Origin of the sequence: Streptosporangium sp. NPDC023963, from assembly GCF_040639135.1 — a bacterium.
Taxonomy (GTDB): Bacteria; Actinomycetota; Actinomycetes; order Streptosporangiales; family Streptosporangiaceae; genus Streptosporangium.
The window spans coordinates 108,310-164,527 of sequence record NZ_JBEZZK010000010.1; the positions used below are offsets into that span (position 1 = coordinate 108,310).

At 70.7% G+C, this 56,218-nt stretch carries 54 protein-coding genes and 1 tRNA gene (1 of these 55 cut by a window edge); 33 read left to right on the forward strand and 22 right to left on the reverse strand.

Annotated elements, in window-relative coordinates; translation table 11 throughout:
• Positions 1–1,377: 1,377 nt before the first annotated feature.
• Positions 1,378–2,373: a LacI family DNA-binding transcriptional regulator gene (locus AB0F88_RS27285; RefSeq protein WP_362689874.1), complete on the reverse strand. Its 996-nt coding sequence runs from the start codon at positions 2,371–2,373 to the stop codon at positions 1,378–1,380.
• A gap of 427 nt (positions 2,374–2,800) precedes the next feature.
• Between AB0F88_RS27285 and AB0F88_RS27290 the strand changes: the two genes are divergently transcribed.
• On the forward strand, positions 2,801–4,543 hold the full coding sequence (locus AB0F88_RS27290; protein ID WP_362689877.1) for a discoidin domain-containing protein: 1,743 nt from the start codon (positions 2,801–2,803) through the stop codon (positions 4,541–4,543).
• Positions 4,544–4,641: 98 nt separating this feature from the next.
• On the forward strand, positions 4,642–5,562 hold the full coding sequence (locus tag AB0F88_RS27295) for a DUF1996 domain-containing protein (RefSeq protein WP_362689879.1): 921 nt from the start codon (positions 4,642–4,644) through the stop codon (positions 5,560–5,562).
• A gap of 305 nt (positions 5,563–5,867) precedes the next feature.
• Here AB0F88_RS27295 and AB0F88_RS27300 read toward each other — a convergent pair whose 3' ends face one another.
• On the reverse strand, positions 5,868–6,755 hold the full coding sequence (locus AB0F88_RS27300) for a hypothetical protein (protein ID WP_362689882.1): 888 nt from the start codon (positions 6,753–6,755) through the stop codon (positions 5,868–5,870).
• A 406-nt stretch (positions 6,756–7,161) separates the two neighbouring features.
• Between AB0F88_RS27300 and AB0F88_RS27305 the strand changes: the two genes are divergently transcribed.
• The 4 genes from AB0F88_RS27305 to AB0F88_RS27320 all read left to right on the forward strand — a co-directional run bounded on the left by AB0F88_RS27305 (position 7,162) and on the right by AB0F88_RS27320 (position 10,257).
• Entirely contained in the window at positions 7,162–7,926 is a 765-nt protein-coding gene (locus AB0F88_RS27305) for a 2,3-dihydro-2,3-dihydroxybenzoate dehydrogenase (RefSeq protein WP_362690455.1), read from the forward strand.
• A gap of 82 nt (positions 7,927–8,008) precedes the next feature.
• Positions 8,009–9,157 carry an isochorismate synthase DhbC gene (dhbC, locus tag AB0F88_RS27310; RefSeq protein ID WP_362689885.1) on the forward strand — a complete coding sequence of 383 codons (1,149 nt, stop codon included), beginning with the start codon at positions 8,009–8,011 and terminating at the stop codon, positions 9,155–9,157.
• Between the two features lie 69 nt (positions 9,158–9,226).
• On the forward strand, positions 9,227–9,895 hold the full coding sequence (locus tag AB0F88_RS27315; protein ID WP_362689888.1) for an isochorismatase family protein: 669 nt from the start codon (positions 9,227–9,229) through the stop codon (positions 9,893–9,895).
• Between the two features lie 80 nt (positions 9,896–9,975).
• Positions 9,976–10,257, forward strand: coding sequence for a metal-sensitive transcriptional regulator (locus AB0F88_RS27320; RefSeq protein WP_362689891.1), 282 nt, complete (start codon positions 9,976–9,978; stop codon positions 10,255–10,257).
• A gap of 54 nt (positions 10,258–10,311) precedes the next feature.
• Here AB0F88_RS27320 and AB0F88_RS27325 read toward each other — a convergent pair whose 3' ends face one another.
• On the reverse strand, positions 10,312–10,719 hold the full coding sequence (locus tag AB0F88_RS27325) for a MerR family transcriptional regulator (RefSeq protein WP_362689894.1): 408 nt from the start codon (positions 10,717–10,719) through the stop codon (positions 10,312–10,314).
• A 184-nt stretch (positions 10,720–10,903) separates the two neighbouring features.
• On the opposite strand from AB0F88_RS27325, the gene AB0F88_RS27330 reads away from it, so the two are divergent.
• A complete protein-coding gene (locus tag AB0F88_RS27330) occupies positions 10,904–11,617 on the forward strand; it encodes a methyltransferase domain-containing protein (RefSeq protein ID WP_362689897.1) in 714 nt (237 codons plus the stop codon).
• Between the two features lie 55 nt (positions 11,618–11,672).
• On the opposite strand, the gene AB0F88_RS27335 is transcribed toward AB0F88_RS27330, so the two are convergent.
• Positions 11,673–12,005 carry a metalloregulator ArsR/SmtB family transcription factor gene (locus AB0F88_RS27335; RefSeq protein ID WP_362689900.1) on the reverse strand — a complete coding sequence of 111 codons (333 nt, stop codon included), beginning with the start codon at positions 12,003–12,005 and terminating at the stop codon, positions 11,673–11,675.
• 82 nt (positions 12,006–12,087) lie between these two features.
• Between AB0F88_RS27335 and AB0F88_RS27340 the strand changes: the two genes are divergently transcribed.
• Entirely contained in the window at positions 12,088–13,011 is a 924-nt protein-coding gene (locus AB0F88_RS27340; protein ID WP_362689903.1) for a cation diffusion facilitator family transporter, read from the forward strand.
• Positions 13,012–13,042: 31 nt separating this feature from the next.
• On the opposite strand, the gene modA is transcribed toward AB0F88_RS27340, so the two are convergent.
• Positions 13,043–13,840 (reverse strand): molybdate ABC transporter substrate-binding protein, encoded by a 798-nt coding sequence (gene modA / locus AB0F88_RS27345; protein ID WP_362689906.1) that lies wholly within the window; start codon positions 13,838–13,840, stop codon positions 13,043–13,045.
• Between the two features lie 281 nt (positions 13,841–14,121).
• Between modA and AB0F88_RS27350 the strand changes: the two genes are divergently transcribed.
• The gene (locus AB0F88_RS27350) at positions 14,122–14,628 is read left to right on the forward strand and encodes a GNAT family N-acetyltransferase (RefSeq protein WP_362689909.1); all 507 of its coding nucleotides are present in this window, start codon (positions 14,122–14,124) and stop codon (positions 14,626–14,628) included.
• A 369-nt stretch (positions 14,629–14,997) separates the two neighbouring features.
• On the opposite strand, the gene AB0F88_RS27355 is transcribed toward AB0F88_RS27350, so the two are convergent.
• Positions 14,998–15,071, reverse strand: a tRNA-Pro gene (locus AB0F88_RS27355).
• 35 nt (positions 15,072–15,106) lie between these two features.
• Positions 15,107–16,030 (reverse strand): metallophosphoesterase, encoded by a 924-nt coding sequence (locus tag AB0F88_RS27360; RefSeq protein WP_362689912.1) that lies wholly within the window; start codon positions 16,028–16,030, stop codon positions 15,107–15,109.
• Between the two features lie 80 nt (positions 16,031–16,110).
• Here AB0F88_RS27360 and AB0F88_RS27365 point away from each other — a divergent pair, with 80 nt between their 5' ends.
• Positions 16,111–16,569, forward strand: a complete 459-nt coding sequence (locus tag AB0F88_RS27365; RefSeq protein WP_362689915.1) for a GatB/YqeY domain-containing protein — start codon at positions 16,111–16,113, stop codon at positions 16,567–16,569.
• An 81-nt stretch (positions 16,570–16,650) separates the two neighbouring features.
• Here AB0F88_RS27365 and AB0F88_RS27370 read toward each other — a convergent pair whose 3' ends face one another.
• Positions 16,651–18,879 (reverse strand): transglycosylase domain-containing protein, encoded by a 2,229-nt coding sequence (locus tag AB0F88_RS27370; RefSeq protein ID WP_362689918.1) that lies wholly within the window; start codon positions 18,877–18,879, stop codon positions 16,651–16,653.
• Between the two features lie 318 nt (positions 18,880–19,197).
• On the opposite strand from AB0F88_RS27370, the gene AB0F88_RS27375 reads away from it, so the two are divergent.
• The gene (locus AB0F88_RS27375) at positions 19,198–19,494 is read left to right on the forward strand and encodes a WhiB family transcriptional regulator (RefSeq protein WP_012887233.1); all 297 of its coding nucleotides are present in this window, start codon (positions 19,198–19,200) and stop codon (positions 19,492–19,494) included.
• Positions 19,495–19,730: 236 nt separating this feature from the next.
• On the opposite strand, the gene AB0F88_RS27380 is transcribed toward AB0F88_RS27375, so the two are convergent.
• Positions 19,731–20,882 (reverse strand): ArsA family ATPase, encoded by a 1,152-nt coding sequence (locus tag AB0F88_RS27380; RefSeq protein ID WP_362689921.1) that lies wholly within the window; start codon positions 20,880–20,882, stop codon positions 19,731–19,733.
• On the reverse strand, positions 20,879–21,883 hold the full coding sequence (locus tag AB0F88_RS27385; RefSeq protein WP_362689924.1) for an ArsA-related P-loop ATPase: 1,005 nt from the start codon (positions 21,881–21,883) through the stop codon (positions 20,879–20,881). Before AB0F88_RS27385 ends, AB0F88_RS27380 begins: the two co-directional genes overlap by 4 nt.
• A gap of 374 nt (positions 21,884–22,257) precedes the next feature.
• Here AB0F88_RS27385 and AB0F88_RS27390 point away from each other — a divergent pair, with 374 nt between their 5' ends.
• The 4 genes from AB0F88_RS27390 to AB0F88_RS27405 all read left to right on the forward strand — a co-directional run bounded on the left by AB0F88_RS27390 (position 22,258) and on the right by AB0F88_RS27405 (position 24,842).
• Positions 22,258–22,413, forward strand: coding sequence for a DUF4177 domain-containing protein (locus AB0F88_RS27390; protein WP_344742745.1), 156 nt, complete (start codon positions 22,258–22,260; stop codon positions 22,411–22,413).
• A complete protein-coding gene (locus AB0F88_RS27395; protein ID WP_362689928.1) occupies positions 22,410–22,868 on the forward strand; it encodes a RidA family protein in 459 nt (152 codons plus the stop codon). The genes AB0F88_RS27390 and AB0F88_RS27395 overlap by 4 nt, the downstream gene beginning before the upstream one ends.
• A 280-nt stretch (positions 22,869–23,148) precedes the next feature.
• On the forward strand, positions 23,149–23,985 hold the full coding sequence (locus AB0F88_RS27400) for an NUDIX hydrolase (RefSeq protein ID WP_362689931.1): 837 nt from the start codon (positions 23,149–23,151) through the stop codon (positions 23,983–23,985).
• Complete coding sequence (locus AB0F88_RS27405) at positions 23,982–24,842, forward strand: MBL fold metallo-hydrolase (protein WP_362689934.1); 861 nt, start codon at positions 23,982–23,984, stop codon at positions 24,840–24,842. Before AB0F88_RS27400 ends, AB0F88_RS27405 begins: the two co-directional genes overlap by 4 nt.
• Before the next feature lie 132 nt (positions 24,843–24,974).
• Here AB0F88_RS27405 and AB0F88_RS27410 read toward each other — a convergent pair whose 3' ends face one another.
• Entirely contained in the window at positions 24,975–25,655 is a 681-nt protein-coding gene (locus tag AB0F88_RS27410; protein WP_329088899.1) for a Crp/Fnr family transcriptional regulator, read from the reverse strand.
• Between the two features lie 150 nt (positions 25,656–25,805).
• Between AB0F88_RS27410 and nth the strand changes: the two genes are divergently transcribed.
• Both nth and AB0F88_RS27420 read left to right on the forward strand, forming a co-directional pair.
• Positions 25,806–26,462: an endonuclease III gene (gene nth, locus AB0F88_RS27415; RefSeq protein ID WP_362690458.1), complete on the forward strand. Its 657-nt coding sequence runs from the start codon at positions 25,806–25,808 to the stop codon at positions 26,460–26,462.
• 117 nt (positions 26,463–26,579) lie between these two features.
• A complete protein-coding gene (locus AB0F88_RS27420; protein WP_362689936.1) occupies positions 26,580–27,224 on the forward strand; it encodes a CoA pyrophosphatase in 645 nt (214 codons plus the stop codon).
• Here the strand turns inward: AB0F88_RS27420 and AB0F88_RS27425 are convergent.
• The gene (locus AB0F88_RS27425) at positions 27,174–27,803 is read right to left on the reverse strand and encodes a HEAT repeat domain-containing protein (RefSeq protein WP_362689938.1); all 630 of its coding nucleotides are present in this window, start codon (positions 27,801–27,803) and stop codon (positions 27,174–27,176) included. The two genes, AB0F88_RS27420 and AB0F88_RS27425, sit on opposite strands and share 51 nt — an antisense overlap.
• Positions 27,804–27,875: 72 nt before the next feature.
• On the opposite strand from AB0F88_RS27425, the gene AB0F88_RS27430 reads away from it, so the two are divergent.
• Positions 27,876–29,078, forward strand: a complete 1,203-nt coding sequence (locus AB0F88_RS27430) for a MarP family serine protease (protein ID WP_362689941.1) — start codon at positions 27,876–27,878, stop codon at positions 29,076–29,078.
• 240 nt (positions 29,079–29,318) lie between these two features.
• Here AB0F88_RS27430 and AB0F88_RS27435 read toward each other — a convergent pair whose 3' ends face one another.
• From AB0F88_RS27435 to acs, 5 genes are all read right to left on the reverse strand, one after another.
• Positions 29,319–29,759, reverse strand: a complete 441-nt coding sequence (locus AB0F88_RS27435; RefSeq protein WP_362689944.1) for a DUF309 domain-containing protein — start codon at positions 29,757–29,759, stop codon at positions 29,319–29,321.
• Positions 29,756–30,679 carry an alpha/beta hydrolase gene (locus AB0F88_RS27440; protein WP_362689947.1) on the reverse strand — a complete coding sequence of 308 codons (924 nt, stop codon included), beginning with the start codon at positions 30,677–30,679 and terminating at the stop codon, positions 29,756–29,758. The genes AB0F88_RS27435 and AB0F88_RS27440 overlap by 4 nt, the downstream gene beginning before the upstream one ends.
• Entirely contained in the window at positions 30,676–31,143 is a 468-nt protein-coding gene (locus AB0F88_RS27445; RefSeq protein WP_362689950.1) for a phage holin family protein, read from the reverse strand. The genes AB0F88_RS27440 and AB0F88_RS27445 overlap by 4 nt, the downstream gene beginning before the upstream one ends.
• A complete protein-coding gene (locus AB0F88_RS27450) occupies positions 31,140–31,295 on the reverse strand; it encodes a hypothetical protein (protein WP_362689953.1) in 156 nt (51 codons plus the stop codon). Before AB0F88_RS27450 ends, AB0F88_RS27445 begins: the two co-directional genes overlap by 4 nt.
• 363 nt (positions 31,296–31,658) lie before the next feature.
• Entirely contained in the window at positions 31,659–33,644 is a 1,986-nt protein-coding gene (acs, locus tag AB0F88_RS27455; protein WP_362689955.1) for an acetate--CoA ligase, read from the reverse strand.
• A gap of 464 nt (positions 33,645–34,108) precedes the next feature.
• Here acs and AB0F88_RS27460 point away from each other — a divergent pair, with 464 nt between their 5' ends.
• From AB0F88_RS27460 to AB0F88_RS27495, 8 genes are all read left to right on the forward strand, one after another.
• Complete coding sequence (locus AB0F88_RS27460) at positions 34,109–34,897, forward strand: oxidoreductase (protein WP_362689958.1); 789 nt, start codon at positions 34,109–34,111, stop codon at positions 34,895–34,897.
• 1,172 nt (positions 34,898–36,069) lie between these two features.
• A complete protein-coding gene (gene ssd / locus AB0F88_RS27465) occupies positions 36,070–37,116 on the forward strand; it encodes a septum site-determining protein Ssd (RefSeq protein ID WP_362689961.1) in 1,047 nt (348 codons plus the stop codon).
• Positions 37,113–38,510 (forward strand): TadA family conjugal transfer-associated ATPase, encoded by a 1,398-nt coding sequence (locus AB0F88_RS27470; RefSeq protein ID WP_362689964.1) that lies wholly within the window; start codon positions 37,113–37,115, stop codon positions 38,508–38,510. The genes ssd and AB0F88_RS27470 overlap by 4 nt, the downstream gene beginning before the upstream one ends.
• The gene (locus tag AB0F88_RS27475) at positions 38,507–39,220 is read left to right on the forward strand and encodes a type II secretion system F family protein (protein WP_362689967.1); all 714 of its coding nucleotides are present in this window, start codon (positions 38,507–38,509) and stop codon (positions 39,218–39,220) included. The genes AB0F88_RS27470 and AB0F88_RS27475 overlap by 4 nt, the downstream gene beginning before the upstream one ends.
• Positions 39,221–39,623: 403 nt before the next feature.
• Positions 39,624–40,205: a type II secretion system F family protein gene (locus tag AB0F88_RS27480; RefSeq protein ID WP_362689970.1), complete on the forward strand. Its 582-nt coding sequence runs from the start codon at positions 39,624–39,626 to the stop codon at positions 40,203–40,205.
• A 304-nt stretch (positions 40,206–40,509) separates the two neighbouring features.
• Positions 40,510–40,746 (forward strand): DUF4244 domain-containing protein, encoded by a 237-nt coding sequence (locus tag AB0F88_RS27485; RefSeq protein WP_329088924.1) that lies wholly within the window; start codon positions 40,510–40,512, stop codon positions 40,744–40,746.
• Positions 40,743–41,123 carry a TadE family type IV pilus minor pilin gene (locus tag AB0F88_RS27490; RefSeq protein ID WP_362689974.1) on the forward strand — a complete coding sequence of 127 codons (381 nt, stop codon included), beginning with the start codon at positions 40,743–40,745 and terminating at the stop codon, positions 41,121–41,123. Before AB0F88_RS27485 ends, AB0F88_RS27490 begins: the two co-directional genes overlap by 4 nt.
• Before the next feature lie 425 nt (positions 41,124–41,548).
• Entirely contained in the window at positions 41,549–41,956 is a 408-nt protein-coding gene (locus tag AB0F88_RS27495) for an Rv3654c family TadE-like protein (protein ID WP_362689977.1), read from the forward strand.
• Positions 41,957–41,980: 24 nt separating this feature from the next.
• On the opposite strand, the gene AB0F88_RS27500 is transcribed toward AB0F88_RS27495, so the two are convergent.
• Positions 41,981–44,224, reverse strand: a complete 2,244-nt coding sequence (locus AB0F88_RS27500; RefSeq protein WP_362689980.1) for a DEAD/DEAH box helicase — start codon at positions 44,222–44,224, stop codon at positions 41,981–41,983.
• Between the two features lie 263 nt (positions 44,225–44,487).
• Between AB0F88_RS27500 and AB0F88_RS27505 the strand changes: the two genes are divergently transcribed.
• From AB0F88_RS27505 to AB0F88_RS27525, 5 genes are all read left to right on the forward strand, one after another.
• Positions 44,488–44,838 carry an STAS domain-containing protein gene (locus AB0F88_RS27505; RefSeq protein ID WP_030916965.1) on the forward strand — a complete coding sequence of 117 codons (351 nt, stop codon included), beginning with the start codon at positions 44,488–44,490 and terminating at the stop codon, positions 44,836–44,838.
• A gap of 2 nt (positions 44,839–44,840) precedes the next feature.
• Positions 44,841–45,293 (forward strand): ATP-binding protein, encoded by a 453-nt coding sequence (locus AB0F88_RS27510; protein ID WP_329088933.1) that lies wholly within the window; start codon positions 44,841–44,843, stop codon positions 45,291–45,293.
• Positions 45,294–45,795: 502 nt separating this feature from the next.
• Positions 45,796–48,126: a sodium-translocating pyrophosphatase gene (locus tag AB0F88_RS27515; protein WP_362689983.1), complete on the forward strand. Its 2,331-nt coding sequence runs from the start codon at positions 45,796–45,798 to the stop codon at positions 48,124–48,126.
• Between the two features lie 194 nt (positions 48,127–48,320).
• Complete coding sequence (locus AB0F88_RS27520; RefSeq protein ID WP_362689985.1) at positions 48,321–48,791, forward strand: histidine phosphatase family protein; 471 nt, start codon at positions 48,321–48,323, stop codon at positions 48,789–48,791.
• A gap of 78 nt (positions 48,792–48,869) precedes the next feature.
• Complete coding sequence (locus AB0F88_RS27525; RefSeq protein ID WP_362689987.1) at positions 48,870–50,987, forward strand: FUSC family protein; 2,118 nt, start codon at positions 48,870–48,872, stop codon at positions 50,985–50,987.
• Between the two features lie 204 nt (positions 50,988–51,191).
• On the opposite strand, the gene serB is transcribed toward AB0F88_RS27525, so the two are convergent.
• Positions 51,192–52,415 (reverse strand): phosphoserine phosphatase SerB, encoded by a 1,224-nt coding sequence (gene serB, locus AB0F88_RS27530; RefSeq protein WP_362689989.1) that lies wholly within the window; start codon positions 52,413–52,415, stop codon positions 51,192–51,194.
• A 115-nt stretch (positions 52,416–52,530) separates the two neighbouring features.
• On the opposite strand from serB, the gene AB0F88_RS27535 reads away from it, so the two are divergent.
• Positions 52,531–53,319 (forward strand): GNAT family N-acyltransferase, encoded by a 789-nt coding sequence (locus AB0F88_RS27535; RefSeq protein ID WP_362689991.1) that lies wholly within the window; start codon positions 52,531–52,533, stop codon positions 53,317–53,319.
• Positions 53,316–54,185, forward strand: coding sequence for a lysophospholipid acyltransferase family protein (locus tag AB0F88_RS27540; protein ID WP_362689994.1), 870 nt, complete (start codon positions 53,316–53,318; stop codon positions 54,183–54,185). The genes AB0F88_RS27535 and AB0F88_RS27540 overlap by 4 nt, the downstream gene beginning before the upstream one ends.
• 36 nt (positions 54,186–54,221) lie before the next feature.
• Here AB0F88_RS27540 and AB0F88_RS27545 read toward each other — a convergent pair whose 3' ends face one another.
• The 3 genes from AB0F88_RS27545 to AB0F88_RS27555 all read right to left on the reverse strand — a co-directional run.
• Entirely contained in the window at positions 54,222–54,902 is a 681-nt protein-coding gene (locus tag AB0F88_RS27545) for a response regulator transcription factor (RefSeq protein WP_362689997.1), read from the reverse strand.
• A 160-nt stretch (positions 54,903–55,062) separates the two neighbouring features.
• The gene (locus AB0F88_RS27550) at positions 55,063–55,614 is read right to left on the reverse strand and encodes a hypothetical protein (RefSeq protein ID WP_362690000.1); all 552 of its coding nucleotides are present in this window, start codon (positions 55,612–55,614) and stop codon (positions 55,063–55,065) included.
• A gap of 273 nt (positions 55,615–55,887) precedes the next feature.
• On the reverse strand, positions 55,888–56,218 hold the 3' portion of the coding sequence (locus AB0F88_RS27555; RefSeq protein ID WP_362690003.1) for a hypothetical protein. It continues 209 nt past the right edge of the window; the window shows 331 of its 540 coding nt (coding positions 210–540); the start codon falls outside the window, past its right edge; its stop codon occupies positions 55,888–55,890.

Genomic DNA, 56,218 nt, shown 5'->3' on the forward strand with positions numbered 1-56,218 from the left:
TCCGGCTGGTCCGATGGGTCCTGCGAGGCCGTCTGCTCCCGCGGGTCCCGCCGGTCCCGCCGGTCCGGCTGGTCCGATGGGTCCTGCGAGGCCGTCTGCTCCCGCGGGTCCCGCGGGTCCCGCCGGTCCGGCTGGTCCGATGGGTCCTGCGAGGCCGTCCGCTCCCGCGGGTCCCGCGGGTCCTACCGCGCCGTCCGCGCCGGCCGGTCCCGTCGCGCCGTCTGCTCCCGCGGGTCCCGCCGGTCCGGCTGGTCCGGCGATTCCCGCCGCGCCGTCTGCTCCCGCGGGTCCTGCAGGTCCGGCTGGTCCGATGGGTCCTGCGAGGCCGTCCGCGCCCGCGGGTCCGGCGGGTCCTGCGGGTCCTGCCGGTCCGGCGATTCCCGCCGCGCCGTCGGCACCCGCGGGTCCGGCGGGTCCTGCGGGTCCTGTCGCGCCGTCTGCTCCCGCGGGACCAGCGGGTCCTGTGGGTCCCGCCGGTCCCGGGGCTCCGTCCGCACCCGCGGGTCCTGTCGCTCCGTCCGCGCCCGCGGGTCCCGCAGGCCCGGCCGGGCCTACCGGGCCCGCCGGGCCCTCCGGGCCGGGCAGACCACCCGCGGAACCCGCCGGGCCTGCCGGACCGGGCGGGCCTGCCGGACCGGCGGGGCCGCGCAGCCCGATGCCCGGCAGCCCGTCCTCGCCGTCACGGCCGTCACGGCCGTCGCGGCAACAGCAGCGCCTTCTCCCGCACTTGCACTTCTTCCGCGCGGCGGTTCCCGTCGCGTGGATACGCGAACGGTCGCACCTTCCGGCCGCCTCGCGAACCGGAGCGGCCACGTCGCCGGCGGTCCTCGTTTCGAGGAAGGGGATTCCCGTGATGCCGGCGGCGGCGTCAGCCGGAGCCTGACAGGAAAGCGCCAGAACAGCGCCGATCGTTGCCGCGACGGGCCAGTTTCGAGCACGTTTGCCGGAATTGATAATTGAAGTCCGTCTTCTGCCGCTAGAAGTCATCGCGTTCCATGTCTTTTGTGATTCAAGGGAGTCGGATTGCTTAAACCGCGATAGTGGCGGCAAGCAGGAGTTACCCGATGATCGACATGGCAAAGCGCAACCCTCGTTAACGAGGTTTAAACGGATTCGTCAATTGGAGGAATATGTCCAGATTATTTGATTTTCCTGCCATGTGTGCTCGGAGAGTGGTCGTCCTCTGGACTCGCGCTCCGGGGTGACGGCTACCTATTATCCGTCTGGATTTTTCGGATGATTATCCGGGCAACTGTCAACATGCGGATTATTTAGTTTTTGCTGCCCTTTTTTCGGTGCATCGCCTGATGCCTTCCGCTGCCTCGCGCCGTCGGACCCGAACCGGCCGGCCACCGTGTGTTCCGGCCGTACTCCCGGCTAGCTGGACTCCCTGACCACGAGCTGGGTCGGAAGGATCACCGGGGCGGCGGGCTCGCCTCTCAGCAGGCCGAGCAGCAGGCGGGCCGAGGCGGCGGCCTGCTCGCCCATGGGGCTGCGTACCGTGGTGAGCGGGGGGTCGGTGTAGAGGGCCGCCTCGATGTCGTCGTACCCCACCACCGCCACGTCGTCGGGCACCCGCCGGCCCGCCCGGCGCAGCGCCCGCATGGCGCCGATCGCCATCAGGTCGTTGGCGGCGAACACCGCGTCCAGTGCGGGGTCGTCCTCGAGCAGTTGCGCCATGGCCTCGGCTCCGGAGATCCGGGTGAAGTCGCCGATGGCCACGATCGAGCGCCGCCCGGTCTCGCTCAGGACCTCGCGGTAGGCGCCGATCCTGTCCTGGGCGGCGGACATGTCCAGCGGACCGGAGATCGTGGCGATCCGGCGCCGTCCCCGTTCCAGCAGGTGCCGCACCGCCTGGGCGGCCCCGCCGGTGTTGTCGTTGTCGACCCACGGCACGTCCAGCCGGAAGGTGGGCCTGCCGTGGGATACGAGGGGGACGCCCGTGGCGGCGAGCGCCGCCGGCAGGGGGTCGGCGCCGTGCATCGACACGAGCATGACCCCGTCCACGTGGCGGGCGGCCACGAACTGCCGGGCCCGTACGCGGGCGTCGTCGGAGCCGGCGAGCATGAGCATGACCTGCTTGCCCGCCGCCTCGAACTCGCGGCTGGCCGCGCGCACGACGGTGGAGAACATCGGATCGTCCGAGACGAGTCCGGCCGACGGGTCGGAGACGATCACCGCGATGGAGTCGGTGCGCCGGGTCACCAGGCTGCGCGCCGCGGGGTTGGGGATGTAGCCCAGGTCGTTCACCGCCCGCATGACGAGGTCGCGGATGTCGGAGGCGACCGTCGGCTCGCCGTTCACCACCCTGGAGACCGTTGACTTGGACACGCCGGCCCGGGTGGCGACAGCCTCCAGGGTGGGTCGTCTCATGTGGTTCTCCCGCAGTTCGTACCGCCCGCTGACCGGTGGTGCCTGAACGTGCGGTCCCACCCTTCCCCAAGCTTAGTCGATGATCATGAAGAGAGCGCTCCCTCACAAAGGGTGACCGGAAGGGGGATTTCTGTCAATGCCCAGAATCGGGCCGGATTTTCCCTCGCGGTGGCCGCCAGGGGAAATCTGGGAAAGCGCTCCCTGGGAAGGATCTTCTTAGTCCCAGTTCACAGCCGTTTGTAACGATGCAAGCCATTGTCCGGGAGCGCTCCCCGAGGTGTTCGGTTGATTGCCGGATCATGTGTAGCCCGTTTCGTCCTGGTTAAACGGACACTTGACAGCCCCTGTCGGGCGAGAGCAATCTCTGGGTGAGAGAGCGCTCCCCGACTCGTTACCGGTACGCACCCCCCATCCCCGAGGAGACGCGATGCCCTCGTCCCGAAGTCCCGGCCGCCGCATGGCGCTACTGATAGCCGCGGCCGTCACCCTCGTCACGTCCTGTCTCGCGGTCATGCCCGCGGAAGCCGCCGACACCCTGCTCTCCCAGGGCAAGACGGCGACCGCCTCGTCCTCGGAGAGCAGCGTGGCCTTCCCGGCGTCCGCGGCCGTGGACGGCAACGCGGGAACCCGCTGGTCCAGCGCGTTCAGCGACCCGCAGTGGATCCAGGTCGACCTCGGCGCCGGCGCGACCATCACGCAGGTGTCGCTGAACTGGGAGGCCGCCTACGGCCGGGCCTTCCAGATCCAGACCTCGCCCAACGGCACCACCTGGACCCCGATCCACTCCACGACCACCGGCACCGGCGGCAACCAGACACTGGCCGTCAACGGCACCGGCCGCTACGTGCGCGTGTACGGCACCCAGCGCGCCACCCAGTACGGCTACTCGCTCTGGGAGTTCCAGGTCTACGGGACCATCGGGGGCACCGACCCCACCCCGACCCCCACCCCCACCCCCGACCCGGGCGCGCTCAAGCTGCTGTCCTACGGCAGGCCCGGCGCGGCCTCCACCTCCCAGAGCGACGGGAACTGCTGGGAGTGCACCCCGGCCAGGGCGTTCGACCGCGACCCCGCCTCCCGCTGGGCGACCAGCTCCACCACCGGCTGGGTCGACCCGGGCTGGATCTCCGTCGACCTCGGCGCGACCGCGCAGATCAAGCAGGTCGTCCTCCAGTGGGACCCGGCCTACGCCAGGGCCTTCCAGATCCAGGTCTCGGACAACAACACCACCTGGACGCCGATCTACTCCACGACCACCGGCACCGGTTTCAAGCAGACGCTGACCGTCAACGGCACCGGCCGCTACGTGCGCATGTACGGCACCCAGCGCGCCACCCCGTACGGCTACTCGCTGTGGGAGTTCCAGGTCTGGGGCACCGGTGGCGCCCCGATAACGCCGCCGCCGCTCCCGACGGACCCGGCCGACCCGCCGACGACGCTCGTCTGGAGTGACGAGTTCAACGGCGGCGCGGGCACCAGGCCCGACGCGGCCAAGTGGACCCAGGACCCGGGCACCGGCCCGAACAACGAGCTTGAGTACTACAAGCCCGAGAACACCGCCATGGACGGCAACGGCAACCTCGTCATCACGGCGCGGCAGGAGACCACTGCCGGATCGTCCTGCCCCGGCGGTCCCTGCCAGTACACCTCCGGCCGCATCAACACCGGCGGCAAGTTCACCTTCACGTACGGCAAGGTCGAGGCCCGCGTCAAGGTCCCGAAGGGCAACGGCCTGTGGCCGGCGTTCTGGATGATGGGCGCCGACTTCCTCACCGGCAGGCCCTGGCCGTACAACGGGGAGATCGACATCCTCGAGGTGCTCGGCAAGGACGTCAAGACCTCCTACTCGACCATCCACGCCCCCGCCTACAACGGCGGCGGCGGCATCGGCGCCCCGTACACGCTGCCCAGCGGCGCGGACCTCTCCGACGACTTCCACGTCTGGGCCGCCACCTGGAACAGCAAGGGCATCGTCTACACCCTGGACGGCCGGACGGTCCTCACCCTGAGCAAGGAGCAGGTCGAGGCGACGCGCGGGCCCTGGGTCTTCGACCACCCGTTCTACATCATCCTCAACCTCGCGGTGGGCGGCGACTGGCCCGGCCCGCCGGACGCCGGTACCGGCTTCCCCAAGCAGATGCTCGTCGACTACGTGCGCGTCTACAAGTAATCCCCACCCCTCCGGCACGGCTCGCCCGAGCCGTGCCGGAGCCCTCCCCGGAACCGGAGCACCAACGGCCGAAAGTCCCCCCGAAAAGGAGTCCATCCATGCACCCGGCACTCTCCCCGGCCCGCCTGCGAAGCCGGTTACGCTCGCTGACCCTGGTGACCGCCATAGTGGCGCTCCTGGGCACGTCCCTCGTCATCCACACCACCCAGGCAAGCGCGACGTCGAAGGCACAGTCGGGGGGTTCGTCCGCCGCGGTCGTGCGGGTGGCGGAGTTCCTCGCCGACTGCCCGTTCAGCCACCGGCTGCCCGACGACCCGATCATCTTCCCCGGCATGCCGGGCGCGTCGCACATGCACAGCTTCTTCGGCAGCACCACCACCAACGCCCACACGACCCTCGCGTCCCTGCAGAGCTCCCCCACCAACTGCAACCCGCGCACCGACCTGTCGTCGTACTGGGTGCCGACCCTGTACAACGGCAACACCCCGGTGGAGCCGACCATCACCACGTTCTACTACCTGGGTGAGGGCGTGCGCGACGACATCGTCGCCCGGACCCAGCCGCTCCCGCTGGGCCTGCGGATCGTCGCGGGCAACGCCAAGGCGACCACCCCCAACGACCCGACCAGCAACGCCCGCTGGTCGTGCCTGCACGCCGGTCACGTCCCGCCGTCCAAGGACTTCGTGACCTGCCCGGCGGGCACCATGATGGAGTCCTACCTGGACTTCCCGCAGTGCTGGAACGGCAGGGACCTGGACTCGGCCGACCACAAGAGTCACATGGCCTACCCGGTCGGCCAGGCCTGCCCGGCCTCGCACCCGGTGCCGGTGCCGAAGCTGCGCCAGGTGCTGCGCTACCCGGTGAACGGGAACCCGGCCAACTTCCGGTTGGCGTCGGGCCCCGGGTACACGATGCACGGCGACTTCTTCAACGCCTGGCCGGTGGCCGAGATGGAGCGTCGCGTGCGTGACTGCATCCGCCCGGTCATCAAGTGCGGCGCGGACGGCACCCCGTCCTGACGCCGGAGTGCCGGATTCACGTCCCGTCCTGGCAGCGGTGTGCCGTCACGGCGTTCCGTTCTGACAGCGGTGTGCGGTCCTGGCATCTCGCCCTGACAGAGGTGTGCGGACTCGGCGCCTCGTTCGGCGGCACCGGTGCGGGAACCGGCCTTCGTGCCGATCTCTGTGCCGATCCCCCGTGCCGTCCCCGGCGGCGGGACCCGGAGCATCGGGTCCCGCCGCCGGCGGGCGTCGCGGGGAGGTTCGAGAACTCGAAAAGGGAGAGCTCGAAACAGGGGAGACCCGCAGGGGAGGATCGAGCGCCCCTACTGGCTCTCGCCCTCGCCCGCCTGCGCCTGCCCGTCCTGCTCGGCGAGCGTGCCGCACTTGTAGTCCGCCTCCCGCTCGGGCTGGAGCTGGATGCTGCCGAGATTCGTGGTCTCGATCGGGCGCCGGAAGGTGTCCAGCTTGTCGCAGTCGTAGAAGACGTACGTGCCCTCACTCTCGCCGAGCAACATCATCCACCGGCCCTCGTAGAGGGGCTTGTCGTCCTCGGCGTTCTTGATGACGGTCCACTGGTCCTGGAACCCGACGTAGGGCAGGAGGTCGTTGGCCTGTCCCGTCTCCTGGACCTCGATCGCTCCCGTGACCATCTGCAGGATCAGCAGGAACCCCAGGCCGATGCCCGTGAGAGCGCCGGTGAGCACCTTCATGCCGGCGCGGCCGACGGGCTTGCGGCGCAGCAGCCGGAACGGCACCAGGAACGTCAGCACGCCCAGCCCCACCGCCACGACGACCATGGGGGCGATGTCGAGGTCGCCGACGAGGCTCAACAGGCCCCAGTAGGTCGCGCCGCACCACAGCGCGGCGATCAGGGCGACGATCCAGGGGCGTTGCCGTACGGCCGCCGTGAACCTTCCGACCGCGCCGCGGGTCACCTTGTCGATCAGCCAGCCGAACCCGACGACGAGGCCGAGGAGCGGCACGACGATCAGCAGGAGCAGGATCAGCGTTCCCATCAACCGGCCGAGCAGGACGGACTGGTCGATGCCCGCCTGCTGCGGGCTGATGTTGAACACCCCGTACATCTGCTCCACGCCGAGGTAGAGGACGGCGTAGAGCGCGACACCGATCGGGACGATGATCGAGCCGATGCGCTCGATCATCGCCAGGACGCCGGTGTTCTCCTCCGCGACGGGAGGTTCGGCCCCCACGGAAGGTTCGGCCCTCACGGAGGGTTCGGCGGGGGGCGCCGGGGGAACATACCTCTGTTGCTCTGAAATATCCTGACTTGTCACGAAGGACGATGTTAAGACATAGCGGTTGACGCGACGTTGATTGCATATAAACGCGCCACTTCGTCCCTCCAACTGGGGAGGAGCCCGAGGATCGGGATCCTCTCCCGGGCTCGCCGCCGGAGGGCCCTCCCGCCACCCGAGCCTCCCCCGAGCGCCATGTCCGGTGGGCCGGAGTGTTCCCATTAACACCCGTGATGTCCTCCTGATCTGTGAAAAGTAACTATAAGTTTTTGCTGCGCAACCCAAAGTGATGGGGCTAGCCTGCCTACCGGCACAGGCCGACGGCGGCGAGAACTGCGAGAACGGCGGGGACGGCGAGGACATGGTGACGGAAGGCGCGGTGGCCATGGTCACCGGTGCGGCACAGGGCATCGGCGAGGCGGTGGCGCGAGCCCTGACCGCGACGGGCGCGCGCGTCGCCGCGCTCGACGTGAACGCGGAGCGGGTCGAGCGCGTCGCCGCGGAGCTCGGCACCGCGGTCGCCTATCCCTGCCAGGTCACCGACAGCGTCGCCGTCGACGACGCGGTCGCACGGGTCGAGGCCGATCTCGGCCCGATCGGGCTGCTCGTCAACGTCGCCGGAGTGCTCTGCTCAGGACCGGCCGTCGCCATCAGCGACGACGACTGGGCCCGCACCTTCGCCGTCAACACCGGCGGGGTCTTCCACCTGTCCCGCGCGGTCGCCCGCCGGATGATCCCCCGCAGATCCGGGGCGATCGTCACCGTGGGTTCCAACGCCGCGGGCGTGCCCCGGACGAACATGTCGGCCTACGCCGCCTCCAAGGCCGCCGCCGCGCAGTTCACCAAGTGCCTCGGCCTGGAGCTGGCGCCGTACGGCATCCGCTGCAACGTGGTGTCGCCCGGCTCCACCGACACTCCCATGCAGCGTGCCCTGTGGACCGGCGACCACGACGCCCGGACGGCCATCGACGGATCGCCGGCCGCCTTCCGGGTGGGCATCCCCCTCGGGAGGCTGGCCGATCCCGCCGACATCGCGGACGCCGTCCTCTTCCTGGCCTCCGACCGTGCCAGGCACATCACCATGCAGGACCTGTACGTCGACGGGGGCGCCACGCTCCGGTCGTAGCGCCACCCCTCCCGTTCCTGGATCCCTCTCAACAGGAGACCTCTTCACCATGCCGTCGAACGACGCCCTCACCATGTCTCGAATGCCCGACCTTCTGGGAGATTACGAGCCCGGCACCTTCTTCTTCACCTCGCCGACCCGTACCCTGCTCGCCCGGGGGGTGCTCCAGGAGGTTCCCGATTCCGGGACGACGAGCCTGCAGGGGCGCGTCGCCTCCGCCCTGCGCGACGCGATGGACTCCGATCACCCCAACCCCGTGGTGGTGGGCGCGATCCCCTTCCGCGACGACCGTCCCGCGCGCCTGCTGGTGCCCGCCGCCGTCTGCTGGACGAGCCCGCCGGCCGGTCCCTCCGCCACCCCCGAGCGGATCAGCGGGACGTTCACCGGTTTCGGCCCGGTCTCCGATCCCGGCGACTACGTGCGCGGCGTGGAGAAGGCGCTGGCCAAGCTGACCGCCGGGGAGCTCAAGAAGATCGTGCTCGCCCGCACCATGGACGTCACCCTGGGCGCCCCCGTCGACGTCGGCCGCGTCCTGCGCAACCTCATGCGGCGCGACCCGCAGGCCTACGGCTACGCGGTCGACCTGCCGTCGAGCAGCGACACCGCCCGTACCCTCCTGGGAGCCAGTCCCGAACTGCTCGTCTCCCGCTCGGGCCGCCGGGTCACGACGAACCCGCTCGCGGGGTCCGCGCCCCGCCACCCGGACCCCGTCGTCGACCGCGAACGGGCCCGCGCCCTCCTCGCCTCGGACAAGGACCTCCGCGAGCACGCCCTGGTGGTCGAGAGCATCGTGGAGGCGCTACGCCCGTACTGCCGCGAGCTGTCGGTTCCCGCCGGGCCCTCGCCGCTGTCCACCGCCTCCATGTGGCACCTGTCGACCCGGATCACCGGCGTGCTGAACGACCCGGCGGTCACGTCGCTGGAGCTGGCCACGGTACTGCACCCCACCCCCGCCGTCTGCGGTACGCCCGCGGGCGCCGCGCGCGAGGCCATCGAGGAGATCGAGTCGTTCGACCGCGGCCTGTACGCGGGCCTGGTCGGGTGGGGCGACGCGACGGGCGACGGCGAGTGGGTCGTGACCATCCGCTGCGCCGAGGTCGCCGACCACACTCTGAGGCTGTTCGCGGGCGCGGGGATCGTCGCGGGGTCGGTGCCGGAGACCGAGCTCGCCGAGACCACCGCCAAGTTCCAGACCATGCTCCGCGCCGTCGGCCTGGACCAGGACCGCTGACCCGCCGGCGCGGGAGACGACGCGCCACCGCGGGAAAGATCCGTCACCGCAGGAAAGGAGACAGTGCCCGTGGCCCTTCCCCAGATCGCCTCCTACCCGCTGCCGGAGGAGGACGATCTTCCCGAGAACCGGGTGAGCTGGCGCCCTGATCCGTGCCGCGCCATCCTGCTGGTCCACGACATGCAGAACTATTTCCTCGCCCCCTTCGCCGCCGACGCCTCGCCGCTGGACGGGCTCATCGCCAACATCGGCCTCCTGCGTGAAGCGTGCGCCGCACGGGGGATTCCCGTCGTCTACTCGATGCAGCCCGGAGGTCAGAGCGAACACGAGCGCGGCCTGCTCCAGGACTTCTGGGGCCCGGGGATCCCCGGCCTCCGGGAGAGTGAGATCGTCGCGAGCCTTCTTCCCGCGCAGCCCGACATCCTGCTCACCAAGTGGCGCTACAGCGCCTTCTGCAGGACCGACCTGCGCGCCCGGATGGAGGCCATGGGACGCGACCAGATCATCGTCTGCGGTGTCTACGCGCACATCGGCTGTCTCATGACCGTCTGCGACGCCTTCATGCAGGACCTCCAGCCGTTCCTCGTCGCCGACGCCGTCGCCGACTTCTCCCTGGAACACCACACCATGGCCCTCACGTACGCCGCACAGCGCTGCGCGGTCACGGTCGTCACCCAGGGTCTGCTGCGCGGTTGGGAGCTCGCGTCGCCGCCCGCCGAGGTGGTCGGAGGCGGGTAGCGGGGATCCGGATCGCGAGGCTGTCTCAAATACTGTCGGGGGGTATCCTTCAACAGGGGAGGCCGAGCGGAGGGGGAGAGATGCACGGATACACCGCCAACAAGCAGGACCATCTACGGCGGCTGCGCCGGATCGAGGGGCAGGCGCGGGGCCTGCAGCGGATGGTCGAGGAGGACAAGTACTGCATCGACATCCTCACCCAGGTGTCGGCGGCCAACCGGGCCCTGCAGTCCTTCGCGCTGTCCCTGCTGGAGGAGCATCTGGCGCACTGCGTGGCCGAGGCCACCGCCAAGGGCGGCGCCGAGGCCGAGGAGAAGGTCAGGGAGGCGTCCGACGCCATCGCCAGGCTCGTCCGTTCCTGAGCGCGTCGCGACGGGCGTCACCGTCGGGCGCCGCCCCGAGCCCGTCGCGGGCGTTCATGCGTCGATCTTCGCCGCCAGGCTGCGCTGGAAGTGGGCGCAGCCGGTGAAGTCGTCGTGGTCGCAGGCCAGGGCGCATTCGATCATGTGGAGCGACGACCGCGCCTGGGCGACGCGTCGCGTCAGATCCGCGTGCCTGCGGCGCAGGACGTCGCGTCGCGCCTCCGGATCGCCGATGGAGATCATTTCCCGGATGTCGGCGAGGGAGAACCCGGCTTCCTTGGCGCGCAGGATCACCGCGACACGATAGAGGTGGTCGCGGTCGTAGCGGCGGCGGTCGGCCCCGACGCGGGCTGGGGCCAGAAGTCTCATGGCCTCCCAGTGCCGCAGGACGTGGGTGGGCAGGCCGAACCGCCCGGCGATCTCGCCGATGCTCATCATCTCGCCACCGTCGCTTGACTTCATGTCGGCATTAAGTCGCATTCTCGATGACATGTCCAACGACACCACTGCAGACCGAACAGACCGAACAGACCGGCAGGACCGAGCCGAGCGGAACGACCGGCAGGACCGAACGGATCCAACGGGCCGGACAGGGCGGGAAGGGCCGGAGGGGCCGGAGGGGGACACCGTCACCGAGCTGGTCCGGTTGCTCGACGCGTTCGACGCTCTCCCCGACTCCGTCCGGCTGCGCGCCCGCTCCTACGACCTGCTCCACCTCACGCCGGGGGCGCCCGTGGTCGACGTCGGCTGCGGGACCGGTTTGGCCGTCGCCGAGCTGGCCGGGCGCGGTGCGCGGGCGATCGGCGTCGACCTCAGCGAGCAGATGATCGCCGAGGGCCGCCGGCGCGAGTCCGGCGCGGATCTCCGCGTCGGCGACGCCCGCGAGCTGCCGTTCCGGGACGGTGAGCTGGCCGGGTATCGCGCCGAGAAGCTCTACCACGAGTTCGGCGATCCGGCCGGGGCGCTCGGTGAGGCGCGGCGGGTGCTCGCTCCGGGCGGACGGATCGTCCTGATCGGGCAGGACTGGGACACCTTCGTCATCGACTCCGACACCCCGGCCCTCACCCGGACCATCGTGCACGCCCGCGCCGACCTCATCCCCGCGCCCCGTGCCGCCCGCGCCTACCGGGCCCTCCTGCTGGACGCCGGATTCGACGACGTCACCGTGGAGGCCCACACCGGTGTCCTCACCGGCCCGCCGGTGCTGCCCATGCTCGTGGGGACCGCCGGTGCCGCCCGTGACGCCGGTGCCATCACCGAGGACGACGCCGGTACGTGGATCGCGGAACAGACCGGACGCGCGCGTACCGGACGGCTTTTCGTGGCCGTGCCGCTGTTCGTCGCGGCCGCGCGTCGCTGAAAAGCGCTGGACGGCCGGTTATGAGGCTGGGGAAGCGGGTGATACCGGTAGAGAGCTATTCCGCGGGATCCGCCTCGTGCGCGTCCCGATGGTCGGGATCGACGGCGAGCACGACATGGAGCAGGTCCTCGATGGCGTGGGCGAGGCGCTGATCGGACAGCTCGTACCGGGTCTGGCGCCCCTCGGGCACCGCGACCACCAGGCCGCAGCCGCGCAGGCACGACAGGTGGTTGGACACGTTCTGGCGCGTCAGCCCGAGCTCTTCGGCCAGGCGTGCCGGGTAGGTGGGTCCCTGGAGGAGGGCGATGAGCATCCGGCAACGGTTGGGATCGGCCAGCGCCCTTCCGAGACGGGCCATCGCGTCAAGGCGTGTCGCGGCGGTGAGCATGGTTATCACAATACATCACTTGCTGTATATACAGTGATTGCTGTATAAACACTGGGGGCTGTACCGACAGGGATGGGGCGTCATGGGGCACGGGCACGGGCATGGGCACACGACGCCGACGGCGGCCGCGGCACACCGCGGGCGCCTGGTCGTCGTGCTGCTGCTGACCATCGGCGTGCTCGTCGTCGAGGTCGTCGGCGCGGCGCTGTCGGGCAGCCTGGCGCTGCTCGCCGACGCCGGGCACATGGCCACCGACGCCGCGGGCATCGCGCTGGCGCTGTTCGCCGTCTGGATGGCCGGCAAGCCGGCCAGCGCCCGGCGCACCTTCGGCTACCAGCGGGCGGAGATCCTCGCCGCCGCGATCAACGCCGTCGTCCTCCTCGCGCTGAGCCTCTACATCCTGTACGAGGCCGTCCGGCGCTTCGCCGACCCCGAGCCGGTCGGCGGAACGGTGATGCTCGTGACGGCCGCGGTCGGCCTGGCCGCCAACGCGGTCGGGCTGTGGCTGCTGCGCCCCGGCCAGACGGAGAGCCTCAACCTGAGGGGCGCCTACCTGGAGGTCCTCGGCGACCTGCTGGCCTCGGTCGCGGTGATCGCCGCCGCGGTCGTCATCGCGCTCACCGGCTGGACGACGGCGGACCCGATCGTCTCCGTCGTCATCGCCCTGCTGATCGTGCCGCGCAGTTGGAGCCTGCTGCGCGAGGCCGTGGACATCCTGCTCGAGGCCGTCCCCCGGGGGGTCGACCTGGAGGAGGTCCGCAGGCACCTGCTGGAGACGCCGGGTGTCATCGACGTCCACGACCTGCACGCCTGGACCATCACCTCGGGGCTCCCCGTCATGTCCGCCCACGTCGTGATGGCGGACGGTGTCCTGGTGGACGGCTCCTTCGGCCCGGTGCTGGACCGGCTGCACGAGTGCCTGGCCGGTCACTTCGACGTCGAGCACTCCACCCTGCAGCTGGAGCCCGCCGGTCACGCGGACCACGAGGGCGCCCGGCACCGCTGAGCGGGCGTCCGGGCGCGGGTGTCATGGCCGCTCAGGGCGTCTGGAAACCGGCCTTGGCCAGCACCTCCGCCCCCTGCCGCGACAGCACGAGGTCGACGAACCGCCTGGCCGCCTCCGGGACGGGCGCGCCGGCCAGGACCGCGATCGGGTAGTCGTTGACCGCTTTCCCGGCCTCGGGGAAGTCGATGCCCCGTACCTTGCCACCGGAGGCGATGACGTCCGTTTTGTAGACCAGGGCGGCGTCGACCTCGCCGAGCTCGACCTTGGTCAGGGTGGCCTTGACGTCCTGTTCCAGCGTGACAGGGGTGACCTTGAGCCTGGCCGCGTCCAGTGCCCTGACCGCGGCGGCGCCGCAGGGCACCTGCTCGGCGCACAGGGCGACCTTGACCTTCGGGTCGGCCAGGTCCGCCAGGTCGTCGACCTTGGCCGGGTTGCCGGCAGGGACGGCGATCTGGAGGGTGTTGCGAGCGAAGACGGCCGGGCCGGTGGCCAGGGAGGCGTCGGTGACGATCTTCATGGTGGCGGGACTGGCGGCGGCGAAGACGTCGGCGGGGGCGCCCTGGACGGCCTGCTGGGCCAGGGTGGCGCTGGAGCCGAAGCTGAACCGTACCGTCGTGCCCGGATGCGCGGCCTCGAAGGCCTTGCCCAACTCGGTGAACGTGCCGGTCAGCGACGCGGCGGCGAGCACCGTCAGTGTCGTGGCATCGCCCTCGGCGGAGGTGGGGGCGGACGCGGGAGCCGGGTCGCCGGCGCCGCAGCCGGACAGGACGGCGGCCAGGGTGAGGGCGAGGGGAACCGTGACGGCCCACCGGGGAAGACGCCTGGACAACGAGGGCTCCTCACTGACTCACCGACTCACCGTGCTGATCCGGAACGTCGCCGGGAACAGTCACCGTACCTCGCACATTCACCCACAATGAAAGAAAAAACTAGCAAACACACTATCTATTGCCATTTTTGCACAGCATCTGCGATGTTCGAAAACCTCCCGCGCGGGTCCGGCCCGGGAGCGCGGGCGGTCCCGGACATCAGGTGCTGTGTGGACGGGGTGCGCGAGAGGAGGCATGCTGCGCCTCGCATCCACCGAATACCGGAATGAATGGATCAGGTATGGATCTGCTGCCCTTCGCCACGGCGCACGCGACCACGGTCGCGGGCTGGCCCGCCTCGCCGCGAGAGGTCGCGATGTGGTGCGGACGGCACGAGTTCCCCCTGCCGGCGCGGGTCGTCGCCGACTGGCAGCAAGGAGAGGACGTGCGCTCCCACATGCTCTTCGCGGAGGGGGACCCGCTCGGCTACGGGGAGCTGTGGGTCGACACCGAGGAGGAAGAGATCGAACTCGCCCGGATCATCGTGGCCCCCGGTGCCCGGGGCGGGGGGATCGGGCGGGAGCTGGTGCGAGGACTGGCCGCGCTGGCTCGGGACGCGGGCTACGCGAACGTCTTCATGCGCGTGCACCCGGACAACGCCCGGGCCCTGCGGTGCTACCGGGGAGCCGGTTTCCTGCCGGTCGACGCCCACCTGGCTGCGGAGTGGAACGTCTCCCAGCCGGTCGGCTATGTCTGGCTGCAGCACGCGGGCCCCGGCGAGCCCGGCCGTTCGCCCCAGGCGGGCTGATCTTCACCGGGCCCTCGTCTCGTGAACCGGGCGGATCGATCGGCGGTCCGACGCGGGCGGGTGAGAACGGGTTCCCGCCGCGAGCCGATCGTCCGCGCCGGGTCGCCTTTTCGGCCGAGTCACCTTCTCAACGGAAGTCGAGTCACCTTTTCGACGAAACAGGCATGACCGCCGGGAGAATCCCGCGGATGCGGTTCGAGGAAATCCGGATTGTCATGACCGGTGGCGTGCCCGGCGACCCGGTGCCGATCGAGTCGCCCTTAAAATGATCTTTATGACCCCGTGGCGCACGGCCGTCGAATCCGGGAAAGCGAAAGGCCGTTCCTGATTTCTCAGAAACGGCCCTTGACCTCGGGACTTTACTCAACGTCGGGGTGACAGGATTTGAACCTGCGGCCTCTTCGTCCCGAACGAAGCGCGCTACCAAGCTGCGCCACACCCCGGTCACACGCCCGGTCTTGCTCGTGCTTGGAAAAGTCTAGCGGACTTCGTGGGTGCTTGCGTCGCCGCGACGGCGGGGCATCAGGGTCAGGAGGCTGGCCTCGGGGTAGCAGGAGAAGCGGACCGGGGCGTAGGGGCTGGTACCGAGGCCGGCGGAGACGTGGAGGTAGGCGGAGTCGTGGCGGCTCATGCCCTTGACGCGGGCCCGGTCGATGCCGCAGTTGGTGACCAGGGCGCCGTAGAAGGGGACGCAGAGCTGTCCGCCGTGAGTGTGCCCGGCGAGCAGCAGCTGGTAACCGTCGGCGGCGAAACGGGTCAGGTTGCGGGGCTCCGGCGAGTGCATCACGCCCAGGCGCAGGTCGGCCGCCGCCGGGGCGGGACCGGCGATCAGGTCGTAGCGGTCGAGGTTGATGTGGGAGTCGTGGATGCCGCCCACGGCCACGTCGAGATCGCCGACCTTGAGGCGGGCGGTGGTGTTGTTCATGTCCAGCCAGCCCTCGGCGGCCATGGCGGCGCCCAGCTCCTCCCAGGGGAGGGTGGGGATCTTCTGTCCGTAGTCGGCCTTGGAGGTGCGCCAGAGGTAGCGGGCGGGGTTCTTCGGCCGCGGCTCGTACATGTCGTTGGAACCGTAGACGAACAGGCCCGGGCGCGACAGCAGGGGCTCCAGGGCGTGCATGAGGGGCGTGATCGCGTCGGGGTGCGAGATGGAGTCGCCGGTGTTGACCACCAGGTCGGGGTTGAGGGCCCCCAGCGAGCGCACCCAGTCGATCAGCCTCCGCCTCCCGGGGGTGAGGTGCAGGTCGGACAGGTGGAGGATGCGCACGGGCCGCTGCCCCGGCTCCAGCACGGGCACGTCGAAGCGGCGCAGCCGGAACGCGTTGCGCTCGACGACCGAGGCGTACGCGAGACCGGCCAGGCCGACGCCGAACAGGGACAGGGGCACCGCGGCTGCTTTCCTCACCTTCTCATCATGCCCGAGATCGGGCCCTCGAACGGAAACTCGGGATACAGCGGGGCTGGTGAGGCGGCAAGATGGACGCCATGAGCGCATTGAAGGACAAGCTGAAGGCCGATCTCACGGCCTCCATGAAGAGCAGGGACGAGATCCGCACCCGCACGATTCGCATGGCCCTCGCGGCCGTGAACGTCGAGGAGGTCTCGGGTAAGACGGCACGCGAGCTCAGCGACGACGAGGTCGTCAAGGTGCTGGCCAAGGAGGCCAAGAAGCGCCGCGAGGCTGCCGAGGCGTTCAGCGGTGCCGGCCGGGTGGAGCAGGCCCAGGCGGAGGTCGACGAGCAGGCCGTGCTGGAGGCGTACCTGCCCGCGCAGTTGTCCGACGAGGAGCTCGCCGGGCTCGTGGACGAGGCCGTCGCCGAGAGCGGTGCCACCGGGCCGCAGGCCATGGGTCAGGTCATGAAGCTCGTGAACCCGAAGGTCGCCGGACGCGCCGAGGGTGGTCGCGTCGCGCAGGCCGTACGAGCTCGCCTGGCGTCCTCCTGATCCGATCGGTCTGATCGCTCCGGCGTTCCGGGGCGCCGGTGGTCCCGGGCTCCGGTGTCGCCACGGGACCGCCGGGGCGAGCTACGGGACCACCGGGGCGATCGGGGCGCCGCCGTTCGGGCCGAACGGGGCGCCGCCGTTGACCTCACGGTTGTCGCCGCCGTCCGGCCCGAACGGGCCGTCGCCGTTGTCACCCCGGTCGTCGCCCCGGTCGTCCCTGGGCCCGTCGCCGTCCCCGCGCTTCGGCGGAGGCTTGGGCGCGCACCGGCCGGCGGAGCAGCCGCCGAAGCGCTCCATGTTCACCGGGGTGAAGGGGGTCGCCTCGACGCCCTTGAGCGCGCCGAGCATGGAGTTCTTCCAGATCCGCCCGGAGATCTCGGCGCCGTACACGTAGCTGTAGTAGCGCCCGCCGATGGTCACGCCGATCAGGTCGTACTTGAAGGCGCCGCGCGGGTCGCCGAGGCTCACCGCGGAGGCGAGTTCGGGGGTGAACCCGGCGAACCAGGCGGCGGTGTAGTCGTCGGTGGTGCCGGTCTTGCCCGCCGCCGGACGGCCGATGCCGCCGACCCCGCTCATCGTGCCCTTGGTGAAGACCCCGGACATGATGTGGCTGGCCGCGTCGGCGACCTCCTCGTCCAGGACCTGCTTGCACTTCGGCTTGTAGGAGATCTTCTTGCCGTCGCGGTCGGTGCTCTCGGTGATCACCATCGGGCTGCAGTAGGTGCCGCGGGCGGCGATCGTCGCGTAGGCGGCGGAGACCGTCACCGGGTCCATCTCGTTGATGCCGAGAGTGAAGGTCTCGAACTCCTTCAGAGGCTTGCCGTCGGCGCGCTTGATGCCCAGGCTCTTGGCCATCTTGACCGTCTCGCAGAGGCCGACCTCCTGCTCCAGGCGCATGAAGAAGGTGTTCACCGACCCCAGGGTGCCGGTGGTCAGGGTCTTGAAGCCGCCGCCGCCCTCGCTGGAGTTCTTGACCTCGTGGTCGGGCTCGCCGACCGCCTTGCCCTTGCAGTTGCGGAACGCGCTGTGGCTGGGTGCCCGGTATCCGGAGCCGGTGCCGAAGCCGTCGCCCAGCTTCATGCCCTGGTCAAGGGCGGTCAGCAGGGTGAAGGGCTTGAACGTGGAGCCCGCCTGGAAGCCCGCTCCGCCGCCGTGCTCCCGGTCGCCGACGAGGTTGTAGCTGATCTCGTTCTTCTTCTTGTTCCTGCCGAAGTTGCGGCTGGCCGCCATCGCCTTTACGGCGCCGGTGCCGGGAACGACCATCGCCTGCGCGGCGACCGGCTTGTCGCTGGTCTTGACGTATTCCTTGATCGCCTTCTCCGAGGCCTTCTGGGCCTTCGGGGTGAGCGTCGTCTTGATGACCAGACCGCCCCGCTGCAGCAGCCTCTCGCGCTGCTTGCGGGTCTTGCCGAAGTCCTCGTTGGTCGCGATCTCCTGCCGCACGTAGAGGCAGAAGTACGGGTAGGCGCTCTCCTCGCAGCCGCCGGGGGCCTCGATGTTCTTGAAGCCGAGCTTCTTCTTCTTGGCCTCCTCGGCCTCCTGCTGCGTGATCTTGCCGAGCTCGGCCATCCGGTTCAGCACGATGTTGCGCCGCTCCAGCAGCCGGTCGCGGGAGGCCTTGCCCGCGTTCGGGTCGGTCACGCTCGGGTTCTGCACGGCCCCGGCGAGGGTGGCCGCCTCCCACAGGGTCAGCTTCGAGGCCGGCTTGTCGAAGAAGCGCCGGGAGGCGGCCTGGATGCCGTAGGCGCCCGCGCCGAAGTAGGAGATGTTCAGATAGCGCTCGAGGACCTCAGACTTGGTGTACTTCTCCTCGATGGCCAGCGCGTAGCGCAGCTCGTTCAGCTTCCTGGAGAGCGTGGGCGCGATCGCGGCGGCCTGCTCCTCCTTGGTCTCCGCGGCGTTGACGAGCACGAGCTTGACGTACTGCTGCGTGATGGAGGAGCCGCCCTGGACGACCCCGCCGCCCGAGACGTTTCTCACCGCGGCCCGGAAGGTGCCCTCGATGTCGATCGCCCCGTGCTCGTAGAACCGGTCGTCCTCGATCGCCACGATCGCCGTCTTCATGACGTCGGCGACCTCGTCCAGTCTCACCGACTCGCGGTTCTCGAAATAGAACTGGGCGAACTGCTTGCCGTTGGCGTCGAGCAGGGTGGTCTTCTCGGCGAGGGGGGGCTCCTTGAGCTCTTCGGGGAGAAGACGCAGCTCGTTCGTCGCCGCGTTCACCGTCATCCCCGCGCCACCCACCGCCGGAAGCGCCACGGCGGCGACGAGCACGCCCGTGATGGCGGCCGCGCCGAGCAACTTCAGCACATTACCGGCAGCGCCGATCACAGACCCCTGGTCTTTGCCTTGAGCTTGCACAGGACCAAGGGTACGTCGGACGGATGGCGCAAACGGTAACGGAACGCCATCTTAGCTTGGCTTTGTCCCGTTATCTCAGGCAGGTGACTAGTCATTCCCGGCCAGATGGCCGTGGATGACCATGTGAGAATTTGGTCCCGCCGGGGTCTGTCGGCCCGAACGTCTGGTTGCGTACGTTCTCTTTCTGCAGCAATTGAATACCGAGGCCCGACGCCCGCGCCCGTCGGCCCAAGTCACGACTGACCACCTAAAGGGGAGTGGGGTCGAATGTGGATCACGGATTGGACCTCCCGTGCGGCCTGTAAGGGTGCGGATCCTGACGCTTTGTTCGTTCAGGGTGCTGCCCAGAACCGAGCGAAGCTGATCTGCCGAGGATGCCCGGTCCGGACCGAGTGCCTCGCCGATGCGCTGGACAACCGCATCGAGTTCGGGGTGTGGGGCGGGATGACCGAGCGCGAACGCCGCGCGCTGTTGCGCCGGCGACCGGATGTCGACTCCTGGCGGGACCTGCTGGAGTTGGCCAAAGAGGAATACGAGCGGACTAACGAGCTGATCGCCGGCTGAGTTCGCGCCCATCCCGTACGGCTGGCGCCGAGCGCCAGCCGTACACGCATGTCACGGACCGGAGAGCGCGCGGTCACGCGGGTTCTCCGGGCCCGCCCGACGGCGGCCTCTCCAGGTCGCCCGACGGCGGCGCCCGAAGCGCCGCCCGGGTCCGATCCGGAGGCACACCGCCGTACGGCCGGCGGGGTCCGATCCGGGGTCACACCGCCGTACGGCTAGCGGGGTCCGATCCGGGGTCACACCGCCGTACGGCTAGCGGGCGGCCAGGCGGCCAGGAGGTCGCCCACCTCGCGCAGCCCCTCCAGGTCGTGCACGTCCTGCGCCATGGCGGGGACCCGCGCCACGGGCACGGTGGGATGCGCGGAGATGAAGTGCTCCTCCTCGCGTCGCTCGCGAGCGGCCAGTTGCATCCGCCCGGCGTGCAACCGCAGCACGGCGGAGGTGAGCTCGTGCTCGCCGCGCGACTCCAGGTCCTCGGCGGCGGCGGTGCTCCGTGCCCCGGACAGCATGGAGGCGGGCGAGCGGTGCACCCGGTTGACGACGAGACCCGCCAGGGGCATGCGCTCCTCGGCCAGCCTCTCCACGAAGTAGGACGCCTCGCGCATCGCGTCGCGCTCGGGCGAGGCCACGACGACGAACGCCGTCCCCGGGGCCTGCAGGAGCCGGTAGGTCTGGTCCGCCCGCGCCCTGAAACCGCCGAAGACGGCGTCCAGCGCGGACACGAACGTCTGCAGGTCCTTGAGCACCTGCGCGCCCAGCAGCTTGGTCAGCGCCCCGGCGACGATGCCGAAACCCGCGTTGAACAGCTTGAACGCGCTGCGTCCCCCGGCCTTGGCCGGAAGCATGAGCACTCGGATCAGCTTGCCGTCGAGGAAGCGGCCGAGCCGCTCGGGAGCGTCGAGGAAGTCGAGCGCGGAGCGGGACGGCGGGGTGTCGACGATGATCAGATCCCACTCGTCCGACCGCCTGAGCTGGCCCAGCTTCTCCATCGCCATGTACTCCTGCGTGCCGGAGAAGCTGGACGACAGCGACTGGTAGAAGGGGTTCGTCAGGATCTGGCGGGCCCGCTCGGGGTCGGCGTGCGCCTCGATGATCTCGTCGAAGGTCCGCTTCATGTCGAGCATCATGGCGTGCAGCCGACCCTCCCCCTCGACGCCCATGACGGGCCTGGGGGTGTTGTCGAGTTCGGTGAGTCCCATCGACTGCGCCAGCCGCCGCGCGGGGTCGACCGTGAGTACCACGGCGGAACGGCCGCGCTCGGCCGCGCGCAGCCCCAGCGCCGCGGCGGTGGTGGTCTTCCCGACGCCGCCGGAGCCGCAGCAGACGACGATCCGGGTGTTCGGATCGTCGATGATCGCGTCGAGGTCGAGGAACGGAGGGGTCTTCACGCTGCTCCCTGGGTGCGGATCGATTCCGCCAGCTCGTACAGCCCCGACAGGTCGACCCCGTCGGCCAGCAACGGCAGGTCGTAGCGGGGGCGGGCGGCCTTGTCCAGCGACAGCCTCTCATCCCGTTCCAACTCGGTGCGGCGGGCGTGCTCGGCGATCTCCTCGGTCAGGGCCTCGGCCATCGCGACCGCCGCGGGGCCGCCGTCGGTGAGCCCGGCGGCCTTGAGACCGAGCACCAGCTCGGCCGGGTCGAGCCTGTCCTCGGCGGCGGCGTCCAGGACGGCGGCGGGGAGCAACGACTCGCGGATCATGTTGACGAAGATCCCGCCGGGCGGGAGCCCGGCGGCGCGGAGCTCGCGCAGGCCGTCCAGGGTCTCCTGGACCGGCATCTCCTCCAGGAGCGTGACGAAGTGCACAGCGGTCTCGGGTGAGGAGACGACGCCGTTCACCAGGTCGGCGTGGTTCTTGATCGGGCCGACCCTGGCCAGCCCCGCGACCTCGTTGGTGACGTTGAGGAAGCGCGCGATCCTGCCGGTCGGCGGCGCGTCCAGCACGACCGCGTCGTAGGTCCTCCTGCCGTCCTTGCCCTTGCGCCGGACGGCCTCGCTCGTCTTGCCGGTCACCAGGACGTCACGGAAGCCGGGGGCGATGGTGGTGGCGAAGTCGATGACGCCGATCTTGGTGAGCGCCCGGCCGGCCCTGCGCATGCCGTAGAACATCTCGAGGTACTCGAGCATGGCCTCCTCGGCGTCGATGGCCAGCGCGTAGACGTCCCCGCCGCCGGGCGCGACGGCGATCTTGCGCTCCTCGTACGGCAGGGGCGGCAGGTCGAAGACCCGGGAGATCCCCTGGCGGCCCTCGACCTCGACCAGCAGGACCTTTCTGCCACCCGCCGCGAGGGCGAGCGCGAGTGCGGCGGCCACCGTCGTCTTGCCGGTGCCGCCCTTGCCGGTGACGACGTGAAGGCGTACGCCGTCCCAATCGGTGTCGCGAGCTCTCACCCTTCGAAGGCTACCCAACGGCTACTTGACAACTCCTCGGCACCTTCCCCCGGAGAGCCCGCACCGGCACGCCCCTCCGGCGGACGAGGGTGGCCGCGCCCGGTCTCGGGCGCCCGTCCGGAGGTCGGCAGAAATGTCCCCTTTTGAGGGGTCTTCGCCGCAGATCGCCCTGTTCGGCGCGGTCATGCGGCCCGTACGCGCCCGGGCCGGGCCCGCAGGGGACCCGGCGCACGGTCCGGGAGGCCGTACGTGTTCGTCTTGCTAATCGATCGGGCTCGCAAAGTAAATATGCAGATTCTCACAGCGGGCCGTCCCGGTGGCCGGGGGTTCGAGGTGGGCCGCCTGCGGGGGGCGGTCTCGCTAATGTGTCCCGCATGACGAAATGGGAGTACTCGACGGTGCCGCTGCTGGTCCACGCGACGAAGCAGATTCTTGACAACTGGGGCCAGGACGGCTGGGAGCTCGTCCAGGTCGTGCCGGGTCCCAACCCCGAGCAGCTGGTCGCCTACCTGAAGCGGCCGAGGCAGTGACGGCCGAGGAGAGGCTGGCGGAGCTGGGCCTGACCCTGCCGGAGGTGGTGCCGCCGCTGGCGGCGTACGTCCCGGCGGTGCGTTCCGGCGACCACATCTACACGTCGGGGCAGCTCCCGGTCGTGGACGGCAAGCTGGTGGCCACCGGCAAGGTCGGCGCCGAGGTGGGCGTCGAGGACGCCTACGAGCTCGCGAGGGCGTGCGCGCTCAACGCCCTCGCCGCCGTCGCGTCGGAGGCCGGAGGATTGTCGAACATCGTCCGCATCGTCAAGGTGGTCGGTTTCGTGGCCAGCGCTCCGGGCTTCACCGGTCAGCCACAGGTCGTCAACGGCGCCAGCGACCTGCTCGCCGCGGTGCTCGGTGACGCGGGCAGGCACGCCCGCAGCGCGGTCGGTGTCGCCGTCCTCCCGCTGGACGCGCCGGTCGAGGTCGAGGTGATCGCCGAGGTCCGCTGAGGTCGCCCGGGTGCCCCGGTGGATCGGTGGGACACCGACGGTCCCGGGGCCACCGGAGGCGGGGGCCCCTGGCGGCCGTTGAGGCCCGCCGGCGGCGGCCGAGGCCCCGGCAGGTGGCCGGGCTCGCCGGGGCCGCACGAGCGCCGTGGGGGCTCGCCAGGGGCCGTACGGGTGCGCCGCGCCGCGGGGTGGGGTGCCGATGTGGCCCCGTGATTGTCCGCGGCGGTGCCGTGCCACATGATTGACCTGAAACCGAGTGATGTTCTGGTGGAGGGTCTCAATGGGCGGTATCCCGCTTCCCGGTGAGTTGGGCGAGCGCGCACGCGACATCCTGGCCGGGCGGGTCGCCCCCGTCCCGGCCCGGGACGCCGCCACCGTGGTCGTCCTCCGTGAGGAGGCCGGCGGGCTGGAGGCGTACCTGCTGCGGCGCAAGGCGAGCATGGCCTTCGCCGCGGGGGCCTACGTCTTTCCGGGCGGGTTGGTCGACCCGCGCGACACCGACCAGGTGATCGACTGGGCGGGTCCTCCGCCCGCCGCCTGGGGCGAGATCTTCCGCGCGGACGAGCGGACCGCCCGGGGCCTGGTGTGCGCCGCCGTACGGGAGACGTTCGAGGAGTCGGGGGTGTTGCTGGCCGGTCCGTCCGCGGAGGCCGTGGTGTCCGACACCACCGGTGACGACTGGGAGGCCGACCGGCTCGCCCTGATCGGCAAGACCCTGTCCTTCGCCGACTTCCTCGGCCGGCGCGGCCTGGTCCTCCGCTCCGACCTGCTCCGTCCCTGGGCGCACTGGATCACCCCCGAGGTCGAGACCAGGCGTTTCGACACCCGGTTCTTCGTCGCGGCGCTCCCGGCCGGCCAGCTCACCCGCGACGTCGGCGGCGAGGCCGACCAGGTCGTCTGGCTCCGGCCCGCCGACGCGCTCGACCAGGGCGGGACGGGCCGGATCCTCCTGATGCCCCCGACGTACCGCACGCTCACCGAGCTGAGCGCCTACGAGAAGGTGCCCGAGGTGCTCGCGGCCGACCGTGAGATCGTGACCTTCATGCCGAAGATCGCGGAGGTGGACGGGGAGATGCGGATCGTGCTCGACGACGACTACCGGTTCGGCGCGCGGTGAGCGGGCTGCGGATCCCCCTGGAGGGGCCGGACGGGGCCGGTACGGACCACGCGCTCAACCTCCTCGCCCCGAACCCCTCCGAGATGACCCTGGACGGCACCAACACGTGGGTGATCGGTGTCCGGGAGGCCGGCGGACCCGGGGAGCCCGGGGAACCCGGGGAGTTCGGGAGGCTCGGGGAACTCGGAGGGTTCGGGGAGGAGGTGCTGGTCGTCGACCCCGGGCCGGACGACGACGAGCACCTCGCGCGGGTCGCCGGGCACCTGGAGGGCCGCCGCGTCGTCGCGATCCTGCTCACCCACGGCCACCACGACCACAGCGGCGGCGCCGCGAAGTTCGCCGGGCTGGTCGGGGCGCCCGTCAGGGCCCTGGATCCCGCGCACCGGCTGGGCGAGGAGGGGCTCGGCGACGGCGACGTGCTCACGGCCGGGGAGCTGGAACTGCACGTCGTGGGCACGCCCGGGCACTCGTTCGACTCGCTCTGCTTCTGGCTGCCGCGGGACCGGGCGATCCTCACCGGCGACACGGTGCTCGGCCGTGGCACCACCGTGATCGCCCCGGACGGCGACCTGGCCGACTACCTGCGTTCCCTCGACCTGCTCCGGGCGAGGGCCGAGCGGGTCGGGGCCGAGGCGCTGCTGCCCGGTCACGGTCCGGTGCTGCCCGACCCGATCGGCGCCCTCGACGGCTACATCGCGCACCGGCGGCGAAGGCTCGACCAGATCCGGGAGGCCCGGCGGCGGGGGGCGGCGACGCCCAGGGAGATCGTCGAGATCGTCTACGCGGACGTGGACAGGTCCCTCTGGCCCGCCGCCGAGATGTCGGTCCGCGCGCAGCTCGCCTACCTCGACGGTTAGACCCGTCTCCGGGGCGGCCCGCTCCCCGGGGCGGCCGCCTTCGGAACGGTCCTTTCCCGGCGCCCGTCCTGCCGGGTCCTCCAGGACCTTCCCCGGGTTCCCCGAGGTCTCCGGGTCCCCCGGGAGGGCGGCTCAGCGCGAGCGGTTGTGCAGACGCTCCAGGTCCATGATGACCACGGCCTTGGCCTCGATGCGCAGCCAGCCCCGCTGGGCGAAGTCGGCCAGCGCCTTGTTCACGGTCTCCCGCGAGGCGCCGACCAGCTGGGCCAGCTCCTCCTGGGTGAGGTCGTGGTGGACCCGCACGCCGTCGTCGATCCGCTGGCCGAATCGCTCGGCCAGGTCGAGCAGGGCCTTGGCCACCCGGCCGGGCACGTCGGTGAAGACCAGGTCGGCCAGCACGTCGTTCGTACGGCGCAGGCGCTGGGCCAGGGCCCGCAGCAGGTGGAGGGCGACCTCGGGCCGGCCGGTCAGCCAGGGCCGCAGGTCGTCGTGTCCGAGCCCGGCCAGGAGGACGTCGGTCAGCGCGGTGGCCGACGCCGTACGGGGACGGGGGTCGAACAGGGACAGTTCGCCGAACATCTCGCTCGGACCGAGCACGCTGAGCAGGTTCTCCCGGCCGTCTGGCGAGGTCCGGGAGAGCTTGATCTTGCCTTCGAGCACCACGTAGAGGCGGTCTCCGGTCTCGTTCTCACTGAAGAGGGTCTGTCCCTTGGACAGTTCCACCTCGGAGATGCTCGTGCGCAGCGCGGCGGCGCTCTCACGGTCGAGCGCGGCGAACAGAGGGGCCTTGCCCAGCACGTCGTCGGAGTTCACAGTGCCTCCTGTTTCACGGCTCACGCAGTCATTGTGACCCATCCCATCGTGCCGCTCTCCGGGGGGCCTTGAGCGTAGGCTGTCGGAGTGCTCCCCAACGTCAGCCCTGGTGGTGAATCCCAGCTTGCCCTGGTTCGTCGAGCTCGTCGAATGGACCGGATTCTGGTGGAAACCTATCCTGACGCCCACTGCGAGCTCGACTTTCGCAATCCTCTCGAACTGCTGGTCGCGACGATCCTGTCCGCCCAATGCACGGACAAAAGGGTTAATACGGTTACTCCTACCCTTTTCGTCAAATATCCCACAGCGGAAGACTATGCCGGTGCCGACCGGGCCGAGATGGAGGGGATCATCCGGCCCACCGGTTTCTTCCGCGCCAAGACCAACAGCATCATCGGCATGGCCCAGGCCCTGTGCGAGCGCCACGGCGGCGAGGTGCCCGGGAGGCTGAAGGACCTGGTCGCCCTGCCCGGAGTCGGCCGCAAAACGGCCAACGTCGTGCTGGGAAACGCCTTCGGGGTGCCCGGCATCACCGTCGACACCCACTTCCAGCGGCTCACCCACCGCTTCCGCTGGACCGCGGAGACCGATCCGGTGAAGATCGAGCAGGTCGTCGCCGAGCTCATCCCGAAGCGCGACTGGACGATGATGTCCCACCGCCTGATCTGGCACGGCCGCCGCGTCTGCCACGCCCGCACACCGGCCTGCGGCGTCTGTCCGCTCGCCGCGCTCTGCCCCTCGTACGGCATCGGCCCCGTCGATCCGGTCCGGGCCGCCAAGCTGGTGCGCCCCGGCCCCTTCTCGTGATTTCCCCCTGACAGTCGCCGGGTGACCGTCCGGTCGGTGTCTCCGCGTCCCGCGGATCCGCGGACACCGGGAAGCGCGGGACGGGACACCGCGTTGCAGAGAACCGGAGGTGTGCCCGTGGAAGAGGTCCCTGGGTGGTTGGAAACGCTGGCGGAGCGGGTCAGGGGAATGCCGGTGACCCCGATGTTCCGCCCTCCGGCGTCCGGGGGGCGGTCGGCCGCGGTGCTCCTGCTCTTCGGCGAGGGGCCGCTCGGCCCTGACGTGCTGCTCATCCAGCGGAGCTCGCGCGGGCGCACGCATCCGGGACAGCCCGCCTTCCCCGGCGGCGGGGTGGATCCCGAGGACGACGGCCCGATCGCCGCCGCGCTGCGCGAGGCGAGCGAGGAGACCGGTCTCGACCCGGCGGGCGTCCGGGTGCTCGGGACCATGCCCGAGCTGTACCTGAGCTACAGCGACAACCGGGTGACCCCGGTGCTGGGCTGGTGGCACACGCCCTGCGTGGTGCACGCGGCCTCGCCCGACGAGGTGGAGTCGGTGGAGCGGGTCCCGGTCCGCGAGCTCGTCGACCCGGCCAACCGGATCAGGCTGCGCCACCCGAGCGGTCACATCGGGCCGGCGTTCCGGGTGCGCGGGCTGCTGGTGTGGGGGTTCACCGCGGGAGTGCTGGACGGGGTGCTCGGCAGCTCGGGTTTCGAGCTTCCCTGGGACCGGTCACGAGTCGAGGACATCCCGCCCGACGTCCTCAACCTCGCGGCCCGTTGAGCCGTCAGGCGGGATGTCCTCGGCCTCGCGTCCTGCTGGGCCGTCGGGCGGGATGTCCTCGACCTCGCGTCCCGTCGACAGGGCGAGGCCGAGGCGGGCCCAGTCGGCCACGTCCTCGTCGGGGTCGAGGGTGAGCCGCCGCAGCGCGGCCAGGCCCGTCGGGTCGGGCGGGCTGCCCATGATGTTCGGCAGCGCGTAGGCGGCCCCGTACCTGATCCGGGGATCGTCGTGCTCGGCGAGGGCGATCACCGACGGCAGCGCGCGGCGGTCCCTGAGGTGGCCGAAGGCGATCAGCACCGAGTAGAGCACCAGGCAGTCGTCCTCCTGGACGGACAGGGCGCGGAGCACCGGCAGCGTCCGGTCGACGAAGCCGAGCCGCCCCAGGATGTCGACCCCGAGCATCCGCTCGGCGGTGGTCCTGCCCGAGCACAGTCTCCGTGCCGCGGTGAAGGTCTCCAGATCGCCGCGTTCCTGCAGCTGGGTGATCGCGTGCCAGCGGGCCGCACCCTCCTGATCCCGTTCTCGCAGTGCGGCCTCGATGAGAGACTCCACGGCCGCCGCCCCTCCGATCATCGCCATCCGGCCACGATAACCGCAGAGACCTCAGAGAAGGTGTGCACGCGCGGGGCGACGGCTGGATACCGTAAGGGAGTGAGCGGTGATCTCCTCGATCTCATCCTGATCGCCCTGATGGTGGCCTTCGCGGTGTCGGGATACCGCCAGGGGTTCATCATCGGTGCCCTGAGCTTTGTCGGTTTTGTCGGTGGCGGGCTGCTGGGCATGTTCATCGCCCCGCCCATCGCCGGAGCCGTGGTCGACGGCGAGACCGAGCGCGCCCTGCTGGCGATCGTCATCGTCTTCCTCTCCGCCACGGTCGGGCAGTTCGCGTCGTCCACGATCGGCGCGGTGGTCCGCAGCCATGTCACCTGGGAGCCCGCCAAGGTCGTCGACGCGGTCGGCGGCACCTTCGCGAGCGCCTTCTCCGTGCTGATCATCGCGTGGCTGATCGGCTCGCTGCTGGCGTCGTCGCAGTTCACCCTGATCAGCGAGCAGGTCAACAGGTCCCTGCTGCTGACCACGGTCGACCAGACGCTGCCCAGCGCGGCCAAGGAGCTGCAGGTCCCCTTCAAGAACTTCATCGACACCTCCGGCTTCCCCAAGGTGTTCGACGCCATCGGAGGTGGCCAGCTCGTCGACGTCTCGCCGCCCGACCAGAGCGTGGCGACGAAGGGCAACAGGCAGCTCGACCGGGCGCGCCGGGGCATCGTCAAGGTCCAGGGCGTGGCCACGAGCTGCCGCAAGCACATCGAGGGCACCGGCTTCGTCTACGCCCAGAACAAGATCATGACGAACGCGCACGTGGTCGCCGGGGTCAACCAGGGACTGCAGGTCACCGACTACCTCGACAAGACCCACCCGGCCAAGGTCGTGCTCTACAACCCCGACCGCGACATCGCCATCCTCCACGTCCCCGGGCTCAACATGCCCGTACTGCGCTTCGACGGGAGCGCGAAGAAGGGCGACGACGCGATCGTCGCCGGATTCCCGCACGGCCTCGGCTACACCATGAACGTGGCCCGCATCCGGGTGCAGCAGAAGGCCAAGGGGTTCAACATCTACGAGCGCAAGAGCGTCGTCCGCGACGTGTACGCCATCCGCGGCCTGGTCCGCCAGGGCAACTCCGGCGGCCCGCTGCTCACCCCCGACGGCAAGGTCTACGGTGTCGTCTTCGCCGCGGCCCTCAACCAGCAGGAGACCGGCTACGTGCTCACCGCCGCCGAGGTCGCGCCGGACGCCGAGGACGGCTCCAGGCTCTTCAACCGGGTCGACACCCAGGAGTGCGACCAGAACTGACGCGCCGTCCGGTTCCGCGGTGCCCGGTCCGGCTTCGTGCTGCCACATCCGGTTCTTTCGTGATGCCACATCCGGTTCCGCAGTGCCACGTCCGGCTTCGTGACGTCCGGTACGGTCGCCTGACGCTCCCGGTGCGCGAACCGCGGGAGCATCGTCCAGCACCGTCAGAGCGCAGTCAGAGCGCTGCCCGCGCATGTCACCGGGACGTCGCCGGCACGTCCGGACGGCGGGGGGCGAGGATCAGAGGAGTTCCTCGATCCTGGCGATGGCCGCCTCGGCCTCCAGGGTGTCGAGCTCGTGGGCGGTCCTGGCGATCCGCTCGTACGGCATGCCGTAGCGGCTGATCCGGTCGGCGCCCCGCGCGAACAGCGTCGCGGCCCCACGGTGGTTTCCCCGTTGCAGGTGGGTGAGTCCGACGCAGATCTGCGCCAGTCCCTGCCACAGCTCGCGTTCCTCCTCGGGAGAGTTCTTCCAGCGGCCCTCCAGCACCTCGTGGGCGTGGAACGGCCGCCTCTCGCCGAGCAGGCGGCGCGCCTCGGAGAGGGCCTCCTCGGCGCTCGGCGCGTAGTCGTCCGGGATGCGTTCCACGCCCTCGGCGCCGTGCGGCAGCGGGCGTCCGAAAGCGTCGCGGGGACGCTGGTTGCGCGGCCTCCCGTCGGGGTCCCGGTCCCGTCCGTTCATCGGTCGGGTTCCGGGTCGGACAGCCAGGCGACGAGCTCGGCGTCGAACTCGTCGGGGCGCTCCTCGTGCGGGAAGTGCCCGGCGCCCTCCATCAGCCGCCACCGGTAGGGGGCTGCGACGTAGCGGCCGGAGCCCTGGGCGGTGCGCGGCAGGATGTGCCTGTCGAGCGCGCCGTGCAACTGCAGGGTCGGCGCGTGGATCTGGGTACGCATGGTCCTCGCGTAGCGCCATCCGTCCGGCCGGAGCTGGGAGCGGCCGAACCAGCGGTGGTACTCCAGCGCGCAGTGCGACACGTTGCGAATGCGGAACGCGTCGCGGTAGGTCCTCGCCACGTGCTCCTCGGGCCAGCCGGGGCCCGACCACCGGTCGAGCAGCCGCCCCACCCTGGCACCGGAGTTGGCGGTCAGGCGCCGCTCGGGAAGCAGCGGCAGCTGGAAGCCCAGCGCGTAGCGGGCCGCCCTGAACTGGCCGAAGGGCTCGGTGAACAGCGTGGTACGGAGACGGCGGGGGTGCGGAGCCGAGACCGGGACCAGCCGCAGGACCGCCTTGGGATCCGTCACGGCCATGGTCCAGGCGAGCAGCCCGCCCCAGTCGTGGCCGACGACGATCGCACCGGTCTCGCCCAGCGCCCGGATCAGCCCGGTCGCGTCGTCGGCCAGGGTGTGCAGGTCGTAGCCGCGCGGAGGCTTGTCACTGGCTCCGTAGCCCCGCAGGTCGACGGCGACGGTTCGGTAGCCCGCCGCCGGGAGCGAGACGAGCTGGTTGCGCCAGCTCCACCAGAACTGCGGGAATCCGTGGAGCAGCAGCACGAGGGGGCCCGTACCGGCCTCCACGACGTGGAAGCGGGTGCCGCCGGCGTGGACGGAGCGGTGGGTCCACGGCCCCTCGATCTTGACCAGGGACTCGTCGGGCCTGCTCACTGGCCGGGTCTCGCCGGGTCGCGACGGCCGTCCGACTGGACGGCGGGGACCGGAGCCGTGCCGGGGGCGGGCTCGGGCTCGCCGCTCCTGATGGTCTTGAGCGAGCGCAGTGTCCGCTTCATCCCGGTCAGGCCCTTGAGCCGCCGCATGCCGATGAAGACCAGCAGCCCGGCCGTGATCAGGTAGAGCAAGGTGACGATCAGGAAGGCGGCCCAGGGCCACAGGCCAGCGCCGATCAGGGCGTAGGCGATCGTGAACGAGGCGAGGATCAGGCACAGGTGGGCCATGAACGCCGCGGCGCCGAAGAGCCCCGCCGCCGTGCCGACCCGCTTGGCGTCGAACCTGAACTCGGCCTTGGCCAGTTCGATCTCGGCGCGGACCAGGGTGGATATGTGGTCGCTGGCGGCGGCGACCAGCGCGCCCAGTGACTCCTCCTGTGGTTCCGCGGGCGGGATATGTGTCATGGACGATCTCCTATCGAGGGCCTTTGTCGAACATCATGCTGCGCGTTGAGGCGGTCGCGCACGCACACCCGCAGCGGAATCGTCGCCGGAACCGGCGTCGCGAGCACGCCGGTGGTCATCGCGTACCTGTCATCAAATATCTGCGTCGTCAAGACTTCAGACTTTAGTCCCGGAGAGGAAGGGAGGCGGGGGACTGCACCGGTTTGGTGAGGTCTCGGCTGTCCGGTGGTGAGAACCTGCACCACAGACCCACCGCCGGGCGGGTGGGATGTGTGGGATGTGACGTCTGTACGGGACCGTTGACTCCTTGGACTCCTTGGACTCCTTTCCGTGAGTCCACACGAGCCCGCGGAGTCCGTGGGTCGGCGGGGGAGCTCACGGAAGGATTCGCGCGGAGGGCTTCGCGGAGGGCTTTTCGCGGGGAATCGGAGTGATCGAGCGGTTCGGTCTCTCCGGGTGGACCGTGTCTCCGGCGTCTCCGGCGTCTCCGGCCCACCCGGGGTGTCCCGGCTCGCTCAGTCTTCGCTCTTGGCGCTGGGCAGCTTCTCCGAGATGAGGTTCATCACCGTGCTGTCGGCCAGGGTGGTGACGTCGCCGACGCTGCGGTTCTCCGCCACGTCACGCAGGAGACGCCGCATGATCTTGCCGGAGCGGGTCTTGGGCAGCTCGGGGACAACGAGGATCTGGCGCGGCTTCGCGATCGGGCCCAGCGCCTTGGACACGTGGGCGCGCAGCTCGGCCGCGATGTCCGCGCCCTCCTCGGCATTGCCGCGCAGGATCACGAACGACACGATGGCCTGCCCGGTCACCGGGTCGGTCGCGCCGACCACGGCCGCCTCGGCGACCTTCGGGTGGGAGACCAGCGCCGACTCGACCTCGGTGGTGGAGATGTTGTGCCCGGAGACGAGCATGACGTCGTCCACCCGGCCGAGCAGCCAGATGTCACCGTCCTGGTCCTTCTTGGCACCGTCGCCCGCGAAGTACATGCCCTCGAAGCGGGACCAGTAGGTGTCGATGTAGCGCTGGTCGTCGCCCCAGATCGTACGGAGCATCGAGGGCCACGGGTCGCGGATCGCGAGGTAGCCGCCTCCGCCGTTGCCCACGCTCCGGCCCTGGTCGTCGACCACGTCGGCGGTGATGCCCGGCAGCGGGCGCATGGCCGCGCCGGGCTTGCCCTCGGTGACGCCGGGCAGCGGGCTGATCATGACGGCGCCGGTCTCGGTCTGCCACCAGGTGTCGACGACCGGGGTACGGTTGCCGCCGATGTGCTCGCGGTACCAGACGTACGCCTCGGGGTTGATCGGCTCACCGACGCTGCCCAGGATCCGCAGCGAGGACATGTCGTACTTGGCGGGGATGTCGTCACCCCACTTCATGAACGTACGGATGGCCGTCGGGGCCGTGTAGAGCAGCGTGACCCCGTACTTCTGCACGATCTCCCAGAACCGGCCGCGGTGCGGGGTGTCCGGGGTGCCCTCGTAGATGACGCTGGTCGCGCCGTTGGCCAGCGGGCCGTACACGATGTAGGAGTGGCCGGTCACCCAGCCGATGTCGGCGGTGCACCAGTAGACGTCGGTGTCGGGCTTGAGGTCGAACACCGCGTTGTGGGTGTACGCGGCCTGGGTGAGGTAGCCGCCGGTGGTGTGCAGGATGCCCTTGGGCCTGCCGGTCGTCCCGCTGGTGTAGAGGATGTAGAGGGGGTCCTCGGCGTCGTTCGGCAGCGCCTCGTGGACGTCGGACTGCCGGTCCACGATGTCGTGCCACCAGACGTCCTTGTCGGTCTGCTCGACGTCCTGGCCGGTCCGCCTCACGACGAGGACGTGCTCGATGCCGGGGCACTCCGCGACCGCCTCGTCCACGGTGGGCTTGAGCGCGCTGGGCGCGCCGCGGCGGTAGCCGCCGTCGGCGGTGACCACGAGCTTGGCGTCGGCGTCCTTGATCCGGCCGCTGAGCGCGGCGGAGGAGAATCCGCCGAACACCACCGAGTGGATCGCTCCGATGCGGGCGCAGGCCAGCATCGTGATCGGCAGCTCGGGGATCATCGGCATGTAGATCGCGACCCGGTCGCCCTTGCCGACGCCTAGTTCCTGGAGCGCGTTGGCCGCCTTGGAAACCTCGCGCAGCAGGTCGGAGTAGGTGAGCGTACGGGTGTCGCCCTCCGGCTCGCCCTCCCAGTGGTAGGCGACCTTGTCACCGCGGCCCGCCTCCACGTGGCGGTCGACGCAGTTGTAGGCGATGTTGAGCTCGCCGCCGACGAACCACTTGGCGAAGGGCGGGTTCCACTCGAGGGTGGTGTCCCAGCGCTTCGACCAGGCCAGGCGGTCGGCCTGCTTTTCCCAGAAGGCGAGGCGGTCCCGTTCGGCCTCGGCGTAGGCGTCGGCGGTCACGTTCGCGGCCGCGGCCAGGTCGGCAGGAGGTGCGAACCGCCGGGTCTCTTTCAGCAGGTTCGACAGCGTCTCCTGGGTCTCACGCGACTCGGAACCAGGGGTCTCCGGGGCCACTACGCACTCCTCACGTACTGCTATCGACTGGTCGTGTCCCACTTCACCAGGCCACCCGTGTCCGCCACAAGAGGTCTAGACAGGTCTGTACCAATCGGTGATGGGGGATCATATGCATTCAAAACGCCTTGATTTTGGGGATAATCACCCTCGAAACGTTGCGTTTTCGACACCGTAGGAATGTAGACGGCGTTATTCAACGCGCAGCGGCGGCGCGGTGCGCCGGGCGGTGTCATGCGCTCGGTGAACGGTTCGGCCGCTGTGCCCGGGGTGATCTTCCGGGAGGGCTCCCGAAGGCCGGATTCCCGAGGCCGGTCCTTCGGCCCGCTTCCCGGTTCCCGGCTTCCCGAAGGAGGGCTTCGCCGGGCACCTCCGGTCCGGTCGGGGTCTCGCTGAGCGGTCCCGATCGGGTGCCTCCGGTCTGGTCGGGGCTTCGCTGAGCGGTCCCGATAGGGTCAGGCAGCGTGAACGACCCATTGGCTGTCATCGCGGGAATGCCCGGAGTGTCCGAGGCGGTCACCGACGCGCGCAAGGCCGTCGACCGGCTCTACGGGCATCGCGTGCTGCGGCGCAAGAGCCCGGAGGTGTCGGCCAGATCCGCGCTGCGCGGCGCCCGCGCGTCAGCCGCCCTGGAGGGCGTGGACGTGCCCCTCGACGTCATCCCCGAGGTCACCGATCCCGTGGTGCAGGGCACGCTGCGCGTCTCGGCCGAACTGGGGCGTCTCGGCGCCACCTGGCGTACGGCGCCCCGCCAGGTGCTGGCCAGGCTGCACACGCTCGCCGCCTCGGGGCTCACCGGAGAAGGCGGCGCGGGAGACCTCGGCCGCCCCAGGGCCACCGCCGCGGCCCCCGACCCGCTCGGCCTGGGCGCGGCCCCCGGGCCACAGGAGGCGGTGGCACGGGTGGACGGTCTGGTCCAGTTGGTGACGGCCTCCTCGAAGGCTCCAGCGCTGGTGCTCGCCGCCGTCGTACACGCGGAACTGGCCGTGCTGCGCCCGTTCGGGACGGCGGACGGGGTGGTCGCGCGCGCGGCGGAGCGGCTGACGCTGGTGGAGTTCGGCCTGGACCCGAAGTCACTGGTGGCCGTCGAGGTGGGCCACCTAGAACTCGGTCCGGCCTACGGGGAGGGATTGCGGTCGTATCTGAGCGGTACCCCCGAGGGCGTCGCCGCGTGGGTGCGGCACTGCGCGTCGGCGGTCGTGCTGGGCGTGCGCGAGGCCACGGCGATCTGCGAGGCCATGCAGCGGGGCTGACCTCGGGCGGGTCACCGCCTGCCCGTCTCCCCGAGCGACGGCCGATTCTGCTCGTGTCCCTGGGGCGTGGCCGCCGTCGCTCGTGCCTCTGAGCGACGACCGACGGCGGATTCGATCACCGAACGTCACTGATTACGGACATCCCGAGCGGCCGTCCTCACAAACCGACGGCGCCCCCGGTGGGGGCGCCGTCGCCGACACGTTCCTACCGGGTTACCAAGCGTGCACCTGATAATCGCTGGAGCGGGACAAGCCCGCGCCAGCGCGCCTCCCGCGGCTGGCGGCGCGTGGGTACTCGGCGGCCGTGCCCGGACAAGTGGTCCGTGAAACCTTTGTACGTCCGATCCGCGCTGATGGGAACCCCTAGGAGCAAGACCTTTACGGATCGGGGGACATTAATGGACGAACCATCTGTTATGCCGTTTATCCTCCGGGAGGCCTGGCCGGTGTGGCGCCCGGAGGGTGGCCGGACGCCCTGACGATGATCACTGAGTGTTACCGCCGCCCGCCCGCGCGCAGAGCGCATCTTGGCAGGGCCGTATCCGGAGACTGGACCGTTACATTAAAAAAAGTAGTGGAAATCGAGGATTACTCCTCGACGAAACTTGAGTTGATCGGGCAGCATGAGGTGGTATCTCCCCAAACCGGAGTAACTGCGCATGGGTTGCATCGCACTCCCCTCGCCAGGCTCTGGCAGCTGTTGAAAGCTTTCTTCTGAAACGGGACCGGCTCTACCCCCCCAGAGCCGGACCGGTTGGCGACCCCCGCTCTCCCCCCCGGCGGGGGTCGCCCCTTTTTCCGGCCGTCCTCTGTCCGGTCGGCACGCCTTTCCTGTCTCGTTCCCGGCACCCGGGTTTCCTGTCTCGTTCCCGGCACGCCCTGGCTCGTTCCCGGCACGGCGGCCTTCTCGGTACGCCTCTTCGCCTTCCGGGTACGGCCTCTCCCCTCCCGCCGGCGGATCTCCATGTACGGGCCCATCTATGGATGTTCCTGCCCGTACAGACTCACGCGCAGGCGCTCCGGTGCGTACAGGCTCGCGTGTGAACGTACCGGTCGCGGGTTTTCCACAGGACGCATCGTTGGCGGCCGGTTGTCCACAGTGCGGCGTTCGGTATCCCGAGGAGGGGCGATCGTCACGGAGGGTGGGGCTCCCGCACCTCAGGGAGGCATCCGTGGACCGCCCGCTGGTCATCACCGAAGACCACGATCTGCTCGACGACCTGCTCCGTGTCGCCGCCGCGGCCGGAGCCGAGCTCGATGTCGCCCACGTGCCCGCGCACGCCCGGCCCTACTGGAACCGCGCCCCGCTGGTCGTCGTCGGTGGCGACGTGGCCGACGCCCTGGCCGCGACCGGCCCGCCACCTCGCCCCCGCGTCTTCCTGGCCACCCATACCTCCGAGGATCCTGACACATGGCGCAGGTGCGTCGCGGTCGGAGCCCAGGGCGTGCTGGAGTTGCCCGCCGCGGAGCGGCGGCTGGCCGACGAGTTCGCCGACGCCGTCGAGCCGCCCGCGAGACCCGGATCCGTGGTATGTGTCGCGGGCGGGCGGGGAGGAGCGGGAGCCAGTGTCCTGGCGGGTTCGCTGGCACTGGCCGCGTCCCGGCAGCGCGTCCGCACTCTCCTCGTCGACGCCGACCCGCTCGGCGGAGGTCTTGACCTCCTGCTCGGGCAGGAGGAGTCCGACGGAGCGCGCTGGTCCGACCTGGTCGCCCGTGAGGGCAGGGTCAGCTACACCGCGCTCCAGGCGGCCCTGCCGACCTACGGCGGGCTGACGTTGCTCTCCTTCGACCGGGGCAAGGTCGACCCGATCCCGGCCGAGGCGATGCGCTCGGTCCTCGAGGCGGGCCGCAGGGGCTTCGACCTGGTGGTCGTCGATCTGCCGCGCCACCTCGACCAGGCCGCGGTGGAGGCGCTCGGGCGAGCCGCCACGACCCTCCTGGTCGTCACCGCCGATGTGCGCGGCGTGCTCGCCGCGGCCCAGGTGCTCGCCGGGCTGTGCGGGCACACGGGCGAGGTGCGGGCCGTCGTGCGCAGCGGGGTCCTGAACGGTGACGTGGTGGCGACCTCGCTCGGCATCCCGTACGGCGGCGGCCTCCCCGACCAGCCACGTCTCGCCGCCGCGCTCGATCGGGGCGACGTTCCCCCACTCGGCCGCCGCACCTCTCTCGGCCGGTTCTGCGCCGAGTTCCTGCACGAGCTGTTCGGACCGGACGCGTGAAGAGGGCCGAGAGCGCCGTCCGGGCCGAGAGCGCCGTGACGGTCTCGCCGGAATTGGTGGAGGCGGTCCGCGTACGGCTGGCCAGGACAGGCGTCGAGCCCAGCGCCGCGCACGTCACGGTCGCCCTGCGGGCCGAGCGGGCGATGCTCGGCGACGCGGAGATCCTGGCGGTGGCCCGGGTCCTGTGCGCCGATCTCATCGGGGCGGGTCCACTGGAGCCGTTGCTGGCCGAGGCCGAGGTCACCGACGTGCTGGTGAACGGCCCGCGTGAGGTGTGGGTCGACGACGGCAGCGGGCTGCGCCTGACCTCGATCGTCTTCCCGGGCGAAGACGCTCTCCGGCGGCTCGCGCAGCGTCTCGCCTCCGCGGCGGGCCGGCGCCTCGACGACGCGTGCCCGTACGTCGACGCCCGCCTCGCCGGGGGCGTCCGGCTCCATGCCGTCCTTCCGCCCGTGGCACCCAACGGCACCTGCCTTTCCCTGCGGCTACCGCCCAGACGCACCTTCACCCTTCCTGACCTGGTCGAAGCGGGCGCGATCAGAGCCGACAGCGTCGCCGTTCTGACCGCGGTGATCGAGTCGAGGCTCGCCTTCCTGGTCACGGGCGGCACGGGTACGGGCAAGACGACCCTGCTCTCCGCCCTGCTCTCCCTTGCCCACCCCGGGGAGAGGCTGCTGCTGGTCGAGGACTCCGCGGAGCTGAGACCGCTTCATCCCCACGTCGTCCGCCTGGAGTCGCGTCCGGCCAACCTTGAGGGCGCCGGTGGTGTCTGCCTGCGCGACCTTGTCCGCCAGGCCTTGCGGATGCGCCCCGACCGGCTTGTCGTCGGAGAGGTCCGGGGGGCCGAAGTCGTCGACCTCCTCAGCGCTTTGAACACCGGGCACGAAGGAGGTTGCGGCACCCTGCACGCCAACACCGCGACCGATGTGCCACCCCGCCTGGAAGCGCTGGGATGCGCGGCGGGTCTCAGCCGGGAGGCGGTCCACAGCCAGATCGCCGCCGCCCTGGACGTCGTCGTCCACCTGGTCCGCGACCATGCCAACGGCCGTCGCCGGGTCGCCGAGATCTGCATGATGGTTCGCCGCCCCTCGGGGCTGGTCGAGGCCGAATCGGCCCTCACCTTCACCCCGGACGGCCAGGTGATCCCCGGTCCCGGCCTGCCCGCCCTCGCGGCCCGAGCACCCGGCATCGCGGATCCGGGGCCGGCGATGTCCGCGCCCGATCGCCATCGGGAGTCCCGACCGGATGTCCCCGGCCGGCCGAGCTCCGGCGAGCCGGTGTCGTGGCCTGTGTCACGGTCGGTGTCACCGCCGGTGTCGTGGCCTGTGTCACAGCCGGTGTCACGGTCGGCACCACAGCCGGTGTCGTGGCCGGTGCCACGGTCGGCGTCATGACGGCGACCGCACTGGTCCTCACCGCCCTGGCGGCGTGGTTGTGGGCGGGAGCGGATCCCGGCACCGCCCGCCTGCGCCGGATGAGGCGTCGAAGCATGGTCGCCGTCGCCCCGGGTTCTCTCCGCGAGAGATTCGCCGCCCGGTCGCGGCCTTCCAAGCGCGTGGATGCCTGGCGAACCGCGTCGATCGAGCTGTGCCAGGGCCTCGCCGCGGAGCTCGCGGCGGGGCGGACGGCGGGTGAGGCGCTGGCGCGGGCCGTTGGGGCGGCGGGATTTCCCGATCCCGCCGCCCTGCGCCCGCTGGTCGCGGCCGCGAGAGACGGAGGCGACGTCCCCGCCGCTCTGCTGGCGGTGGCGCCCGAACACGGAGGTGAGGCGTTCCGAGGGCTGGCCGCCTGCTGGAAGGTGAGCATGACCGCCGGGGCGGGTCTGTCCGTTCTCGTCGACCGTGTCGCCGATTCCCTGCGAGAGGCCCAGGCTCATCGTCACGACGTCGCCGCCCAGCTCGCCGGGCCCCGGGCCACGGCCCGGCTGCTCGCGGGCCTCCCCGTGCTCGGTCTGCTGATGGCGGCCGGTCTCGGTATGCGCCCGCTGCACTTCCTTTTCGGCAGCCCGGCGGGTGCCGGTTGCCTGGTCGTCGGCCTCGCGCTCGACGCCTGCGGGCTGTGGTGGACCCATCGTCTGGTCACTCGTGCCCGGCAGGGCCGATGACAGCGCGGCCAGGTCGGAGAGGCGGCCAGATCAGAGGGGATGAGAGACAGTGATCATTTTGCTCGCCGTGGTGTGCGCCGGAATCGCCGCTCGGCTGTGGAGCAGCCGGAGAGAGCCCGCCGACCGGCTCCGCCGTGTGCGGCGCTCACCCCATCCGGTCAGGTTCCCGGAGAGGTCGCAGGAGGTCGAAGCGTCCGCGTTCTCCCTGCCCGCGGGGGTGACCCGTGACCTCTCTGCGCGCGTGATCCATGACGCGCAGGCGCGCACGTTTCGCGATACCTCCGCGAGCACGGCTCGCGGCACAGCCGGGAGGAGCGGCACAGCCGGGAGGAGCGGCCGCGACGCGTTCGCGGGGACGGCTTGCGAGCCGGAGGGGAGGCGGCTGCCGGGGCGGGGTGAGATCGTGGTCGCCGCCGCTCCCGGGCTGGCGGCGTTCCTGGCCGTGGGGGGCCTGGCAGGGGCGGTCGCGGGCATCGCCGGTTTCGGGATCGCGCTGGTGGTCCTGCGAAGGCGGGAGCCCCCCGAACTGCGCGAGGAACGCCGGAGGGTGACGGCGGATCTGCCGCTGGCGGCCGATCTCATGGTCGCCTGCCTGCGCGCCGGCCAGCCGATCACCGGGGCCATCGACGTTACGGTGGAGGCGATCGGCGGGCCGCTGGGCGAGAGGCTGGCCTGGGTGAGTGGCCGGCTGAGACTGGGAGCGGCGCCGGAGAGCGCCTGGCAGGCCCTGGACTCCGAGCGCTCGCTCGCCCCTCTGGCACGGGCCATGAGCCGGGCCGCGCTGAGCGGCGCACCGGTGGCCGATGTCCTCATCAGGCTGTCCGACGACTCCCGCCGCGTCGCTCGCGCCGCGTCGTCGGCAGCCGCCCAGCGGGTGGGAATCCAGGTCGTCGCCCCCCTGGGATTGTGCTTTCTCCCCGCCTTCGTCTTTTTGGGAATCATCCCCGTCGTAGCGGGTCTCGCCGGTGAGGTGCTGCTTCCCTAAGTGAGGTGCCGCTTCCCTAAGTTATCCACAGGGTTTTCCCCGACAGGGCAGGGTTATCCACAGGGAAACGACGATTCCTGTGGATAGAGCTCTGGAAATTTCCCCATCTGGCCCCTGAAGCGGCTCTCTTCGTTTGAAGAGGGCCGTTTCATGCTTTGCATCGACATTCTCTGCTACCGGGCTGTGGACAACCCGAGGTTCTTCCACAGAATGCAGTTCGAGTCAACGGGGCCGCGGGCGTATGGAGAACCCTGGCGTCACCGATGCCGGACGGTGGGTCCGGTGGAGATCTCCAGGAGGAGAGATGGCTCGAACCAGTGCCGTTCACGCGCGGCGCGACTGGTCGCGCTGGCCGCGTGCCCGGTGGGCACTGCTGACCACCGGCGCGCACCGTGACCGAGGCATGTCCACGGCCGAGTACGCGGTCGGAACGATCGCCGCCTGCGCTTTCGCCGCCCTCCTCTTCAAGGTGGTGACGAGTTCCGACGTCCAGCAGATGATCACGGCATTGATCAACCGAGCACTCACCGTGGCCGGATGATCCTCCCGGCGTCGGTGGCCTCCTCTCGCCGGTCGAGGGGTTCGGTGACCGCGGAGACGGCTGCCGCGCTACCTGCCCTCATGGTCGTGCTGGGAGCAGGGCTGTGGGCCGTGGCGGCGGTCGAGGCGCGACTGGAGTGCGTGGATGCCGCGCGGGCCGGGGCTCGGGCCGCCTCGCGCGGCGAAACGCTCGAGCGGGTCCGAGGCGGCGTCCTGTCGATGGTTCCGGCGGGCGCCGTGGTCACGGTGACCCGGAGCGCGGAGACGGTGCGGGTGGAGGTGTCCGTGGGCGTCAGGCCTCGCTGGGGCGCCTCGCTCCCGAGCGTGACCGTTCACGCGACCGCCGTATCCGTCACCGAGCCGGGGCTGGAGCGGTAGGTGCGCCGGGACCGGAGCGGTAGGCCGGGGCTTGTGACCGGGGCTGGAGCGGTCGGCTGGGATCGGGACGGTAGGGCGTGGCTCGTGGCCGGGACCGGAGCTGGGGGCGGTAGGCCGGGGCTCGTGGGCGGATTCACAGAGGGCACACCACAGCCATCCCCAGCCGGCCATCCCCAGCCGGCCATCCCCGGCCGGCCATCCCCGGCCGGCCATCCCCGGCCGGCCATCCCCGGCCGGCCATCCCCGGCCGGCCATCCCCGGCCGGCCATCCCCGGCCGGCCACCCCCGGCCGGCCGCGCCCGTGGCGGCGGCGCGCGTCATGCGTCGGCCAGAACCGTGTGCCAATCAGGAGGCCGGGAAACCGTGTGCCAATCAGGAGGCCGGGAAACCGGGCCGAAAGGGCCGAAAGGGAAAGGAGAGGGGACGTGTCCGCGGCAAGGCGAGAAACCGGCACGAGGATGAGCGGAGAGAACGCGCAACGAGGGTCGGCGACGATCTGGACGGTCGGGCTCATGGCGCTGGTCTTCGCGGTCGCGGCGGCGGTCGTGTTCGCGGGTGTGGCCAGGGTCGCGCGCCACCGGGCGCAGAGCGCCGCCGACCTGAGCGCGCTCGCCGCCGCCCGGCTGGCCTTCGCGGATCCCGGCCGAAGCTGCGGGAGGGCCTCCTCGCTGGCCGCGGACAACGGGGCCAGGGTCACTCGCTGTTCTCTCAGTGACGGCGGCATCGCGGACATCGAGGTGACCATGGAGGTGTCCCTGCCCCTGAAGGGACCGGTGGCGATCACCGCCAGGGCGCGTGCGGGCCCCGTGCACATCGCCGATCCCGGCCCTTGACGGCCGTCTGATGAGACCCGGCCGTCACGTTCGCGGCTCGTCCTGGGAGAGCAGGACGGCGAGAAGCCGGAGGGCTCCGGCCTTGTCGAGGGGTTCGTTGCCGTTGCCGCACTTGGGGGACTGGATGCACGACGGGCAGCCACGGTCGCACTCGCAGGAGGCGATGGCCTCGCGGGTGGCCGTGAGCCAGTCGTGCGCGCGGGCGTAACCACGTTCGGCGAAACCGGCGCCGCCCTCGTGTCCGTCGTAGACGAAGACGGTCAGCAGCCCGGTGTCGGGATGGAGCTCTGTGGAGACACCCCCGATGTCCCAGCGGTCGCAGGTCGCGAAGAGCGGCAGCAGGCCGATGGAGGCGTGTTCGGCCGCGTGCGCGGCACCGCCGAGGTCCACGCCCTCCTCGGCGAGGGGGATGATCGCCGAGATGGGCAGCGTCCACCAGACGGCACGGGTCCGCAGCGTGCGCGGGGGCAGATCGAGGGGTTCGTCCCCCATGAGCTCGCCGCTCTGGGCTCGGCGCTTGAGATAGGCCACCACCTGGCTCGTCACCTCGACCGCGCCGAAATGGAGCTCTCCCTGCCCGAGGGGGTGCGAGCGAAGGGACTCGATGACCGAGATGTCGGTGACGTCCCTGGCGAAGGTCGTGTAGTCGGGAGTTCCGGCCTCGACCAGCGCGACCCCCGCCTCCAGATCGAGTTCGGCCACCAGGAACGTCTCTCCCTGGTGCACGTAGACGGCGCCGGTGTGCACGGTGGAGTGGGCCGAGGGCTCGTCCACGGTGCCGAGCAGTCGCCCGGTGGACATCTCGACGACGTGAACGGGCGCGGCGCCCGCTCCCCGGATGTCGGCGAGGTCGGTGGCGCGCCTCCGGCTGGTCCAGAACCAGCCCGCAGAACGTTCCCTGAGCAGGCCGTCCCCGACCAGGTCCGCGAGGACCTCCTTGGTGGCCGGGCCGAAGATGTCCAGCTCGTCGTGGGTCAGCGGGATCTCGGCCGCCGCCGCGCACAGATGGGGTCCCAGCACGTACGGGTTGCCGGGGTCGAGCACGATCGACTCCACGGGACGGCCGAACAGGGCCTCCGGATGGTGAACGAGATAGGTGTCCAGGGGGTCGTCCCTGGCGATCAGCACCGCCAGCGCGTCCTGCCCGTCCCGCCCGGCCCGCCCGGCCTGCTGCCAGAGGGAGGCGCGGGTTCCCGGCCATCCCGCGATGAGCACGGCGTCCAGCCCGGAGATGTCGACGCCGAGTTCCAGCGCGTTGGTCGTCGCCAGGCCGAGCAGTTCGCCGGAGCGCAGTGCCCTTTCCAAGCCCCTGCGATCCTCGGCCAGGTATCCCGCCCGGTAGGCCGCCACCTTGCCGGGCAGGTCCGCGGGCGCCTCCCCCTCGGCGATGAGGTCCTGGAGTCTGGCCCGCGTGGTGAGGGCCACGGTCTCGGCGGCCCGGCGGGAGCGGACGAAGGCCAGGGTCCGCACGTCGGAGGCGACGAGGTCGGCCAGGATGTCCGCGCTCTCGGCGGTCGCCGGGCGGCGGACCGGGGCCCCGCCCTCGCCGCGCAGGTCGGTCAGGGGTGGTTCCCACAGCGCGAAGGTGGTCGCGCCCCGGGGGGAGGCGTCCGCGGTCACCTCGGCCATCTGGAGGCCTGTCAGGCGCCTCGCGAAGATTCCGGGCTCGCTGGCCGTCGCCGAGGAGAGCAGGAAGGTCGGGCTGGAGCCGTAGCGGGCGCAGATCCGGCGCAGGCGGCGCAGGATCTGCGCGACATGGGAGCCGAACACGCCCCGATAGCCGTGGCATTCGTCCACGACGACCATCCGCAGCCGTCGCCAGAAGAGCGACCACTGAGCGTGACGGGGCAGCAGGCCGCGATGGAGCATGTCCGGGTTGGTGAGGACGTAGTTGGCGTGCTTGCGCACCCAGGTCCTCTCCTCGAAGGAGGTGTCGCCGTCGTAGGTGGCGGCTCGGAGGCCGGGAGGATCGAGCTCGCGCAGCGCGCGGAGCTGGTCGGCGGCCAGCGCCTTGCTGGGCGACAGGTAGAGGACCGTGCCGCCGTCGAGCGTCGAGGAGAGTGCCGGGACCAGGTAAGAAAGGGATTTGCCCGACGCGGTACCTGTGGAAATGATCACGTTTTGGCCACGGTGGACCAGGTCCGCGGCCTCGGCCTGATGCGGCCACAGGCCGGAAATACCGTGGTTCGCCCAGCGCGTAACCAGCCGCTGGTCGACCCAGTCCGGCCAGCGGGTATCACCGGCCTGACGTGCGGGAACGCGCTCCACATGGGTGACACGCCCATGACGTGCGGGAACGTCGAGAAGACGGCTGAGGGCGTTGCCTGCGCCGAGGGGCGAGGATGAGGGCGGGGTCACTGGTTTCCAGTCTCACATCTGTGGGCAGAGTCGCCGGGAATCGTGATTTCGTATAGACACTGAGCGTACGCATGGTTGAATGCCGCGCGTCGGGGCTTGTCGTCCGGGGGCCACCCGGTCCCAGGAGGGCACGCCCGAATCGGTACTTTCGCAGGCAAGGCGCTGGAGGATCTGTGGATCTGAAGTTGGACCACCATTCCGAGGACCGTCTCACCATCGTTGAGGTCGAGGGTGAGATCGATGTCTACACCGCGCCCAGATTGCGTGAGCTCCTGATCGACCTGGTCAACAAGGGGAATTTCCACCTGCTCGTCAACATGGAGAAGGTCGACTTCCTTGACTCCACGGGCCTTGGTGTCCTGGTCGGCGGGCTCAAGCGAGTTAGGGCGCACGATGGCTCACTGGAGCTTGTCTGCACCCAGGAGCGCATCCTGAAGATTTTCCGGATCACCGGACTGACAAAGGTCTTCGGGATCTACGCCTCGGTCGACGAGGCCAAGGAAGCTCACGGTCGAGACAAGTAGTCGTGGCTACCGTCGAGCTGACGTTCAGCGCTCTCCCCGCGCATGTGCGGACGGCACGTCTGGTCGCCACGGCTATCGCCAGGCGCACCGGCGTGCAGGAGTCGCTGCTGGACGAGGTAAGGCTTGCTGTCGGTGAGGCGTGCTCGCGGGCCGTGGAGGCACATCGCCTCCACTGTCCGGGAGAGCCGATCCGGATCGAGCTACGTGATGACTTGGGGCGTTTCGAGGTGACGGTCACCGACTCCGCCCCCAGTGACAGTGACGAGCTGGAGCATGATCGCGCCCTTCTGGGGTTCGACGATCCGTTCGGGCAGCTTCCCGATGACCTGATGGCCGGTTTCGGCATCGCGGTCATCGCGGGGCTGGCCGACGACGTTCAGGTCTACCCGAGCCAGAAGGGCATGTGCATTCGCATGAGCTGGCCGGCGGCGACGAACGGGATGTCTCCGGTCTGACAGAGAAGACTTCGGCGACCGGGCGTGTCCACACGGACACGCCCGGTTGTTCGTTGGGGTGGGTGGCTCGGAGGGCGTGGTCCGGGTAGCGGATCCGCCGGTGACGTCCCGTGAACGCGCCTGGCGGTTCAGGACGGGGATCTCAATTTCGGCCTAAACTTAATTTAGATGTTTCTTGTCTGAAACTGGGGAGAAACAGGGGTGGGCGTGACAGGTGTGACGGGTGAAATGACCTCATAAGCAGGTCGGTCGCCAAGAGGCGCTGGTCGTGTCGCCAAATGGGCGTGGGCGGAGGCTTCATATCCGCGTCGTCGCTGCGTAGACTCCCGGAACCGGCCAAGGTTTATCCTTCGGAGCGGCCCGCACGCGAGCCGCCCTCCGTGGGGGTCTGCAACTGGAAGCGGCACTGCCAACCATCCCGGATGTGCGCCGCTTCAGCCGCCTAATCTCACCGCAGCGCACTCCGGGCAGGACGTGTTCCCGTCTTGCCAAGGAGACTCGGATGTCTGTGCTCCATCTCGCCGCTGCAGAGCCAGCGGTATCCCTGAGTGGTCATCACTTCACCATCGTGATCGTGGTCGCCGCCGTCGCCCTGCTCGCACTCGCCGTCGCCGGCACGTTGGTGCGGGAGGTGCTGGCCGCCGACCAAGGCACCGAACGTATGCAGAACATCGCGCGAGCCGTCCAGGAAGGAGCTTCCGCGTACCTTACGCGGCAGTTCCGGACGCTCGCGTTGTTCGTCATTCTGATCCCGTTCCTGCTGTATCTTCTCCCGGCCGAGACGACCAGCGTGAGGATCGGCAGATCGGCTTTCTTCGTCGTCGGCGCGCTGTTCTCCTCGCTGACCGGATTCATCGGCATGTGGCTGGCGGTCCGCGGCAACGTCCGCGTCGCCGCCGCGGCCCGCGCGTCCGGTGAGAAGATCGCCATGCGGATCGCCTTCCGCACCGGCGGCGTGGCCGGAATGATCACCGTTGGCCTCGGCCTCCTCGGCGCGGCCGTGGTGGTGATCATCTATCAGGGCGACGCCCCGGCCGTGCTGGAGGGCTTCGGCTTCGGCGCCGCGCTGCTCGCCATGTTCATGCGAGTCGGCGGCGGCATCTTCACCAAGGCCGCCGACGTCGGCGCCGACCTGGTCGGCAAGGTCGAGCAGGGCATTCCCGAGGACGATCCGCGCAACGCCGCCACCATCGCCGACAACGTCGGTGACAACGTGGGCGACTGCGCGGGCATGGCCGCCGACCTGTTCGAGTCCTACGCGGTCATGCTGGTCGCCAGCCTGATCCTGGGCCGGGTGGCCTTCGGCGTCGAGGGGCTGGTGTTCCCGCTGATCGTGCCCATGATCGGTGTGATCACGGCGATCATCGGCATCTTCGTCACCGCCCCGCGCGCCGGCGACCGCAACGCGATGGCCGCGATCAACCGGGGTTTCTTCATCTCGGCGGCCATCTCGGCGATCCTCGTCGCCGTCGCGGCCTACCTCTACCTGCCGGCCAGCTTCTCGGGGCTGACCAACGTGAGCCCGGAGATCGCCGCGGTCACCTCGGACCCGCGCCTGATCGCGATCGGGGCGGTGCTCATCGGCCTGGTGCTGGCGAGCGCCATCCAGATCCTCACCGGCTACTTCACCGAGACGAACCGCCGTCCGGTGCGGGACATCGGCGAGAGCTCCCGTACGGGTCCCGCCACGGTCATCCTGTCCGGCATCAGCGTCGGACTGGAGTCGGCGGTCTACTCCGCGCTGATCATCGGAGCCGCCGTCTACGGGGCCTTCCTGCTGGGCTTCGGCAACGTCACCATCGCCCTGTTCGCCGTGGCGCTGGCCGGCACCGGCCTGCTGACCACGGTCGGTGTGATCGTGTCGATGGACACCTTCGGCCCGGTCTCCGACAACGCCCAGGGCATCGCCGAGATGTCCGGTGACGTCGAGGGCGAGGGCGCCCAGGTGCTCACCTCGCTGGACGCCGTCGGCAACACCACCAAGGCCATCACCAAGGGCATCGCGATCGCCACGGCCGTGCTCGCCGCCACCGCGCTGTTCGGCGCGTTCCGTACGGCGGTCGAGACCCAGCTGGCGAGCGCGACGGCGGAGGTGAAACAGGCGCTGGGCTCGTTCAGCTCGTTCAGCTTGAGCGTCGACTCCCCGAACGTGCTGGTCGGTCTGATCATCGGCGCCGCGGTGGTGTTCATGTTCTCCGGCCTGGCGATCATGGCGGTCGGCCGCGCGGCCGGGCGGGTGGTCTTCGAGGTGCGCGAGCAGTTCCGCACCAAGCCGGGGATCATGGCGGGGACGGAGCTGCCCGACTACGGCAGGGTCGTCGACATCTGCACCCGCGACTCGCTGCGGGAGCTGGCCACGCCCGGCCTGCTGGCCGTGCTGACCCCGATCGCCGTCGGTTTCGCCCTCGGGTACGCCCCGCTCGGCGCGTTCCTGGCCGGCGCCATCGCGTGCGGCACGCTCATGGCGGTCTTCCTGGCCAACTCCGGTGGTGCCTGGGACAACGCCAAGAAGCTGGTCGAGGACGGTCACCACGGCGGCAAGGGCTCGCCGGCCCACGAGGCCACCATCATCGGTGACACCGTCGGCGACCCGTTCAAGGACACCGCCGGACCGGCGATCAACCCGCTCCTCAAGGTGATGAACCTCGTGGCGCTGCTGATCGCCCCGGCCGTGGTGACCTACGCCGACAACCCCGCGCTGCGCATCGGCATCACGGTGCTGGCGGTGGGCATCGTCGTCGCCGCGGTCGTCATCTCCAAGCGTCGTTCGGCGAGCATCGCCCCGACGGAGGAGAGCAACTCCGACCGCGAGGCGGCGCCGGTCTCCAGCTGATCAATGTTCGACGACAAGGTTTGACGGAGGGGTGCACGGGCCGCGTGCACCCCTTCGGCGTGTGCGGGCCACCCCAGTGGGAAACTGGCCGGTATGGAACAGCAGCCCTCCGGAGGCAAGACACTCGTCCTCATCCTGCTGGCGATGGCCGCGGTGTTCGCGGTGATCGTGGGCCTGGCCATGTGGGCGTCGCGGTGACGGCGCGCACGCTCGTCGTCCTGCGCCACGCCAAGGCGGTTCACACCTCCGGCCTCGCCGACCACGAGCGGCCCCTCACCGAGGTCGGCGAGCGCGACGCCCTCAAGGTCGGCGCCGCCCTCGCCGGCATGGACCTCACCCCCGACCTGGTGCTCTGCTCGCCGTCGGTACGGACCCGGCAGACCGCCGGCCTGGCGCTCCCCGGCGCGGACATCCTGATCGAACCGGCCATATACGAGGCCTACCCCGACGAGCTGCTCACGCTGATCCGGCGGAGCGACCCGGAGGTCGGCACGCTGGTCCTGGTCGGTCACAACCCCGGGGTCCAGGAGCTGGTCACGCAGCTCACCGCCGTCGACGGCGACGGGTTCCCGCCCGGCGCGTTCGCCGTCATCGAGGTCGACGGCGAGTGGGCCGGGCTCGACACCGGCCGCGGGATCGCCCGCTGGAACCCCAGGAAGCACTGAGACGAGCCCCCCGGCGAGATCTCCGGAGGTACCGGGATCCGGCGCGGCTCCGGGAGGGGCGGCGCGATCGGGGGTGGCATGCGAGGGCTCACCGGCGCGCTGCGCGCCGACTTCCGGCTCTCCGGCCGTCCGGCCTGGGGCTACGGCCTGCTGTGCGCGCTGGTCATCTGCCTGCCCCTGATGTCAGGTGTCCTCCTCGGTCACCTCCGGGAGGGCGCCTCGGTGGCCCTGGGCGGCTATCTCACGCTCTTCGGCGACGCCCCGGGACAGCCGTACGGTGATCGTGTCCGCAGGTTGCTGGTCAGCACGACCGCGGTCACGCTCGGTGGAGGTCTCGGAGCGCTCATCCAGCCCGGTCCCTGGCCGGTCGCCGTCGTGGCGGTCGGTCTGGTCGCGGCGGCGGGCGTCTACTGGCCGGCGCTGGGCATCCCCGCGGTGCTCTCCGTGACCCTGGCGTACTTCGCGCTCCCCGGCGCGAGCGTGCCGCTCCACATGGGGACCACGGCCGCCGGCGGCCTGCTGGCGGTGCTGCTGGTCGTGGCGGTCTGGCCGGTACGGCGTCTCCGGCCGCTCCGCAGGGCCGTGGAGGAGGCCGGTACGGCGCTGGCCGACCTTCTGGCGGCCGGGGGCAGGGCGCCGCTCGCGGACGAGAGCTGGGAGCCGCTGCGCCACCGGGCCGTCACCGCGCTGAAGGACCTGGACAGGGCACTCTCCCTCTACCGGATCTCCATGGAGGACGACCGGTCGCCGGAGCGGCTACCGGCCACGCTGACCCGCGTCTTCCAGCAGACGATCGCGCTGCGCGTACTGCGCGCGGCGGCCGAGGAGGCGGGCATCGGGACGGAGTGGATCCGGGAGCTGGACGAGGCGGTCGAGGCACTGGCCCGCGCGCTGCGGGAGGCGGCGCTGCTCGGCGGTTCGTCGGAGATCCCGCAGGTGCCGGCCGCCATCGGGCGGTTCGCCGACCGGGTGGACGAGATCCGGGGAACCGCCCGCGCGGGCGGTTCCCCACTGCCCGCGGCCGTGGTGCTGGGGCAGATCCGCCAGGGTGTGGACCGGATCGCGATGGCGGTGCGCTCGGTGGCGCGGCAGGCCGCCGAGAGCGTCGAGACGGGCCCCCGCCTGCCGAGGTTCGTACGGCCCCGCAGGCCGGCGGTGTCGGCCGGCCACCACCCGGTCCGGGTCGGGCTGGCGGTGATCACGGCCATGACGCTGATGGCGTTGATCCACGAGCACTACGCGAAGTGGTTCGTGGTGACCGTGGCGGTCAGCCTCCGCCCCGCCTACCGCGACACGGTGGAGCGGGTGCTGCTGAGGGTGCTGGGCACGGGCGTGGGCGCGGTGGCCGGCGCGGTGGTGCTGGCGGTCGCGCCGGGGCACCTGCACCTGACGCTTTTCATCTGCGTCTGCGCGGCGCTGGGCTTCGCGCTGCGCGGGTCCGGCTACGGATACTGGGCGATCTTCTCCACGCCGCTCTCGCTGATGCTGTCCGACTTCTCCCTGCCGCTCGACTGGGGCGCGGCGGCGGCCAGGGTGGGACTCACGGTCGCGGGTGGCGCGCTGGCGCTGCTCTTCGCCCGGCTGCTGTGGCCCAGGGGACACCGGGCCCGGCTGACCGCCGGGATCGCGGAGATGCTCGACAGCCACGCCGTCCTGGTGCGGTCACTGATCGACCGGGACCCCGCCCAGGTGGACATCCGGGGCTTCGCCGCGGCCGACGCCGCAGGGCGGCTCACCGACTCCCTGGATCTGCTGGACAAGGAACCGGGCGGCAGCGCGCCCCGGCGGCTCAGGGAGTCGCTGACGGCGGCCGGGCGGCTGCGGGACAACGCGCTCGCGCTGCTCGCGGTGCCGCCGCCCGAGGAGGGGGCGGGACCCACGGTGACGGTCCTCGACCTCGTCGCCGACCGGCTGGAGAAGGTCGCCGAGGCGGTCAGGACGGAGGAGGCCGGGGTGCCGCCCGACGACCTCGACGCCGTGCTCGACGAGTTCGGCGCGCACGTGGACGCGCTGGCCGCCCGCCGCCTGGACGAGCTCGCCGAGCTGGCCGATGCCGATCCGCACGGGGACGCGGCCGACAGGATGACCGGCCTGCGCCGGCGCGTCAGGCACGCCGCCGCCGCGCAGCCCGCCCTGCGCGGTCTCGGCGCCGAAGCCGTGCGACTGGCCGCTCTCACCACCCCGAGGAGCCGGTAGCCCGCCGTTCCGAGGCGCGGGTGGCCCATCGCTTCGAGAAATCGGTGGTTCACCGCCCCGAGGCGTAGGTGGCCCGCCGCTCCCGAGAAGCCGGTGGTTCACCGCCCCGATAAGCCGGTGGTTCACCGCCCCGAGAAACCGGTGGTCCGCCGGCCGGGCCGGACGGGGCGCGGGTGACCGTGACCGCCCGCGAGGCCGGTACGGTCAGCGTTCGGCGCTGGTGACACCGTCCTCGGCGTCGGCGTCCTCCACCTCGGCGCGGGGAATGCCGAGCAGGTAGAGGATCGAGTCGAGGTAGGGCACGTTGACCGCGGTGTCGGCGGCGCGGCGGACCACCGGCTTGGCGTTGAACGCGATGCCCAGGCCGGCCGCCGCGATCATGTCCAGGTCGTTGGCACCGTCGCCGATGGCCACCGTCTGGCTGATCGGGATCCCCGCCTCGCGGGCGAAGCGCTCCAGCGCTCGCGCCTTGCCCGGCCGGTCGACGATCTCGCCGACCACCCGCCCGGTCAGCACGCCGTCGACGACCTCCAGGGTGTTGGCCGCGGAGTAGTCGATCCCGAGGTCCTCCACGAGGGCGTCGGTGAGCTGCGTGAACCCGCCGCTGACGATCGCGAACCGGTAGTCGAGCCGTTTGAGCGTCCGTACCAGCGTCCGGGCGCCGGGAGTCAGCACGAGCTCCCTGCGTACCTTCTCGAAGACCTCCTCCGAAAGGCCCTCGAGCAGCGCGACCCGGCGGCGCAGCGACTCGGCGAAGTCGAGTTCGCCGCGCATCGCCTCCTCGGTGACCCTGGCGACCTCCTCCAGGCAGCCGGCGTGCGCCGCCAGCAGCTCGATCACCTCGGCCTGGATGAGCGTCGAGTCGACGTCCATCACGATCAGCCGCTTGGCCCTGCGGTGCAGGCCGGTCCGCTGCACGGCCACGTCGACCTGCTGGGTGTGCGCCTCGATGGCCAGCTCCGCCCTGAGGGTGTCGGGGTCGGCGCCGGAGAGGGACAGCTCGATGCAGGTCACCGGGTAACTGGACAGGCGCTCGATCCGGTCGATGTTGGCGCCGGCCGCGGCGATCCGCCCCGCGATGCCCGCCATGGCGGCGGGCTGCAGCGGCGCGCCGAGCACGGTGACGTTGAGCCGCCCCCTGCGCCGCTTCTCCTTCGGGTCGGAGCCGGTGGACAGCTCCACCTGCAGCCCGAGATCCTCCGCGGTCCGCTCGACGGCGGTCCAGAGGGCACCGAGGGTGCCGCCGGTGCCGGTCGGCGTGTCGCCCGCGTAGGAGACGAGGACGCCGAGGGTGAGCCGGCCGCGGATGACGACCTGCTCCACGTCGGCGACGATGACGGGGAAGCCGGCCAGGACCGAGAAGAGGCGTGAGGTCACGCCCGGTCGGTCGGGGCCGTTCAACGTGATCAGGAGCGTGCGCTGGTTCATCGGTTCCTACGGTACTTGGCTCCGGATTGGGCCGTGAATGTGGTTCATCATCCGGACGCCTGGAGTTCGCGGGGCACTCCGGTCCCGTGTCACCTGCGACTGTCTTCATGAACCCATGACGACCCTTCCCACGGAGCCGCGCCTCGCCCGCTACAGCGTCGGGCTGGCCGCCACCGCCGCCGAGATGCGCGAGGCCCAGCGCCTGCGCCACCGGGTCTTCGCCGAGGAGATGGGCGCCAGGCTGGACAGCCCCATCACCGGCCTGGACGTCGATCCGCTCGACGCCTACTGCGACCACCTCCTGGTGAGGTGTGACGACACGGGTGAGGTCGTCGGCACCTACCGGCTGCTCGGCCCCCGCCGGGCCGACCGCCTCTACTCCGACTCCGAGTTCGACCTCGGCGCGCTGGCGGGCATCCGGGGGAACATGGTGGAGGCCGGCCGGGCCTGCGTGCACCCGGGCCACCGGGGTGGCGCGGTGCTCGGGCTGATGTGGGCGGGAATCGCCCGCTACATGGTGGCCGGGGGGTACGGCTGGCTGGCCGGGTGCTGCTCGGTGCCGGTGGCCGACGCCGCCGGGATCATGGAGCGGGTGCCGCTCTCCCCGCCGGGCTACCGCGTCACGCCGCACCGCCCCTGGCGGGCGGACCCGGCCTCCGTCGTGCCGTCGCAGCGGGAGGACCCGCTCTCCGCCCCCTCGCGGCGCGAGGGGGCCGCCGCGGCCGCCACGAGGCCGGGGCGGGCGCTGCCGCCCCTGCTGCGCGGGTACATGCGGCTGGGCGCCTGGGTCTGCGGCCCGCCCGCCCACGACCTCGACTTCGGTACGGCCGACTTCTTCGTCCTGCTCTCGATGGCCGAGGCGGACCCCCGCTACCTGCGCCACTTCCTGGGAGCCACCTCGTGAACCCGTGGACGCCGACGGCGCCGTGCGAGCCCGCCGGCTGCCTCTTCCCGCCGGGATCGAGGGCCGCCGGGCCGCGCAGGGCGCTGCGGCTGGCGGCGATCGCACTGGTCGTCCTGGCGGGGGCGGTGCTGGCCCTGGCGGCCCGCGGGCTCGGCACGACGGGCAGGGTGCGGCTGACGAGCGCCTGGTCCCGGCTGGTGTTGCGGGCCGTCGGCGTACGGGTCGAGGTGCGCAGGGGTTTCACGTTCATGGCCGGCTCCGTCTCCAGGCCCCGTCCGGTCACCGGCGGGCCGTCCGGGGCCGCTCCGCTGATCGTGGCCAACCACGTGTCGTGGCTGGACCCGCTCGTCATGGCGGCGGTCCTGCCGTGCCGCCTGCTCGCCAAGCACGAGGTACGGGTGTGGCCGGTGATCGGTCTGCTGGCGGCCGGGGCGGGCGCGCTGTTCATCGACAGGGACCGGCTCTCCGCGCTGCCCGAGGCCGTCGACGGGGTGGCCGCCGCGCTCTCCGGCGGTCACCCGGTGGCGGCCTTCCCCGAGGGGACGACCTGGTGCGGACGTGGGATGGGCTCCTTCAGGCCCGCCGTGTTCCAGGCGGCCCTGGACGCAGGGGCCCCGGTCAGGCCGGTGGCGATCAGGTACCTGGAGGGGGAGGACACCCTGGCCACCGGGCCCGCCTATGTCGGCGACGACCCCCTCTGGGCCTCGGTCCGCCGCGTCGTGGCCGTCCGGAGGCTGACGGTGGAGGTGACGATGCTGCCCGCGGTGTGGGGACGTGACCGCAGGGAGCTGGCCTGGGCGGCCGAGTCGTCCGTCGCCTCGGTGCTGGTCGCCGGGGCCGCGCACGGTCTCCCCGTCGCCGTCTGACAGGAAGCCGGGCCCGGAACCCAGGAGGAGCGGGGCTCAGGCCGAGCCCAGGTAGGTGATGACGGCCGCCACCCGGCGGTGGGTGTCGGGGCTGTTCTCCAGGGCCAGCTTCATGAAGATCGAGTTGACGTGCTTCTCGATGGCCGAGACCGACAGGTGCAGGGCGCGGGCGATGCCCCCGTTGGACAGGCCGTGCGCCATCTCCCTCAGCACGTCCAGCTCCCTGGGCGTCAGCTCCGCGGGCGGGGGACCGCCGCGCACCCCGCGCTTGGCCAGCAGGCCCTCCACCACCTTGGGGTCGATCACCGAGCCGCCCCCGGCCACCGACCTGATCGCGCCAAGCAGCTCGTCGATGTCACCGACCCGGTCCTTGAGCAGGTACGCCCGGCCCTCGGTGCCGTCCCTGAACAGGTCCAGGGCGAACATCGCGTCGGAGAACTGGGAGAGCACCACGACCCCGATGTCCCGTGAGGTGGCGCGGATGCGGTGCGCCGCGTCGATGCCCTCCATCCCCGGGCGGACGAGATCGGCCGAGCCCGGCATCCGGATGTCGGTGACCACCACGTCGGGGCGCAGGCGCCCGGCGGCGTCGAGCAGCTCGTCCGCGGTGCCCACGGCGGCCACCACCTCGATCTCGCCGGAGGTCTCCAGGAGCCTGCGGGTGCCCTCGCGTACCAGGTAGTGGTCCTCGGCCAGGACGACTCTCAGTTCAGCCATGAATCGCGCACCGCCCGGAACTCGCCATGGGGACCATGGGGGAGATCCTGCCCGGTACGCGGGTGCCGTGCATATGAGGTTGCCCGCACCCTGCGGTCTCCGGAGCGGGAAAAGAGCGGGCCCCGGCCTGTGGCAGGACGGGGCCCCTCGAAAGATGGGATCAGCGCACGATGCTGGTCTTGACCTTCTTCACGAAGAACCAGTTCTTGATGCCCATGCGCTCCAGCTCGTCCCTGGAGAGGTTCTCGGCCCCGGTCGGGACGTCGTAGCTGTCGACGCCGAGGATGGCCTGCGCGGTCCGTCCCGACTTCTTGCCGAGCTTCACGGTGATCGCGATGGCCTCGTAGTCGTCGACCTTGATGATGTCGGGGCTCCAGCACCAGAGCCCGTCCTCGTAGTGGTCACAGGAGGTGCCCTTGGGAGCGGAGATCGAGACGACCTTCGAGCCCTTGGGCAGTAGGCCGCCCGTGAAGAAGTAGTCGGCCTGGTAAGGGCCCTTGTTGACGGCCTTGATCTTGTAGGTGATCTTCCCGCCCGCCTTGACCTTCTTCGGCGCGGAGACGGTGACCGCGAAGGTGGAGTACGGCTCCGCCTTGACGGCCGCCGCCGGCGCCTGCGCCGAAGCGGCCGAGGAGGGGGCGGCGAGGAGCATGCCGCCGGCCAGCGGGGTGACCAGAGCAATAGCAACGATCTTGGAGATCGGGTGGCGCATCAAACGTCTCCCAGCTGAAGAGTCAAGGGGACGTCTGGAACGTCCCATAAAGTCCGCAGCGTTTTATCACATATGAAGAGGTAAAGAGAAACTATATTCCGTTATGAGATTTGAACGGAACGGTTGGGTGCGGCACCGTACCGGACGACACGGGCCCCCGCTCGCCCGTCCGGCGCGTGCCACGTCGCCGCTCACCAGGGTGTTTCCCGGCGTTGTGATATCCATTGCTTTCGGTGATCGCCCCTGGTCAAAGGTGCCGGATGAAAAGCGCGGCTAGCGGAGAACCCGGGTCTTCACCCGCACGTACTTGACGTCGGTGCCGACGTCGATGCCGTGAATGTCGAGGGTGCCCGGCCCGCCCGCGGGAACGTCGATCGAGGCCGAACCGAAATCGGCGGTCGCGGTGCCCCGGGCGCCGCTCCTCAGCCAGACCCTGACCTTGAGGGTGGCCGTCCTGCCGGGGTTCAGGGTGTCGAGCAGGCAGCCCACCTCGCGCCCCGAGACCTCGCAGTACGAGCCGGAGGGCTTGCCGACGATGCGGACCTTGGACACCTGCGAGGGAAGGTAGCCGCCGACGTAGGCGATGTCGGTGTACCACTCGCCG

Bases quoted from the DNA above. Each gene is read 5' to 3' on its own strand.
- AB0F88_RS27545 (WP_362689997.1), bottom strand. From the start codon at position 54,902: ATGGCTGAACTGAGAGTCGTCCTGGCCGAGGACCACTACCTGGTACGC.
- nth (WP_362690458.1), top strand. From the start codon at position 25,806: ATGGACCGGATTCTGGTGGAAACCTATCCTGACGCCCACTGCGAGCTC.
- AB0F88_RS27285 (WP_362689874.1), bottom strand. From the start codon at position 2,373: ATGAGACGACCCACCCTGGAGGCTGTCGCCACCCGGGCCGGCGTGTCC.
- dhbC (WP_362689885.1), top strand. From the start codon at position 8,009: ATGCCCGACCTTCTGGGAGATTACGAGCCCGGCACCTTCTTCTTCACC.
- AB0F88_RS27535 (WP_362689991.1), top strand. From the start codon at position 52,531: ATGACGACCCTTCCCACGGAGCCGCGCCTCGCCCGCTACAGCGTCGGG.
- AB0F88_RS27525 (WP_362689987.1), top strand. From the start codon at position 48,870: ATGCGAGGGCTCACCGGCGCGCTGCGCGCCGACTTCCGGCTCTCCGGC.
- AB0F88_RS27445 (WP_362689950.1), bottom strand. From the start codon at position 31,143: ATGACACATATCCCGCCCGCGGAACCACAGGAGGAGTCACTGGGCGCG.
- AB0F88_RS27350 (WP_362689909.1), top strand. From the start codon at position 14,122: ATGGATCTGCTGCCCTTCGCCACGGCGCACGCGACCACGGTCGCGGGC.
- AB0F88_RS27320 (WP_362689891.1), top strand. From the start codon at position 9,976: ATGCACGGATACACCGCCAACAAGCAGGACCATCTACGGCGGCTGCGC.
- AB0F88_RS27390 (WP_344742745.1), top strand. From the start codon at position 22,258: ATGACGAAATGGGAGTACTCGACGGTGCCGCTGCTGGTCCACGCGACG.
- serB (WP_362689989.1), bottom strand. From the start codon at position 52,415: ATGAACCAGCGCACGCTCCTGATCACGTTGAACGGCCCCGACCGACCG.
- AB0F88_RS27290 (WP_362689877.1), top strand. From the start codon at position 2,801: ATGCCCTCGTCCCGAAGTCCCGGCCGCCGCATGGCGCTACTGATAGCC.
- AB0F88_RS27365 (WP_362689915.1), top strand. From the start codon at position 16,111: ATGAGCGCATTGAAGGACAAGCTGAAGGCCGATCTCACGGCCTCCATG.
- AB0F88_RS27400 (WP_362689931.1), top strand. From the start codon at position 23,149: ATGGGCGGTATCCCGCTTCCCGGTGAGTTGGGCGAGCGCGCACGCGAC.
- AB0F88_RS27335 (WP_362689900.1), bottom strand. From the start codon at position 12,005: ATGCTCACCGCCGCGACACGCCTTGACGCGATGGCCCGTCTCGGAAGG.
- AB0F88_RS27340 (WP_362689903.1), top strand. From the start codon at position 12,088: ATGGGGCACGGGCACGGGCATGGGCACACGACGCCGACGGCGGCCGCG.
- AB0F88_RS27295 (WP_362689879.1), top strand. From the start codon at position 4,642: ATGCACCCGGCACTCTCCCCGGCCCGCCTGCGAAGCCGGTTACGCTCG.
- AB0F88_RS27485 (WP_329088924.1), top strand. From the start codon at position 40,510: ATGGCTCGAACCAGTGCCGTTCACGCGCGGCGCGACTGGTCGCGCTGG.
- AB0F88_RS27435 (WP_362689944.1), bottom strand. From the start codon at position 29,759: ATGAACGGACGGGACCGGGACCCCGACGGGAGGCCGCGCAACCAGCGT.
- AB0F88_RS27515 (WP_362689983.1), top strand. From the start codon at position 45,796: ATGTCTGTGCTCCATCTCGCCGCTGCAGAGCCAGCGGTATCCCTGAGT.
- AB0F88_RS27375 (WP_012887233.1), top strand. From the start codon at position 19,198: ATGTGGATCACGGATTGGACCTCCCGTGCGGCCTGTAAGGGTGCGGAT.
- AB0F88_RS27305 (WP_362690455.1), top strand. From the start codon at position 7,162: ATGGTGACGGAAGGCGCGGTGGCCATGGTCACCGGTGCGGCACAGGGC.
- AB0F88_RS27475 (WP_362689967.1), top strand. From the start codon at position 38,507: ATGACGGCGACCGCACTGGTCCTCACCGCCCTGGCGGCGTGGTTGTGG.
- AB0F88_RS27325 (WP_362689894.1), bottom strand. From the start codon at position 10,719: ATGAAGTCAAGCGACGGTGGCGAGATGATGAGCATCGGCGAGATCGCC.
- AB0F88_RS27490 (WP_362689974.1), top strand. From the start codon at position 40,743: ATGATCCTCCCGGCGTCGGTGGCCTCCTCTCGCCGGTCGAGGGGTTCG.
- AB0F88_RS27425 (WP_362689938.1), bottom strand. From the start codon at position 27,803: ATGGCGATGATCGGAGGGGCGGCGGCCGTGGAGTCTCTCATCGAGGCC.
- AB0F88_RS27550 (WP_362690000.1), bottom strand. From the start codon at position 55,614: ATGCGCCACCCGATCTCCAAGATCGTTGCTATTGCTCTGGTCACCCCG.